General features: G+C 38.8%; 52 protein-coding genes (1 of these 52 running past the window's edge). 46 read left to right on the top strand and 6 right to left on the bottom strand.

The features are described from left to right. The 12 genes from J3U73_RS08370 to J3U73_RS08315 form a co-directional block, all read left to right on the top strand. On the top strand, positions 1–179 hold the end of the coding sequence (locus tag J3U73_RS08370; protein ID WP_103752983.1) for a cupin domain-containing protein. It extends 235 nt beyond the left edge of the window; 179 of the gene's 414 nt are visible here — the last part of the coding sequence; its start codon lies beyond the left edge, outside the window; the stop codon is at positions 177–179. Positions 180–182: 3 nt separating this feature from the next. Next, the gene (locus J3U73_RS08365; RefSeq protein WP_103752982.1) at positions 183–500 is read left to right on the top strand and encodes a carboxymuconolactone decarboxylase family protein; all 318 of its coding nucleotides are present in this window, start codon (positions 183–185) and stop codon (positions 498–500) included. Between the two features lie 234 nt (positions 501–734). Then, complete coding sequence (locus tag J3U73_RS08360; RefSeq protein WP_267410142.1) at positions 735–2,951, top strand: MucBP domain-containing protein; 2,217 nt, start codon at positions 735–737, stop codon at positions 2,949–2,951. Next, positions 2,926–3,291: an SLAP domain-containing protein gene (locus J3U73_RS08355; RefSeq protein ID WP_267410141.1), complete on the top strand. Its 366-nt coding sequence runs from the start codon at positions 2,926–2,928 to the stop codon at positions 3,289–3,291. Before J3U73_RS08360 ends, J3U73_RS08355 begins: the two co-directional genes overlap by 26 nt. A gap of 157 nt (positions 3,292–3,448) precedes the next feature. Next, the gene (locus tag J3U73_RS08350) at positions 3,449–5,254 is read left to right on the top strand and encodes an FAD-binding protein (protein ID WP_267410140.1); all 1,806 of its coding nucleotides are present in this window, start codon (positions 3,449–3,451) and stop codon (positions 5,252–5,254) included. Positions 5,255–5,397: 143 nt separating this feature from the next. Next, entirely contained in the window at positions 5,398–6,303 is a 906-nt protein-coding gene (locus tag J3U73_RS08345) for a LysR family transcriptional regulator (protein WP_220268567.1), read from the top strand. A gap of 207 nt (positions 6,304–6,510) precedes the next feature. Next, a complete protein-coding gene (locus J3U73_RS08340) occupies positions 6,511–7,995 on the top strand; it encodes an FAD-dependent oxidoreductase (protein WP_267410139.1) in 1,485 nt (494 codons plus the stop codon). 30 nt (positions 7,996–8,025) lie between these two features. After that, entirely contained in the window at positions 8,026–9,243 is a 1,218-nt protein-coding gene (locus J3U73_RS08335; protein ID WP_220268565.1) for an MFS transporter, read from the top strand. A gap of 24 nt (positions 9,244–9,267) precedes the next feature. Continuing rightward, positions 9,268–11,133 (top strand): FAD-dependent oxidoreductase, encoded by a 1,866-nt coding sequence (locus tag J3U73_RS08330; protein ID WP_267393760.1) that lies wholly within the window; start codon positions 9,268–9,270, stop codon positions 11,131–11,133. Between the two features lie 66 nt (positions 11,134–11,199). Continuing rightward, entirely contained in the window at positions 11,200–12,645 is a 1,446-nt protein-coding gene (locus J3U73_RS08325) for an FAD-dependent oxidoreductase (protein ID WP_267410138.1), read from the top strand. A 283-nt stretch (positions 12,646–12,928) separates the two neighbouring features. Next, positions 12,929–13,285: a type II toxin-antitoxin system RelE/ParE family toxin gene (locus J3U73_RS08320; protein ID WP_267393764.1), complete on the top strand. Its 357-nt coding sequence runs from the start codon at positions 12,929–12,931 to the stop codon at positions 13,283–13,285. Further along, on the top strand, positions 13,275–13,553 hold the full coding sequence (locus J3U73_RS08315) for a helix-turn-helix domain-containing protein (RefSeq protein WP_164715410.1): 279 nt from the start codon (positions 13,275–13,277) through the stop codon (positions 13,551–13,553). The genes J3U73_RS08320 and J3U73_RS08315 overlap by 11 nt, the downstream gene beginning before the upstream one ends. A 309-nt stretch (positions 13,554–13,862) precedes the next feature. Here the strand turns inward: J3U73_RS08315 and J3U73_RS08310 are convergent, their stop codons facing one another. Continuing rightward, positions 13,863–15,209 (bottom strand): threonine/serine ThrE exporter family protein, encoded by a 1,347-nt coding sequence (locus tag J3U73_RS08310; RefSeq protein ID WP_267410137.1) that lies wholly within the window; start codon positions 15,207–15,209, stop codon positions 13,863–13,865. A 261-nt stretch (positions 15,210–15,470) separates the two neighbouring features. On the opposite strand from J3U73_RS08310, the gene J3U73_RS08305 reads away from it, so the two are divergent. From J3U73_RS08305 to J3U73_RS08215, 19 genes are all read left to right on the top strand, one after another. Continuing rightward, positions 15,471–16,712, top strand: coding sequence for a PTS sugar transporter subunit IIC (locus J3U73_RS08305; RefSeq protein WP_267410136.1), 1,242 nt, complete (start codon positions 15,471–15,473; stop codon positions 16,710–16,712). Continuing rightward, positions 16,699–17,862 (top strand): GNAT family N-acetyltransferase, encoded by a 1,164-nt coding sequence (locus J3U73_RS08300; RefSeq protein ID WP_267410135.1) that lies wholly within the window; start codon positions 16,699–16,701, stop codon positions 17,860–17,862. The genes J3U73_RS08305 and J3U73_RS08300 overlap by 14 nt, the downstream gene beginning before the upstream one ends. Positions 17,863–18,064: 202 nt before the next feature. Continuing rightward, positions 18,065–18,517 carry a MarR family winged helix-turn-helix transcriptional regulator gene (locus J3U73_RS08295; protein WP_220220215.1) on the top strand — a complete coding sequence of 151 codons (453 nt, stop codon included), beginning with the start codon at positions 18,065–18,067 and terminating at the stop codon, positions 18,515–18,517. 48 nt (positions 18,518–18,565) lie between these two features. Further along, on the top strand, positions 18,566–19,969 hold the full coding sequence (locus J3U73_RS08290; RefSeq protein WP_267410134.1) for an MDR family MFS transporter: 1,404 nt from the start codon (positions 18,566–18,568) through the stop codon (positions 19,967–19,969). A 188-nt stretch (positions 19,970–20,157) separates the two neighbouring features. Then, positions 20,158–20,913, top strand: coding sequence for a DeoR/GlpR family DNA-binding transcription regulator (locus tag J3U73_RS08285; RefSeq protein WP_267410133.1), 756 nt, complete (start codon positions 20,158–20,160; stop codon positions 20,911–20,913). After that, positions 20,914–21,828: a 1-phosphofructokinase gene (pfkB, locus tag J3U73_RS08280; RefSeq protein WP_103752969.1), complete on the top strand. Its 915-nt coding sequence runs from the start codon at positions 20,914–20,916 to the stop codon at positions 21,826–21,828. Between the two features lie 15 nt (positions 21,829–21,843). Further along, positions 21,844–23,805: a PTS fructose transporter subunit IIABC gene (locus tag J3U73_RS08275; protein ID WP_267410132.1), complete on the top strand. Its 1,962-nt coding sequence runs from the start codon at positions 21,844–21,846 to the stop codon at positions 23,803–23,805. Positions 23,806–24,091: 286 nt separating this feature from the next. Further along, positions 24,092–25,783, top strand: a complete 1,692-nt coding sequence (locus J3U73_RS08270) for a LytS/YhcK type 5TM receptor domain-containing protein (RefSeq protein WP_416381500.1) — start codon at positions 24,092–24,094, stop codon at positions 25,781–25,783. Between the two features lie 18 nt (positions 25,784–25,801). Further along, complete coding sequence (locus tag J3U73_RS08265) at positions 25,802–26,536, top strand: LytTR family transcriptional regulator DNA-binding domain-containing protein (RefSeq protein WP_267410130.1); 735 nt, start codon at positions 25,802–25,804, stop codon at positions 26,534–26,536. A gap of 156 nt (positions 26,537–26,692) precedes the next feature. Continuing rightward, positions 26,693–27,136: a CidA/LrgA family protein gene (locus J3U73_RS08260; RefSeq protein ID WP_220268555.1), complete on the top strand. Its 444-nt coding sequence runs from the start codon at positions 26,693–26,695 to the stop codon at positions 27,134–27,136. Continuing rightward, the gene (locus tag J3U73_RS08255) at positions 27,136–27,861 is read left to right on the top strand and encodes an LrgB family protein (RefSeq protein WP_220268554.1); all 726 of its coding nucleotides are present in this window, start codon (positions 27,136–27,138) and stop codon (positions 27,859–27,861) included. Before J3U73_RS08260 ends, J3U73_RS08255 begins: the two co-directional genes overlap by 1 nt. Positions 27,862–28,137: 276 nt before the next feature. After that, complete coding sequence (locus J3U73_RS08250; RefSeq protein WP_416381493.1) at positions 28,138–29,037, top strand: metal ABC transporter solute-binding protein, Zn/Mn family; 900 nt, start codon at positions 28,138–28,140, stop codon at positions 29,035–29,037. A 19-nt stretch (positions 29,038–29,056) separates the two neighbouring features. Further along, complete coding sequence (locus J3U73_RS08245; RefSeq protein ID WP_267410129.1) at positions 29,057–30,199, top strand: SLAP domain-containing protein; 1,143 nt, start codon at positions 29,057–29,059, stop codon at positions 30,197–30,199. A 53-nt stretch (positions 30,200–30,252) separates the two neighbouring features. Beyond that, positions 30,253–30,873 (top strand): metal ABC transporter ATP-binding protein, encoded by a 621-nt coding sequence (locus J3U73_RS08240; RefSeq protein ID WP_267410191.1) that lies wholly within the window; start codon positions 30,253–30,255, stop codon positions 30,871–30,873. Beyond that, the gene (locus J3U73_RS08235; RefSeq protein WP_267393785.1) at positions 30,873–31,670 is read left to right on the top strand and encodes a metal ABC transporter permease; all 798 of its coding nucleotides are present in this window, start codon (positions 30,873–30,875) and stop codon (positions 31,668–31,670) included. Before J3U73_RS08240 ends, J3U73_RS08235 begins: the two co-directional genes overlap by 1 nt. Positions 31,671–31,837: 167 nt before the next feature. Next, positions 31,838–33,073, top strand: coding sequence for a lactate oxidase (locus J3U73_RS08230; RefSeq protein ID WP_220268550.1), 1,236 nt, complete (start codon positions 31,838–31,840; stop codon positions 33,071–33,073). Between the two features lie 177 nt (positions 33,074–33,250). Next, the gene (locus tag J3U73_RS08225; RefSeq protein WP_220268549.1) at positions 33,251–34,747 is read left to right on the top strand and encodes an ABC transporter substrate-binding protein/permease; all 1,497 of its coding nucleotides are present in this window, start codon (positions 33,251–33,253) and stop codon (positions 34,745–34,747) included. After that, positions 34,740–35,489 carry an amino acid ABC transporter ATP-binding protein gene (locus J3U73_RS08220; RefSeq protein ID WP_220220204.1) on the top strand — a complete coding sequence of 250 codons (750 nt, stop codon included), beginning with the start codon at positions 34,740–34,742 and terminating at the stop codon, positions 35,487–35,489. Before J3U73_RS08225 ends, J3U73_RS08220 begins: the two co-directional genes overlap by 8 nt. A gap of 15 nt (positions 35,490–35,504) precedes the next feature. Then, positions 35,505–36,647: an ArgE/DapE family deacylase gene (locus J3U73_RS08215; RefSeq protein WP_267410128.1), complete on the top strand. Its 1,143-nt coding sequence runs from the start codon at positions 35,505–35,507 to the stop codon at positions 36,645–36,647. A gap of 105 nt (positions 36,648–36,752) precedes the next feature. Here J3U73_RS08215 and pepF read toward each other — a convergent pair whose 3' ends face one another. Beyond that, positions 36,753–38,558: an oligoendopeptidase F gene (gene pepF / locus J3U73_RS08210; protein ID WP_267410127.1), complete on the bottom strand. Its 1,806-nt coding sequence runs from the start codon at positions 38,556–38,558 to the stop codon at positions 36,753–36,755. Positions 38,559–38,710: 152 nt separating this feature from the next. On the opposite strand from pepF, the gene J3U73_RS08205 reads away from it, so the two are divergent. The 5 genes from J3U73_RS08205 (at position 38,711) to J3U73_RS08185 (ending at position 43,210) form a co-directional block, all read left to right on the top strand. Further along, positions 38,711–39,895, top strand: a complete 1,185-nt coding sequence (locus tag J3U73_RS08205) for an LCP family protein (RefSeq protein WP_267410125.1) — start codon at positions 38,711–38,713, stop codon at positions 39,893–39,895. Between the two features lie 27 nt (positions 39,896–39,922). Beyond that, a complete protein-coding gene (locus J3U73_RS08200) occupies positions 39,923–40,282 on the top strand; it encodes a hypothetical protein (protein WP_220268544.1) in 360 nt (119 codons plus the stop codon). A 118-nt stretch (positions 40,283–40,400) separates the two neighbouring features. Further along, complete coding sequence (locus J3U73_RS08195) at positions 40,401–41,948, top strand: ABC-F family ATP-binding cassette domain-containing protein (RefSeq protein ID WP_267410124.1); 1,548 nt, start codon at positions 40,401–40,403, stop codon at positions 41,946–41,948. Between the two features lie 7 nt (positions 41,949–41,955). After that, positions 41,956–42,732, top strand: coding sequence for a threonine/serine exporter family protein (locus J3U73_RS08190; RefSeq protein ID WP_103752952.1), 777 nt, complete (start codon positions 41,956–41,958; stop codon positions 42,730–42,732). A gap of 1 nt (position 42,733) precedes the next feature. Then, entirely contained in the window at positions 42,734–43,210 is a 477-nt protein-coding gene (locus J3U73_RS08185) for a threonine/serine exporter family protein (RefSeq protein WP_103752951.1), read from the top strand. Between the two features lie 209 nt (positions 43,211–43,419). Here J3U73_RS08185 and J3U73_RS08180 read toward each other — a convergent pair whose 3' ends face one another. After that, entirely contained in the window at positions 43,420–44,124 is a 705-nt protein-coding gene (locus J3U73_RS08180) for a C39 family peptidase (protein ID WP_220268541.1), read from the bottom strand. A gap of 160 nt (positions 44,125–44,284) precedes the next feature. Then, positions 44,285–45,862 (bottom strand): multicopper oxidase family protein, encoded by a 1,578-nt coding sequence (locus J3U73_RS08175; RefSeq protein WP_220268540.1) that lies wholly within the window; start codon positions 45,860–45,862, stop codon positions 44,285–44,287. A gap of 360 nt (positions 45,863–46,222) precedes the next feature. Between J3U73_RS08175 and J3U73_RS08170 the strand changes: the two genes are divergently transcribed. The 6 genes from J3U73_RS08170 (at position 46,223) to lacG (ending at position 52,110) form a co-directional block, all read left to right on the top strand. Continuing rightward, positions 46,223–46,813 carry a hypothetical protein gene (locus tag J3U73_RS08170; protein ID WP_267410123.1) on the top strand — a complete coding sequence of 197 codons (591 nt, stop codon included), beginning with the start codon at positions 46,223–46,225 and terminating at the stop codon, positions 46,811–46,813. An 88-nt stretch (positions 46,814–46,901) separates the two neighbouring features. Then, complete coding sequence (locus J3U73_RS08165; protein ID WP_220268538.1) at positions 46,902–47,522, top strand: LVIS_2131 family protein; 621 nt, start codon at positions 46,902–46,904, stop codon at positions 47,520–47,522. 179 nt (positions 47,523–47,701) lie between these two features. Further along, positions 47,702–48,553 (top strand): PRD domain-containing protein, encoded by an 852-nt coding sequence (locus J3U73_RS08160; RefSeq protein WP_267410122.1) that lies wholly within the window; start codon positions 47,702–47,704, stop codon positions 48,551–48,553. A 14-nt stretch (positions 48,554–48,567) separates the two neighbouring features. Next, the gene (locus J3U73_RS08155) at positions 48,568–48,924 is read left to right on the top strand and encodes a PTS lactose/cellobiose transporter subunit IIA (RefSeq protein ID WP_220268536.1); all 357 of its coding nucleotides are present in this window, start codon (positions 48,568–48,570) and stop codon (positions 48,922–48,924) included. A 31-nt stretch (positions 48,925–48,955) separates the two neighbouring features. Further along, the gene (locus J3U73_RS08150) at positions 48,956–50,677 is read left to right on the top strand and encodes a PTS lactose transporter subunit IIBC (protein ID WP_220269718.1); all 1,722 of its coding nucleotides are present in this window, start codon (positions 48,956–48,958) and stop codon (positions 50,675–50,677) included. A gap of 14 nt (positions 50,678–50,691) precedes the next feature. Next, positions 50,692–52,110 (top strand): 6-phospho-beta-galactosidase, encoded by a 1,419-nt coding sequence (lacG, locus tag J3U73_RS08145; protein WP_267410121.1) that lies wholly within the window; start codon positions 50,692–50,694, stop codon positions 52,108–52,110. A 110-nt stretch (positions 52,111–52,220) separates the two neighbouring features. Here the strand turns inward: lacG and J3U73_RS08140 are convergent, their stop codons facing one another. Both J3U73_RS08140 and J3U73_RS08135 read right to left on the bottom strand, forming a co-directional pair. Continuing rightward, positions 52,221–53,771, bottom strand: coding sequence for an O-antigen ligase family protein (locus tag J3U73_RS08140; protein ID WP_267410120.1), 1,551 nt, complete (start codon positions 53,769–53,771; stop codon positions 52,221–52,223). Positions 53,772–53,877: 106 nt separating this feature from the next. After that, positions 53,878–54,192, bottom strand: coding sequence for a DUF2187 domain-containing protein (locus tag J3U73_RS08135; protein ID WP_103752944.1), 315 nt, complete (start codon positions 54,190–54,192; stop codon positions 53,878–53,880). A 96-nt stretch (positions 54,193–54,288) separates the two neighbouring features. On the opposite strand from J3U73_RS08135, the gene J3U73_RS08130 reads away from it, so the two are divergent. From J3U73_RS08130 to J3U73_RS08115, 4 genes are all read left to right on the top strand, one after another. After that, on the top strand, positions 54,289–54,837 hold the full coding sequence (locus J3U73_RS08130; protein ID WP_267410118.1) for a guanylate kinase: 549 nt from the start codon (positions 54,289–54,291) through the stop codon (positions 54,835–54,837). 179 nt (positions 54,838–55,016) lie between these two features. Beyond that, complete coding sequence (locus tag J3U73_RS08125) at positions 55,017–55,502, top strand: C40 family peptidase (RefSeq protein WP_220268531.1); 486 nt, start codon at positions 55,017–55,019, stop codon at positions 55,500–55,502. 225 nt (positions 55,503–55,727) lie between these two features. Beyond that, the gene (locus J3U73_RS08120) at positions 55,728–56,477 is read left to right on the top strand and encodes a C40 family peptidase (RefSeq protein WP_220268530.1); all 750 of its coding nucleotides are present in this window, start codon (positions 55,728–55,730) and stop codon (positions 56,475–56,477) included. Positions 56,478–56,644: 167 nt separating this feature from the next. Next, on the top strand, positions 56,645–57,559 hold the full coding sequence (locus J3U73_RS08115) for a C40 family peptidase (RefSeq protein ID WP_267410116.1): 915 nt from the start codon (positions 56,645–56,647) through the stop codon (positions 57,557–57,559). Positions 57,560–57,671: the final 112 nt, after the last annotated feature.

Below are 57,671 nucleotides of genomic sequence, written 5' to 3'. Positions count from 1 at the left end.
AAGAAGGCCAGCCGGCCCGCAAATTGCATCCAGGAGATGTTGTGGTTGTTCATGATGGTGTTAAGCATTGGCATGGTGCAACCAAGAATAGTTGGTTTGCACACTTGGCAATAACTGCTGGAACACCAGAATGGCTTGAACCAGTGACAGATGAAGATTATGAACAATTGGAGGATTAAAGAATGAAAAAGCAAACAGCAGGTCGTGACAATTTAGGTAAATTTGCTCCTAAATTTGCGGAATTAAATGATGACGTATTATTTGGCGAAGTTTGGTCACGCGAGGAGCAAATGTCGGCCCGTGACCGGAGTTTGATTACGTGTGCTGCCTTAATGGCTCAGGGTTTGTATCCCCAATTAAAGGCACATATGTCAATGGCAAAAACTAATGGGGTAACCAAAGAAGAAATGGTTGAATTAATTACCCACTTGGCCTTTTATTGTGGTTGGCCTAAGGCCTGGTCAGCTTTTGATTTGGCTAAAGACGTTTACGGCGAATAAAAAAAACACGATTATTCATAACTAGAATAGCTACTTTTTAATGCATTGCTTGGTTTTATTGATTCAAGCAGTGCATTTTTTGTGGATAAAATCAATTGATTACAATAAAAATAGTTGATAACCAAGATGATTAGTGCATATTTAATCAAATAAATTTCACACATGCTAAAATGAAATTGAAGTTAATATATTACTATTTATAAAATGTTATTCGTGTATATAGGAAGCCCGAAAATGAATAATAAAGATAAAGTTGTAGATTGGAAAAAGGCGCCATCCTTAGGAATAATTTTATTAAGTCTAGCTTTGTTCTGCTTATTTGCTGCTATTCCGGAAAAAGTAGACGCTGCTGTAAATTCACCTAAAGTAATAGTGCAAAAGCAGTCTAAAGATAAAGTGAAAAAACAGAAAAAAGCTAAGCTGGTCCCGGTGACTGCGGCCGAAAATACTGCCGTAAAGGACAAAAGTACTACCGCTAATGAAGCTAAACAGCCTTTAAGTACTGACGATAGCGAGATTAAGCCGCAAGATAGTGCGCAACCATTTGCTTCTAGTTTTAAATGGCATGGTCTTTCCTGGCAATATGATGACAATAGTAAAACGGCCACCATTCTTGGTGGAGAAGCCAAACTTGTTTATGATCCAAATGAATATCTTTCTAGCCTTATTTCTAGCAACACTAAAACAATCAAAATAGCCGCTCCCTTGAAGGTAAGCGGTGATACTACGAACCTATTTAACTTCTTTACTAATGCAACTAGTATCGATTTAAGCAATTTAGATACTTCTCAGCTGAAATCAATGGCTTCGCTGTTTGAAAATTGTAAGTCGCTAACTAATATTACTTTTGGCAATATAGATACTTCTAATGTAAGTAATATGTCTTCAATGTTTAAAAATTGCCGAGCTTTAACTAGTTTAGACTTAAGTCATTTTAATACTGCTAAAGTAACTTCAATGACAGCTATGTTTGCAAATTGTTCAAATTTGGAAAATGTCGATGTAAGTAGCTTCGATACCGCCCAAGTTAGGGATATGTCGATGATGTTTTCACAAGATAACAGTTTAACCAAACTTGACGTAAGCCATTTTAATACTGCTCAAGTGACGACAATGGCTAATATGTTTGGTTATTGTCAAAAATTGAAAACAATTAATGTGAATAATTTTAATACTTCAAACGTTCAAGACTTTTCTGGGGTATTTGTTAGCTGCTATAGTTTAACAGATTTGGACATCAGCAATTTTGATATGAGTAAGGTTATGAACGCTCAAGGCAGATATCGGGCAAATATGCTGGCTGGCTTAAGCAACTTAATTACGCTAAAGCTAGGTCCCAAAAATTATCTTGTAACTGCGAATATTGAATTGCCAGGTACTTGGCGCAATGTCGGCGAAAATGGGACGATAGATCTGCCACAAGGAAATAAGAGTTGGTCATCGCAAGATTTACAGGATAATTATGATGGTACTAAGGATGCAGATACTTATGTCCGTTTTGCCACTTTAAAAATTACCTATCATAACCAAGCAGGCAAAGAAATTTCACCAGCAGACACAATATACGGTCGTGTAGGGACAAATTACAGCACTAAAGCCAAAGACATTCCTTATTATCAATTAGATGAAACAAATATACCAGCCAACAGTGAGGGAACTTATAATGGCGATGATATCAATGTTGACTATATTTATCTCTCTACCGCTAAACCGGTTACCGTTAAATATCAGGATGTCCAAGGAAAACAAATTGCCCAAGACGTAGTCCTGACAGGTGAAGGTGGCACAACATATACTAGTGTAGCCATTAAAATTGATGGTTATACGCTTAAAACAACGCCAGAAAATGCTACCGGGATATTTACCGATCATGAGCAAACAGTGATTTATATTTATACCAAAGATCCGGTCAAAGCAGGCAATGTGATTGTGCGCTATCAAGATGAAGCTGGTCACTCAATTCACTCCGATATTATCTTAACGGGTTATATTAATGATTCCTATAGCAGTACCGCAATTCCAATTGAAGGTTATAGTTTAAAAACTGCACCAGAAAATCCCACGGGTCAATTTACTAATAAAGAACAAACTCTTATTTACGTCTATACTAGAAACCCGCTGTCAGTTGCTAACGTAACGGTCCACTATCAAGATGAGAAGGGCAAGCCAGTTGCCACAGATGTCATTTTGGGTGGCATTATCGGAACGCAGTATCAGAGTTATCCGTTGGTCATTAATGGTTACCAGCTCAAGACTACACCGGCTAATGCCTCAGGTACTTTTACGAATCAAAAGCAAGACGTAGTTTATGTTTACGCCAAAGATGCCAGTGCCAATAGCACTGCTGGGGGTCAAGGCGGCGGAACAGTGATCATTGCGGCTCCAAGCACAAGCACTGGTAAAGACAATAGCGGTGACTCAAATGATGCCAAAAATCAAACTTCCTGTTAGCAAGGCGGTTATGCATAATTCATATATTTATAATGAAAAAGAAGAAAGAATAGCTGGATGGCTGGGACAAGGTACAGTAATTAATACCTATGGAACGAAGCTTATTAATAACCGTAAGTATTATGTGCTGGCTAATAATAAATATGTGAGGGCTGCTAATATTGATGGCATTGTGCGTAAATTACGTCATAATGCTTATGTATTTAATCAAGCTGGTAAAAAAATCAAACTCTTAAAGCGGCACCAAGATTGTCGAACTTACGGAGCAGCTGTTAAGAGACATGGCAAATTATTCTATCTTATTGGCAAAAATAGACTTGTTAAAAAGGCCAACTTCTAACAAGTAATGATCTCCTAGTTTTAATATTTAATTGAGTAAAATCGTTCGCTTAAAAAACGGACGATTTTTAAATAGTAAGGTTGCTAAAAAGATATTTGTGATAAAATTAACTTATTAATTTAATGAAAGTGATTACATAGTAAAGAAGGAATCAATCATGATTTATCAAAAAGACATCAAGTGGGATGCCAATTATGATGTTGTTGTACTAGGTTTTGGCGGTGCTGGAGCAACAGCTGCACGCTTTGCCGCTGATAATGGTGCAAAAGTACTGCTTGTCGATGTTGCACCTGAAGGTCATGAAGGTGGCAATACTCGTTATTCGGCCCAGTTAATTGGTACGGGTAATGATTTTAATGAATTAAAAAAATATTATCAGAGTCTGACGGCACCGATGTCACTTGATGAAGAGATGATCGATACCTATGTTGCAGGAATGGTGGATATTCCTAATTATGTTACTAAATATTTAGGCGTAAAACCTTGCAGCGCTAAAAATTATGCCCCTGAAGCCCGCTATGCGTTTGAGGAATTCCCAGAATTTCCAGGTTCGACTTCATATGATTTTACTACCGTACGCGAGTCATGGTTTGACGCAGCACTTTGGAAAATTTTAAAAGAAGAGGTCGTTAAGCGCCAAGATCAAATTGATGTGATGTATGAGACCCCGGCTAAGGAATTAATTCAGGATCCAGTCAGTCGCAAGATTGAAGGCGTCTTGATTGAGCGCAAGCATCAGCTGCTTAAAGTGCAAGCCAAGACCGGTGTGGTAATGTGTACTGGCGGCTTTGAAAATAACCAAACAATGATTGAAGACTTTATTGGCGCTAAAAAACTAGCCCCTCTTGGCACCCTGTACAATAAGGGTGATGGCATCAAGATGGCTCAGCAAGTTGGCGCTGATTTCTGGCATTTATACAACTACGAATCTTTAGGTTTGCTGCACGGGATGGCATTTGCCGTACCAAAAGGTGAGCGTGGCCGCCTAATGCTGGGTAAGCAAAATGAAGTAGTTGCTCATGGCAGTTCGTTTGTTGTGGGTGATGACGGTACCAGATACTTTAACGAAGCGGAAGAGAATCGTCACGGTCACATTAAGAACCATGGTCAGTGGAAAGTGCCGCTTAACCAAGAACACCCTTATTTGATTTTTGATAAAGCTAAAAAAGCTGAATTAGACCAAGATCCAATTATTGGCAACTATCAGCCTTATACAGATAATGTTATTGAGGCCGCTACGATTGGCGAGCTAGCAGAAAAGATTGGTGTTGCAAAAGCCACTTTGGAAGATACACTTGCTCGCTTTAACCAGGCATGCCAAGAAGGCAATGATCCTGAATTTCGCCGGGACCCAAAGACTTTGCGGGCATTTACTGCAGGTCCGCTTTATGCCGTGCGCATGGAACAGACAATGCTAAACACGCAAGGTGGTGCGAGAAGAAATAAGGAAGCCGAAGTTCTCGATACTAAGGGCAAGGCCATTCCTCACCTATATTCTGCCGGTGAATTTGGCGGTATTTGTGCTAACCAGTATCAAGGTGGTAACAACTTAGCCGAATGTTTGATTTGGGGTAAAATAGCCGGTGAAAATGCGGCCAAAGCCAAAGATGATGTGACGGTTGATGCTGCTAGTGGCGCATCAGCACACGACATCCACCTGAATTCAGATCTTGAGCATGAAGACTATCCAACTGGCAAGAATCAATATATTGGTAGATCAAATGGCGGCATGGGTGGCGAAATTGTTGTTCGGGTCACTGCCGATAAGCAAAAGAATTTACAAAATATTGAGGTTCTCAAACAGGCCGAATCAGAAGATTATGGTCTAAAGGCAATTAAAACCATGCCAGCAGAAATGGTTAAGGAAAACAATGTTGATGTCGATGCCGTCTCGGGTGCATCGAGCACCTGTCGCGGACTAAAAGCTGCGGTTAACGATGCCTTAAATAAGATTGACCAATAAATAACAAGAAAGGAATTAGTGCAAGCTAGATTCCTTTTTTGTGTCCAATTGTTTTTTGAAAAAAATACTATTTATATATGTATCAGTAGTATAATTTGGGTAGATAAGTTAAAAAACAGAGGATAAATGAATAGGATAAGAAAATGAACTTTACCCAATTACGTTGCTTCATTAAAGCAGTTGACAACTCCAGTTTTACAATTGCTGCTGAGCGGTTGAATTTTTCCCAATCGGCTGTTTCTAAAAATATTAAGGATTTAGAAAATACAATCGGCGTTACCCTGATTAACCGGGCTCATCACCGCATTTCATTGACTAATGCCGGTAAATATTTTTACCGCGTGGCCCGAAATGTTGTTGATGATATGGATTACACGGTGGCTTATTTACAGAGCCAAAAGAATAACCCGGAGACGCTTTTGCGGATTGGTGTCTGTGATACGCCATTAGAACAAAAAATTTTACCCATTTTCTTGCGTAAATTGCGTAAGTCCGGCAGTAATCTAAACGTGCAATTTGTTTTTGTACTTAATAACTCAATTGGTGAATTATTGAATCATCACGTGGATTTGTGTGCTATTGCGCGTGATGATGTTGATATAGTTGCAGATGTTAAATTTAAACCTTTAATTCAAGGCCAATTTGTTTTGGCATGCCCGAAAGATTCACCGTTATCTGAAAAAAAATTAATTACTTTAAAAGATCTAAAGAATACCAATATTTTTTTATTAGATCCTAATAGTTCCTTAAATGTTCAAATGAGATATCAGGATATCCTTATCAAGAATATGGGAATGGATCATATTAAATTTGTTCAAGATTTTTTGGCAATGGATATTTACGTCAAGGCAGGCTGGGGATATGGAGTATTGCCTAATTTTATAGTTGATGGTAGCGCTAAAGATATTTCTTACATTCCAATTGATTACCATGATATTTCTCCTTATGGGATTGCTTATATGGCATCGTTTACAAATGAGTCAATATTAAAGCAAGTAGTTAAAATTTTAAGAGAAACAATTACTGAATTTTTACCTAGAGGAAAATAATTACATACAAATAGTGTTATTTAAGCAGTTCTTGCAATATGGATCTTTTGTTGCCATTGCAAGTATTTTTTTAGAAGCGAACCATGAGATCGATGTTCTCTATTCCATTTAGTAATCTTGAATTCTAATATTAGTGCAGAAATCCATTAGATAAATAGTATTATGAAAGCGATTAAAGGATTTGCATTAAGAAGTGAGGGATAAAAAATGGAAAATACTTATGATGTTATTATCGCTGGCGCAAGTAACGCTGGTGGTATGGCAGCTTGTGCAGCTGCTGAAAAAGGAGCTAAAGTTCTTTTGATTGATAAGCAAGGAAGCTCACAATTTCTTTACCGTTCTTTCTTTGCAGCACTTGATAGTAATGCTCAAAGAAGAGCCGGAATCAAAGTAGACAAAGCTAAGTTGATGAACTTCTTAACTTTATTCTTCCAAGACAATGTTGATGAACGACTTTTATGGACTTGGGCTAACCACGCTGATGAAACAGCTAACTGGCTTGAAGACAATATCTTAAAGCCAAATGGCGGAGTTTTAAGACCACAAAAAGATGCTTACTATGAATCAATTGTTAACACTGCCTTTAATACTGAACTAGCAATTGCCACCCCAGAAAACGGCTGGGCTCATTATGGTGATTGGATGATCGATAAGGTTAAGGAACTTGGCGTAACACTTAAATATAATACCAAGCTAGAAGAATTAATTACCGATGATAGTGGTGCTGTAACTGGCGTCATTACTAGTGACCGTGATTCAGGCGCAAAGACTGAATATCATGCAAATAAAGGTGTCATCATTTGTACCGGTGGTTATGGTGCTAACGTCGAATTGATGAAGAAGTGGGATCCACTTGGCTATAAGAAGAACGTTTATTCAGATGGCCCTCGGGATGATGGTTCAGGTATTCTAGCTGGTCTAAAAGTTGGGGCAGCAAGGGATGAAGAACCAGCAGAAATCATCTTTGATCGTGGTGCCGTTCCTGTTGGAACGAAGGCTGAAGATCATTATGAGATTGACTTTAAGGGTCCTGGCTATTTCTGGATGGGTGCTTATCCATTGCTTAAAGTCAACCTGAAGGGTGAGCGCTTTGGCAATGAAAGTGTTCCTTACCAATTTGATATCAACGCAATGGCTAAACAACCTGGTTACTTAGAAGCCCAAATTTGGTCAGAAGATACAATGGATCACTTAGGCCAATTTAGAACTCAAGGTTGTTCACGGCTGGGCTGGCCAGGTATTTACAATACTGAAGAAAATAAGGCTGAAATTCAACGTCGAATTGATGACGATATGGTGCAAAAAGCCGATACGCTTGAAGAATTGGCTGAAAAATTGCAATTACCAGCAGATAAGTTGGTCAGCACGGTTAAACGCTATAACGAAATGTGTGCAAACGGTGATGATACCGACTTTGGTAAAGAAGAATTCAGACTATTCCCAGTTGATAAAGCACCTTACTATGGTGTCATTATGGGCGGGCGTCTTCTTGCAACACTTGATGGTCTGCGGATTAATACCAAAATGGAAGTTATTGATAAAAATGGTGACCCGATTCCACATCTTTATGCTGCTGGTAATGCAAGTGGTGGTTTCTTCTGGGGCAGCTATCCAGACAGAGTTCCAGGTTTAACTTGCAGTCACGCTCAGACCTTCGGTCGTTTAGCAGGTCAATACGCTGCGGAAAATTAGTTTTTATATTACAAAAGGAGATTAAGAATCATGGAAGAAAAACAATTACCTAAGCTTTCTAGCTACCGATGGGTAATTTTGGCAATTATATCTTTAATGGATGCTACTAGTAGTTATATTCAATATCAAATTTCTGCCTTGGCTACTCAGGTTATGCCGGCTTTGCATATTGCACCAGCTCAATTCCAAAGTCTGTTAATGGCACCGATGTTTGTTGCAGTTTTCCTTAGCATTCCTGCTGGATCATTGGGTGATAGATATGGCACTAAGAAAATTGTTACTTTTGGTTGTTTTGTTTCAATTATTGGTGCTTATGGTCGTTTAATAGCTACTAATTTTGCTACGATGATGATTATGCTGCTACTTTTTGGAGTTTACATGGCACTTTTAAGTGCCAATGCATTAAAAATTTTTGGTACGTGGTTTAAACAAGATACTAAGCTAGCTATGGGTGTATTCTTCGCATCAGCTAGTATCGGTATTATGCTAACGCAATTAACTTCTCATATGTTTCCCAGTGTTAAAGCAGCATATATTTTCTCATCTTCTCTGTTATTGGTATTAACAATTTGCTGGATTTTCTTTGTTAAGGAAAATCCGGATGGTGAAAAAGTACCGCCAGAAAAGGTTCAGCAAGGTAAACCTGAATCAGCAATGAAATATTTTAAGGTTGTAGCTCATAGTAAGAAAACTTGGTTAGTTGGTCTTGCTGGTGGGCTGGGTGTTGCCGCCAGTGAAAGTTTTTCTGGCATTTTACCACAAGCTTTTGCTGCTCGTGGTATGGCACCTGCGGCTGGTAGTATGATAGCAGCTATTGCTACTATCGGTAGCTTGTGTGGTTCACTATTTGGGCCAGGACTTATCAACAAAGCTAAGAAAGCTAAGCCCTTAATGATTGTGCTCACTCTCATCGGTGGTATTTTAATGGCACTCACTTGGTTTATACCTTTAGGTTGGCCACTAACTATTGCTCTAATTCTTGGAGGCTTATTTGGTGCTATGACAGGTCCAATTATGAATTCAATGCCTATTCAATTTCCTGAAGTTGGTCCTAAATATGCAGGAAGTGCTGGGGGACTTGTAAGTACAGTTTCATTACTTCTCTCATCATGCCTTCCCACAGTAATTGGACTAATAGCAGGTAGAAATTATGAATTAACATTTATAATTCAAGGACTATTTTTTGCAATTACAGCTATTATAATTGCAATTTTACCAGATGCAAATGGTGGTCGTATTCGTGGGTAAATGTTGAATGAAAGGAATTTTATCATGGCAAAAAAGATTACCGATAAGCCGGGAAAATATACCGGTTCCGGTCAGGGCAAAGAGAGTCAAATCAACCTTGAAGTAGAGGTTGATGAAGACAAGATTGTTAGCGTTAAACCATTAGATCAGTATGCTCCTGATAGCCTTGCCGACAATGCTTTTCACAAGATGGCTCAAAAAATTGTTGACCATCAATCTGCCGACGTTGATGTCGTTTCCGGTGCCTCGGAAACTTCACGTGGCATTATTGAGGGCGTTAAAGAGGCCTTAAATAAGGCAGCAGTTGACTTTGCTGCTTTAAAAGAAAACAGTGCGCAAAGTCAGACAGAAACACAAGAAGTAATTGACGTTGATGTTGCTGTTGTTGGTGCTGGTGGTGCAGGCGCAGCTGCCGCTTTAGCAGCACGTCAGCACGGCGTTCGTGTTGCTTTAATTGAAAAAACAATTTCGCCACTTGGTGCTAGTACTTTTGCCGGTGGGATGTTTGCCGGCGATAGCCAACAACAAAAAGAGCAAAATGCAGTTGTATCAAAGAAGTGGCTCTATGATGAATATATGGATGCTTCACAAGGCTATATGAATTCAATTCTTGTTCGCCGCATCATTGATGAATCAGGCAAAACTGTCGACTGGCTGAATGAAAACGGCGCAATCATGAAATTGGTTGATGCCGGAACCGGTGGTAGTTTTGACCACATTGGTATGCCAGCTACTCTTCACGGCTATCAAGAAGGCGGAACTAAGGCTGTTACCAAGTTGATTGAGAAGTTTAAGTCAATTGGCGGGCAAATGTATTTTGGTTTTGCTGGGCAAAAGCTCTTGCAGGATGCTGATGGTAAAGTCATTGGTTTAATTGCACAGGGTGATGATAAAGAGCTTCATGTCAATGCTAAAAAAGTGATTATCGCTACAGGCGGTTTCGGCGGTAATCCGCAAATGCGTAAAGAATACTTGGGTGATGTTAGCACCCAAGGACAAGTTTTACAAAACACCGGTGATGGTCTAAACATGGCCTGGGATGCTGGTACTGCGCACCATATTAATGGCTCAACGCATTATTTCTGGCAAACTTTCAGTAATGAAGACATTGGTGCAATGGCAAAATTAGTTGGTCCTAACTGGATGCCAGTTAACGCTTTGGCCGATTTTCCAAACCTCCGGGTCAATAACCGTGGCCAACGTTATGCCAGTGAAACTCACGCTTTGGACTTTGCGGTTCATGGAGCTGAGCTGTCCGAGCAGCCCAAGCAGACTGAATATGTCATCTTTGATCAGGCAATGCTTGATAAGATTAAAGAAGGTGGCATGGTCGCAATTGAAGACCATTATGGCAAGTGGAAGAATAAGCGCCAGTTCTATATGGAATTCAATTTCCCAACTGACACTGAGGAAAGTATCAAGCACGAACATGAAAAGACGGACTTTACTTCATTGTTAAACAAGCTAAGTTCAACTGATGTTGTCTTTATTGGTGACACAATTGCAGAACTTGCAGAAAAAATGGGTGTCAATCCGGAGAATTTGCAAAAGTCCGTTGATCAATATAATGCTGCGAAGAAAAAGGGTGAAGATGAACTATTCTTCTCCGATACTAAGAGAATGATTCCTGTTGAAAACGGACCATTTTACGCAGTTAAGTATATTGCACGTAACCTTGGAACTCTCGGTGGTGCTACTATTGATGAAAAGATGCATGCTCTAGCACCAAGTGGCGAGCCTGTTCCTAATCTTTATGTAGCAGGTGCTGATGCTTCCGGAATGTATGGTAAGGCGTACGTTGATTTTGAAGGTGGAACTTTAGGTTTTGCTTACATTTCAGGACGCTTAGCCGGAATCGATGCAGCTGAAACTGCTAAAGAGGGTAAATAGTTTAAAAAAGCATGTACAGATTTGTTGAAAATTTGTATGTGCCTTTTTGGTCAAAGGAGAAAAATCATGGCTGAGAAGAAGTATGATGTTGTAATTGTTGGTGCAGGTCTTGCTGGCTTTGCTGCGGCTGCTGAAGCTGCTGATGATAACTTAAAAACTTTGCTTGTAGAAAAAGGCAAGACCACTGGTGGTACAGGAAACTATGTTGAGGGCGTGTTTGCAGCTGATTCTGAGTTGCAGAAAAAGGATCATGCCGTCATTGATAAGGAAGAATTGCTTAAGGAAGAGCTGACATATTCGCACTATAAAGCAGACGGAAAAATGTGGCAAAAATATATTGGTGAAGCTGGCAAAAATGTCTCCTGGCTTGAAGATCATGGCGTCAAATTTGCGATGGTTGCTGGGCTTGGTTCGGGCGCTAGAACATGGCATTTATTCAAAGGTAAGGGTCACGATGCAATTCATTCCGGTCTTGAGCCATATGCGAAGTCTAAGGGCATTGAAATTATTACTTTAACACGCGTAACTGATCTCAAGCAAAATGAGGATCAGACTTATAATGTGACCTTGACGAATGTTGAAAATGATAAGGATGAGATTGTAGTTGCTGATAACGTAGTTTTGGCAAGCGGCGGATATCTAAATAATTTGCATTTAATGGAGCACACGCCTCATCAAAATCCGGATAATGTAATTCCTGTCAACTCTGGTAAAAGTACCGGCGATGGCCTGTGTCTTGCCTGGAATCTTGGTGCTAAACAATTCTTTACCGGAATGTCAATGATGTTTGGTGGCCAATTAAAAGATGATTCGGTTCCTTCATTTAAACTATGGGGTACAGCCATTTGGAGTTCTGTCTGTGATCAACCACAAATGTGGGTTAATGAAATCGGTGAACGTTTTGTAGATGAAAGTGCAGCAGTCGTCAACTGGGCTAATGAAGGCAATTCGATGAATCGCCAAGAGCGTGTCTTTTGTATTTTCAGTCAGAAAATCTTAGATGACTTCACCGATAAGTCATATCCAAGATCAATGAAACCTTTTGTACCTGAAGACCGTTACCCAAGTCTGCGAGAAGACATTGAACAAGCTGAAAAAGATGGTCGCAAGTACTTGCATAAAGCTGCAACAATTGAAGAATTAGCTAAAGAGATTGATACCCCTAACTTACCAGCTTATGTGAAGCACTATAATGAAATGGCTGCTAATGGCGAGGATACCGATTTCCATAAGCCAGCCAAATACATGCTTCCAGTTGATGGGGATGGCCCATTTTATGCCATTGAACTGGGCGTTGGTGCCTATACAACTGGTGACGGCTTACGTGTAAATACCAATAATGAAGTTTTGAATACTAAGGGCAGACCAATTAGTGGCCTTTACGCAATTGGTAGTGATGGATCAGCCGTTTTGTACGGTGATACCTACGGCGTTAACGTTCCGGGTACTCATGCAGGTTATTGTATCTTTTCGGGCCGCAATGCGATTATAGCAATTGCCAATAAGCAGTAAAAAACATAACAGTTAGGCGGCTGATTATAAAAAATTTGACAACTATTTTTTACTAAATTTATCAAAGCATTGAATGCATGCGTTCAATGCTTTTTCTTTAGGTCTTAGTCATATTTGATTCCTAAGCTATAAATAAATGGAAAGTCAATATATACTATAAGAATAATTTCAGGGCATTATTGTGGCAGATCTTACTTTATTCAACGATTAGTGTTTTTGCAGCAGCGATTATAGTTGTAATACGGTAGCATATATGCTACCATAATGCTTGACGGAGGAGTACATGAAAGAAAAAGTTGTTTTTGAATACTATGACAAAGATGAGTTTCGTGTCTTTTGGCGTAAATTGCCCCATAAAGAAGCTGTAAAATTATTGGTTACAATTGAAAAAATTAGTAAGTTTGGCTTGCTAATAGCACAAGAACAACAGTGGATTAAAAAATTAGAATCAAACTTATTTGAAATTCGCTCACATTATGGAAATAATAGCGCAAGAGCTATTTATTTTCATAAAGAAGGAAATCATTATATTATTACTCATGGTTTTAAGAAAAAGAGCAATAAGACTCCGATGAGAGAAATAACTCATGCTAAAGCAATTAGAGCTAAATTTTTAAAGGATGATAGTAATGAAAAATGAAACTGAAAAAATGCTTGAAGAATTAACTAAAAATAATTCTCAATTAAAAGAATACGCTGATCAGTATGGTCGTCAGCTAGAGGCTGCTGTGGCGGTTACTGAATTGCGTAAAAATGCAAGAATTAGTCAACGAGATTTAGCAGAAAAGGCTGGTGTAAGCAAATCAACTATCACGCGAATTGAAAAAGGTAATATGAATCCTTCACTTAAGACATTGGACAAGCTGGGCGCAGCTGTAGGTAAACACCTTTCTATTTCTTATGACTAATACAGATATAGGTTTTAATTTTGTTTGTAAACTATAATTAGAGTTTAAACCAAAAACCATTTTTACTAAATTTATCAAAGAGGTCTGGGAAAAATTATCTTCTCCTGGACCATTAAAAAAACGTTGAACTTACTGGTTCAACGTTTTTTGTATATATTATCTCTTGGTCTTACTAGTATTTAATTACTAATCTTCAAATATAGCGAGAGGCCAAACACAATGTACAAAGTCATTCTACATGCCAGACTGCTTTAGTACTTAATTTTGTCTTTACTAATTTGCCTAGCAATAAGTACCGCTTGGTAGTGTTTAATCTGCATGACGCCATTTTGGATCAGTTAAAATCCGGGCAGTTAGAAGTCCAATCGGCAAAGCAGTGATAATCATCAACGCGTTCATTATCCAGTAAGCACCAATGTTAATGTTGGTTACACCGAAATTGAAAACAGCGCGATACATGTAAAGTCCAGGCACCATAATAACGATTGCCGGAACCGTGATTGCAATACGAGGGAACCCGACTTTATCACGAACAAAGCTGGCAACTAAGCCGGCCAACAGCGAGCCGATAAAAGCTGCAAGAGGAGCAGGAACATGGTTAAACTCAGCTAGTCCCAAGCGTAGAGTATTGGCAAAAGCTCCGATAAGTGCTGCCACTGTTGCCATTGATGGTTTGGCATTAAACATGATCGAGAAACCGTAGACACCGCCAAAGCTAGCGATTAGGCGCAAAACTGTTAGCATTACCGGATTTAGTGTGAGCTCAGGAATTGAGCCGGGCTTTAAGCTTAGGGTGGTTGCGACGCCCCAGCCAACCATTGTTGCAATCATAATGGTTAAAACCGCATAAGAAAGACGTTCAAGTCCTGAACGCATATCCAGCTTTGACATGTCGAGCCCAGAGGTAATAAATGGGAAGCCGGGAATAACGTAAAGCATTGAACCGATATAGCCGTACGCATGATGATAATTCCAACCTAAGAATTTTTCTCCCAGTCGGAAGCAAAAGAAGTAAATAGCACAAGAAATAGCTACACCAACAGCAATTTTGGCCACCAAAGTAACCTTGTGCTTTCCCATTACGCCACGGAAGTAATTTCCGATGGCAGCGCCAAAAAAGGTACAAATCATTTCTGGTAAACCGCCGCCTAATAAGAAAATAAAGCTGGCACAGGCAAGTCCCGCGCTCAGAGCAGCAATTGTTAACGAGTAGCTTTTGGTATGCTTTTCAATTTGATTAAGTTCCTGATGAACCGCACCAATTGTCCAGTATTCATTTTCTGTTTCAAAGCGGCGAACAAAATCTTCCATTTTATTCAACTTATTCATGTTAACGCCGGTAGTTGGCAGTGATAAAGTTTGTGAATAAGACTTATTATCGACATCGAAGCAAGTATAACTGATGGTTAATAAGCCAATATCAGCAGAACAAGTAATGTCTAACGCCCGCGCTATGGTATTCATTGAATCACGAACGCGCCAGGCCCCAGTTCCGCAACCTAAAAGCATAATACCAACGCGGCCAACTAGCGAGCTTTTTTCTACCAGAGTTGTGTCTTTAACGAGCGTGTCATCTGAGCTTTTAAAAAACTCTTTCCAATGAATTTTCATATGGTGATGCGATGAAATGTGATGTTGTGGTTCGTTTTCGTCCATTATCTAACATGATGCCTTTCTATAATTAAGTTGATAATATTTTAATTCTATCATAAATAAAAACATGAAAAATTAAGAAGCGAGTGTTTAAAGGAAACAGCTAATAATAAACAATAAAATAATGCCGAATTTTATTTATCGTACTGTCCAATTGATAAAAAAATAGTTATTGATATATACCAATCATTTTCTATTAGTCCAATGTTACTGTATGCGCTACACTAGATATGAAAAGGAAAGATAAAGATGGAGGAATTATGAATGAATAATTTTATGCAATGGATGCAAGATAAGCTTATTCCACCAATGGCGAAGGTTGGAAATAATAAATATTTGGTTGCTATTCGCGATGGTCTGGTCATTACTTTGCCTGCTGTAATTAGTGGGTCTGTTTTTTTGATTATCGGTAATATTCCAATTCCAGCTTGGGCAGCCTTGATCAAACCATATAGTTGGATGTTAACAGAGGCAGTAAATGCGTCTTTTGGAATTATTTCTTTACTCGCTACTATTGGAATTGCTTATCAATTAGCGAAGGCACTTAATATTGATTTGATTTCAAGCGTTGGTCTTTCAGTGATGGCGTTTATTTTAACTTCGTTTAATGGTAAGCATGTGTTAGATTACAATAATCTAGGCTCGGGCGGTATTTTTACTGCGATTTTGACTGCTTTTGTAGCCACATTTATTTTTTACTTCTTTATAAAGAAAAATATTGTTATTAAACTACCCACAGGAGTACCGATCGCGGTTTCAAATTCTTTTGTAGCTCTTTTACCCGGATTAGCTGTATTAGGACTATTTTGGTTAGTCAAAGTAGTTCTTAATATTGATATTAATCAAGTAGTTCAGGCAATTTTTCATCCTGTAGTTTTTGCACTGAATACATTACCGGGAATTTTAGTTTATACTTTACTTGTAAGTTTACTTTGGATTTGTGGGATTCATGGTGATATGACCTTAGAGGGAATATCAGACCCGATTTTTTTGCAGTACTTAACTGCTAACGCAACAGCATTTGCGCATCATCAGACCATACCATATGTTACTGCTTCGGGCTTTTCTAGTTTATTGGTAAATGTAGGAGGTACAGGTGCGACACTGACGCTTTGTGCATTGATGCTTTTCTCAAAAAGTAAAACTTATAAAGAGTTAGGTAGGTTAGCATTTCCGAGTTCTTTATTTGAAATAAATGAGCCTATAATATTTGGTTTTCCAATTGTTATGAATCCAATGATTATGATTCCTTTTGTTGCTATTCCGCTAGTTTTAGCTACATTATCATATTTATTTATTACAATCGGGTGGATATCTGCACCAGTCGCCATGGTTCCGTGGACTATGCCACCAGTTATTGGACCGATGATGGCTTGCGGTTGGGACTGGCGCGCTGGTGTCTGGTCAGCAATTGAATGTATTATAGCAGCAATAATGTACTATCCATTCTTTAAAGCCTGTGAAAAGCAAATGTTGGCAAAGGAACACTCAAATGAAGTTAAATAAAAACAAGGTTACATTAAATCAAATATCTTCACTGGTAGAATATGCTTTTTTGAAAAATTATGATGTTCAAAAAGATATTAATTTTAAAAGCAGATATAACCACAGTGATGACTATGGTGAATTTCATAATGGCAAGTTAGAAAGCTACGTAATGGTTAATTCTTTTAAAAGTCAAATTTTTAATCGAAAAGTAAAAATGGCAGGTGTCGGATATGTGGCATCATATCCTGAGAATCGCGGACATGGTGATATTTCCAAAATTATGAAAGAAATTTTACTGGATTTGCATAGTTCCGGTGTTGCATTTTCCAATTTAGCTCCATGGTCTGAAACATTTTATCGACAGTATGGCTACGAAAATACGATTTACCAAAAATCTTATGTTATTAACCCAGAAATGTTTAGGCACTATAAAGTACCAAAAAAGGGAAAAGTACTTCGGGGAAAATGGAATGATCGTGATTTACAAGAGCAAGTTCTTAACATGTACCGTGTTCAGCTTGATTCTGGGAATGAGCGAAATACGGTAATTAGGCAAAAATGGTGGTGGAATCGCTTGGATTCATATTATCCAGGGAGATTTATCGCAGTTTACGTCGATGAAAATAGTTGTTCGCAAGCATATATGTTTTACCGTATAATTAACAGCCAATTCTGTGCAGAAGAAATTTATTTCTCAAGTAAAGAAGGAGCATTGGCTTTACTCAATTTTATTGGTGGACATATTTCCACATGCACTAATTTTAAAATCATCGCTTCTGAGGAATCGATGATTGAAGACTATTTTCCAGAACAAAAGGATTTAAAAATTACTATTAGTCCTTATATGATGAGTAGAATTATTGATTTTGCTAAAATTGCTTCTTGCATAAATTTTGGGGGAGCTAATGAAGTAAATCTTGAGGTAAAAGATGATCAAATTTGTAATTGGAATAACGGCGTTTGGAAACTAACTCGTGATTCGGGGGAAATAAAGTGTACTAAAACGAAAGAGAAACCTAATTACTCTGGTACAATAACTAATTGGACTAAAGTTTTATTAGGGCATTTAACGTTAAACCAGGCTGTTAACCTAGAATTGATTGAAGCAAATAGTTCTAATATGATCGAGTTTGTTAAAGGTAAAGTTAGTTTTTATGATTATTTTTAATGCTTAAGAATAAAAATTCAATTTAGCTACGTATGCAATAGTACGTAGCTTTTTGATAATAATGGTCTAGAGCTGATTTATGAAACTTAGCAAAAGTGCATAAAAATATAGTTGTTTTTCAAAAATAATCAATTAAAAAAAATTACCATTTTAGAGATTATGTAGTATACTACATAATTAGCAACTAAGAAAGGAAAGGAAAATGTCTGATCACTTTTTAAACCAACTTGGTCCCAAAATTAAAATAGCCAATACCGTAATTGAAAAAGAGCTGAATAATCGGTTTGCAGAAATGTTTAAAAAATATTCTTTAACGGGTGCGCAAATCTCATTATTGGTATTTTTATATGATTCAAAGGGTAGGACGATTACCCAAAAAGAAATAGCGGATACTTTTGTCTTAAGCCACCCCACGATTCGTGGAATCGTTAAGCGTCTTGAAGACAATAATTTGATTGCTACTTCCCACTTAAAAAATGATCAACGGCAAATTGTTTTGACATTAAGTGCTAAAGGTTTTGCTTTGCTTGATGATAACATTACTGCAATTCATGAAATTATGGATAAGGTCAATAAGCGGATTGTTGCTGGTTTATCTGACGCAGACGTTAAGCAATTGGGACATATTTTAAATGTAATTATTGGTAATTTTTAATTTGTATTTTTACAAAAAGTGTAGCATGCTATCTAAAAGGAGAAAATAATGGAAAAAGAGGTAAAAAGCATTTCTGGTCATAAACGAGCAGTAATGATGACAGTACTGCTTTTTGGAGCGTTTGTTGCTTTATTAGCAGAAACTTTTTTAAATAATGCCCTGCCAACAATCATGAATTCATTTGGGGTAAGTCAAGCAACAGCACAATGGCTCACTACTGCATATTTACTTGTGGTCGGATTAATGATTCCAATCTCGGCGTGGATTTTTGCGTCTTTTAGCTTAAAGCAAAATTTCTTAACCATGATGGGAATCTTTTGTATCGGTTCGGTTATTTGTATTTTCGCCCCAAACTTTTATGTATTATTGACTGGACGAATTATTGAAGCCGTAGCTGCTGGAGGCTTAATGCCGTTTATTCAAAACGTAATTTTGCTGATGTTTCCACCGGAAAAGCGTGGGTTAGCGATGGGCATCACCGGCTTTGTCGTTGGCTTTGGCCCGGCGGTGGGACCGACAATTTCGGGTTTAATTTTAAAATATGCCGAATGGCAAATGTTGTTTGTTATTTTGAGCGTTACTAGTGCAATCGTGATGGCTTTTGGGCTTTTTACGATACAAAACATTACAACAGCGCACCTTGATTCAACTGATGGTATTTCGTTTTTAGAATCAATTCTGGGTTTTGGCCTGCTTCTATATGCTTTATCAGAAATTGGTAATACTGGTAAAATTACGCTGCCGTTAATCTTGGTGTTTGTCATTGGGATAGTCATTATTTGCCTATTTTGTCACCGGCAATTACACATAGCGGAGCCACTGCTTGATATTCGCGTTTTTAAAAATCGGCGTTTTAACTTGTGTACCTTGCTTAGCACCATCAGTAATATCGCAATGGTTGGAATTGAGTTGGTTTTACCTCTTTATCTTCAAACAACGCGTGCGGAAACCGCGTTAATTTCGGGACTAGTAATGATGCCCGGGGCACTAATTATGATAATTTGTAATCCGATTTCTGGTACTTTATATGATAAATACGGAATTAAACGGTTATCTTTATTCGGCTTTGTAATGCTATTATGCGGTACGTTACCAATGCTAATCTTTAATGCTCAAACGAGCCTGGTTTTAATTAGTTTGTGTTATGCAATGCGCATGATCGGTATTTCGTTTACCATGATGACAACTTTTACTGCTGGAATTAATGAAGTGCAAGCTGATTTAACGGCTCATGCCAATGCAGCTTCCTCAACAATTAGACAAATTGGGGGATCGCTTGGCACGGCTTTAGCAATGCTAGTTGTAACTTTGGGAGCAAAGAATATGGTTGGAACTAAGGCAGCGCAGCTGGCAAACGGCTATCATTTAGGCTTTATCTTAATGCTTATTTTTGCCATTATTGGCTTTTGCTGTTCATTCTTTTTACCGTCGGCTAAGGAAGAACATAAGTAAATTATAAAAAATCTGATAGTTAAGCTAAAAATGCTGAACGGTTGAAACCGCTACAGCATTTTTTCATTACAAGCGACTAAATTACTCATAATTGCTCACTTTTGCATGAAAATGAATTTTTTTGAGCAAAAATGATTGCTTTTAGCGAGAAACGCGCATAAAATTACCCAAGGAGGTGAAGGGAAAGTATGTTAACGCAAAAGCGCCGAAAATTAATCGAGAACTACATTAACCAACATGAATTATGTCGGGTCTGCGATCTTTCGGAACTGACGGCGACCTCAGAATCAACGATTCGTCGAGATTTGATTCAGCTCGAAAAAAAGGGTTTAGTCAAACGCGTTCATGGCGGAGCACAATCAGTGAAAAATTTTGCTCACGATGTTTCGCAGCATATTCGCTTCACAATGAATCACGATGATAAAGTTCGCATTGCCCGGTACGCGGTCAAACATTATGTGCACGAAAATGATTACCTATTTATCGATGCGGGAACAACCAGCTATGAAATGGTGCCGTTTCTCGCGGAAGTTCCGGGAGTCACAATTGTCACTAATGGGATTGAAACAGCGCTAAGTGCTGTTGGGCACGGCATTAGTACCATGCTTTTAGGCGGCAAGATCAAGGAGGATACTCACGCGGTTGTGGGCGAGTCCGCACTTCAGCAGCTGCAGAATATGAATTTTGCGGCTTGTTTTATCGGTACCAATGGGATTGATCGTCTAGGCAATCTAACCACACCGGATCCCGAAGAAGCGGCAATCAAGAAAATGGAAATTGCTCAGTCAGATCATACTTATGTTCTAACTGATGCTTCTAAAATTGGTGAACGCAATTTTGCCATTTTTGGCAATGCTAAAAATATTACCGTGATTACGACCGTGTTAAACACGCAACATAAAAATACTTTACCTGCTAAAGTAGATTTGAAGGAGGCCAAATAGATGATATATACGGTTACTGTTAACCCTGCTTTGGATTATGTCATCCAATTAGAAAAGGTGGAAAGCGGCAGTGTCAACCGTAGCAATAATTGTTCATTTTTAGCTGGAGGTAAGGGGATTAACGTCTCGCAAATTCTTAACCAGTTAAAAATTGATAATACTGCTTGGGGCTTTGTTGGTGGCTTTACTGGCAAAGAATTGGTCCGGCAATTAAATCAGCGCCGCATTGTCAATGACTTTGTCACTATTTCTGATGATACGCGGGTTAACGTTAAGGTACATGCCCAAGCTGAAACAGAAATTAATGCTGCTGGACCTAACATTACTGATCAGGAAATTACGGCTTTTAAGTCACGCTTAAGTGATTTACAAAAAGGCGACATTGTTGTCTTAAGTGGCTCTTTGGCACCTAGTCTTTCGGTTGATTTTTACCAAGAATTATTACCTGAAATTAAAAATGCGGGTGCGGAATTTGTAATTGACACAACTGGTCAGGCTCTACTTGATACGCTTAACTACAAGCCATTAGTAATCAAGCCAAATCACCATGAACTTGCCGATTTGTTTGACACGACTTTTTCATCTGATCAAGATATGCTTGAATGTGCTCATAAGTTACTCGACATGGGTGCACAAAATGTCATGGTTTCAATGGCTGGCAAGGGCGGCTACTTGATTACTCAAGATCACTTCTACCACGCCAAAGGTGCAGTTGGAACTGCTGTTAATTCCGTTGGTGCGGGTGATTCAATGATCGCGGGCTTTGTCGGAACTTACGTTAAAACTAAGGATCCGGTTGAAAGTTTCCGTATCGGAATGGCCTGTGGTGCTGCTACAGCCTTTACCAAGGATATTGCGGTCATGAGCCAGATAGAAGCTGTCTTACCACAAATTAACGTGGAAGAAATTTCGTAATGAAGGAGAATTCAAATGCAAATTAAAGATATTTTAGCTCCTGAATCGATGATTATGTCGCTTAAAGCGACAAACAAAGTAGATGCAATCAAGGAAATGGCTGATTTGGAAGTCAAGACCGGGATTGTTAATGATGAAGATGAATTCATCAAATCGATTTGGACACGTGAAAATGAATCAACAACTGGTATTGGCGATGGCATTGCAATGCCACACGCTCGTAACAAGGCAATTAATAAGGCCCGTGTTCTTTTTGCCAAAAGTGAACAAGGAATTGATTACAATTCACTTGATGGCCAACCAGTTTATTTGTTCTTTATGATTACCGCACCAGATGGTGCTGATAATACTCACTTGCAAGCTTTGGCTAAGCTATCAGGCTTATTGATTAACCCGGATTTGGTTGCAGCATTAAAGAATGCCCAATCACCTGAAGAAGTAATCAAGCTATTTGAAGATGCTGAACAAAAAAGCGATGCTGATAAAAAAGCCGAAAAAGAACAAGCTGCCAGTGCAAGTAATAGCGGTGATGCAGACAAGCCGTTAATTGTTGGGGTTACTGCATGTATTAATGGGATTGCCCACACTTATATGGCACAAGAAGCAATCATTAAGGCCGGTAAAGCACAAGGTGCTGATGTTCGAATTGAAACGAATGGTTCCGAAGGTGTTAAGGACAAGTTGACCGCAGACGAAATTAAGCGGGCAAAGGGTGTTATCATTGCCTCTGATAAGAAAGTCGACATGCCCCGTTTTGACGGTAAGCCATTGATTAGCCGACCTGTTGTTGACGGTATTAATAAACCTGACGAATTAGTTGAAACTATCCTTGATTCAAAGGCTAGTGTTTACCATTCCGATGGTCAGGCTGCACAAGAATCCGATGACTCTAAGAAGGGCTTCTGGGGTTCAATTTACCAAAACCTAATGAATGGTGTTTCTCACATGTTGCCGTTTGTTATCGGTGGTGGTATTTTAATGGCTATTTCCTTCATTGTGGAAAACTATGCTGGCGGACCAAAGTCACCTGCCTTCATTTTCCTCAACAATGCCGGAAATATGGCCTTTGCCTTCATGGTACCAATTCTTTCAGGTTACATTGCTGAATCAATCGGCGACTTACCTGCTTTGATGCCAGGTTTCGTCGGTGGTTTTATGGCCACTGTCTATAGCGGTGCCTATGGTGGTGCTTACGTAGCTAATGTCTTAACTAACGCTAAGTCACCAGCTGGTTTCCTTGGTGGTCTTGCATCAGGTTTCATTGCCGGTTACTTGGTAGTTAGCTTGAAGAAATTGTTTGCTAAGTTGCCAAAATCACTTGAGGGTATGAAGCCAATGCTTATTTACCCAATTCTGAGTTTGCTGCTGATTGCACTGATTATGTACTACATTGTTAACCCAATCTTCAGTACAATTAATTTTGCAATTACTAACTTCTTAAACCAAATGGGTACTGGTAACTTAGTTGTTTTGACCACCATCTTGGCTGCGATGATGTCAATCGATATGGGTGGACCTTTCAACAAGGCTGCTTATGTCTTTGCATCAGGTGCGTTTGCCAATGACCCTCATTCAACGGTTGCTGCCGTAATGATGGCTGCAGTTATGGTCGGCGGAATGGTACCACCATTTGCTACCGCAATTGCAACTACTTTCTTCAAGAACAAGTACACTGAAGATGAGCGCCGTGCCGGAATTACTAACTGGATTCTAGGTTTCTCATTCATTACCGAAGGTGCAATTCCATTTGCTGCCGCTGATGCCGGTCACGTCATCCCATCATGTATCATCGGTTCAGCAGTTGGTGGAGCTTTAGTTGGCTTCTGGCGCATCGGTGTTCCCGCACCTCACGGTGGTCTTTGGGTATCACCACTTGCTAACCACATTTTGCTCTACTTTGTAGCTACGATTGTTGGTTCCATTGTGGCCGGGGTGATCTTGGGCTTATGGAAAAAAGCAATTAAAACCGAAAATTAATTAATTTACCAATTCGTTTAAAAACGTCACTTTAATAGGTGGCGTTTTTTGCTAGCAAAATTAGTGCCATTAATTAACCGCCGCTTAATAAATAAAAGTGGTAATTTAACCCCGCATTTTTGCCATTTGACCTGTCAATTTTGGCAGTTGAATCCGATTTCTCTAAGTTAAACTAGATTATATGTAATACTAAAGTGTTAAAAAGGGGATAGTTCAATATATTAGTGAGACGGAGAATATCGTGTTTAATTTATTCATTTTGCTGGCGGAAAGACTAGGAATAATCATGATTCTTGCTTTCATGCTGGTTAATATGCGCTTTTTCAGAAACTTAATTGAAAAAAGAACACTAAAGTCGCAGATTTGGTTATTCGTAATTTTTTCCTTATTTGTTGTTATTGCCAACTTAACCGGAGTGGAAATTTCTAGCTCAAAAGAAATTGTTACGCCGCTAATAATTACTGGCTTGCCACAGACCGATTCGATTGCTAACACCCGAATGCTGGTTATTACCACTGCTAGCTTAACTGCAGGTCCCTATGTTGGCATGCTGGTGGGGCTTGTTGGCGGGTTGCACCGGGTTATCTTTGGTGGCTTTTCCGATTATTTTTACATTGCTAGTTCAGTTCTGATTGGCTATCTTATTGGGGTTCTGGGAGACAGGGTAAAAAAGAATAGTCTTTATCCGTCATCTTTTTGGGTTGCCGTTTTATCATTGTTCGCGGAACTGATCCAAATGGCCTTTATCTTTGCTTTTCACGGCTTTGGCCTAATTAAACTGATCTTTATTCCGATGATTTTGTTAAACACAATTGGTTCCAGCCTGTTTATTGAGATTTTAAAAACTTATTTATCAAATGAACGGCAACTGCGGGCAGTGCAGACAAAGGATGTTTTGGAATTAACCAATAAAACTCTGCCCTATTTTAGACACGGCTTGGATCTTAATTCGGCCGCTCATGTCTGTCACATTATCAAAAAATATACGAAGTTTGATGCCGTGGGTTTAACCGATAGAGTTAACGTCTTAGCCCATGTTGGTGCCGGCCAGGACCATCATATTGCTGGCGAACCAGTTATTACTGATATGTCAAAAACGGTAATTGCGACGGGCAAGGAAAAATTGGCTCATTCTAAAGAAGAAATTGGCTGCCCGCACAAAGGCTGTCCCTTAACATCGGCAATTGTGTGTCCTCTTCAAGTTAATAAGAAAACAATTGGTGCCTTAAAACTATATTTTTGTGAGGGAAGAGAGATGACCGTAGTTGAAGAAAATTTAGTGCGTGGTCTTGCCATGATTTTTTCCGGTCAATTGGCAATCGGAATTACCGAGCAGCAGACCGCGCTACTCAACGAAGCTGAAATTAGGGCTCTACAAGTTCAGATTAATCCCCATTTTTTCTTCAATGCGGTTAATACAATTGTTGCCTTAATGCGGGTCGACGTTGATCAGGCTCATGATGCTTTAATGGAATTAAGCACATTTTTTCGGTCTAGTTTAAAGAATGGCCAGGCTAAAGAGGTTACGCTTGAGCAGGAAAAGCAGCACGTAGAAGCATATACTAAAATAGAAAGCCTGCGCTTTCCTAATAAATTTACAGTTGATTACCAGATTGAAGTTCCAAATGAAACTTTGCTGCCGTCTTTTTGTCTCCAAATTTTTATTGAAAATGCGATTCGGCATGCTTTTAAAGGGCGTAAAACCGGTAATCAGATTACGGTCAATTTGAACAGAAAGGATGCAAATCTTGCAATCAGCGTTAGTGACAATGGTAGCGGAATTGATCCGCAGATTTTAAGCAGGCTAGGTCAAGAACCAATCAGCGAATCAAAGGGGAGTGGACTGGCACTTTATAATTTAAATAAGCGCTTAATCAATTTATACGGAACATCTAGTCAGTTAGAGGTGTCAACTGGTGCAAATGGCACAACATTTAAGACGACAATTCCGTTAAAGTTAGCCAAAAAAGTAAATTAATAAAGAGGGGAAACTAAGATGAAGATTTTAGTTGTTGATGATGAACCACTAGCAAGAAATGAATTAGCGTATTTAATTAAAAAAAGCCCGGCCATGCGGGGGCAGGCAATTAAACTTTATCAAGCTGAAGACATTAAAGAAGCGCAAGGAATTCTGTTAAAGCATCAGATCGACTTAATGTTTCTCGACATTTCGCTCAATGAGGAAAACGGTTTTGAACTAGCTGAAGAATTAAAGCAGCTTACTTATTCGCCTATCATCATTTTTGCAACTGCCTATGATGAGTATGCAGTTAAGGCCTTTGATGTTGGCGCATTGGATTATGTTTTAAAACCGTTTGAACAAAAGCGGATTGACCAGGCATTAGCCAAGGTGGTTAATATCTTAAATGTGCAGGTAACTAAGTCGGTTCAAGCTAAAACCGACCGTGAGGTTTTAAGCATCGAACTAGAAGACCGAAATGCCGTAATCAAAAAGCTAGATGTTATTTCCGCTAGAATTGATAATGGCGTTTTAACAATCGCAACTAATAAGCAAAAATACCAAACTAAAAAGACCTTAGCGTGGATTGCTAAGCGGCTGACGGATCCACGTTTTATGCAGGTTCACCGTAGTGCTGTAGTCAATATTGAAGATATTAAGGAAGTTCAGCCTTGGTTTAACCATACTTTGCTGTTAATTATGAGTAACGGTGATCGAATCCAAGTTGGCCGCTCTTACCGTAAAGATCTGAATGAGCGGCTGGGGATGTAAAAGGAAAAAATTAAAAAATAGGGCTTGTGAAAGTTGCTAGGTGCAGTTCACAAGTCTTTTTTTGCAGTTCGCCGTTAAATCGCTTTCAAGATAATATTTTTCCGTTAAGGTAGTTACTGAAGGCAATCAAAGATGTAATGAGAAAGGAAATGGCTTATGAAGAAGGGAAAAGCAGAAAAAACAAAGTCAGCGCCGATTTTGGTTCAGATGTTTATTTATGCTGCAATATTATTTGCATCCCAGATAATATCTGATTTAATGCCAAAATCATTTCCAGTGCCAACGCCAGTCATTGGGTTAGTTTTACTCTATCTCTTGCTAACCTTTCATCTTATTAAAGTTGAATGGGTTGACTCGTTTGGAAGTGCGTTGATTTCGCTGATTGGTTTTATGTTTGTTCCGTCAGGAATTTCACTAGCAGCTAATCTGAAGATAATGGAAACGCAAGGCGTGCAATTAGTGATTGTAATTATTGCTTCAACAATTATTCTGCTGGTTGTCGTTGCTTATACAACACGGTTTTTTAGCTGGGCTGTTCATAAGATTACTAGCAACCAAACTAGTATTGTTGATCATAAGAAAGTAGGAGGTGTTAAATAGTGAAGTATATTGCAAACCCATTATTTGGCGTTTTCTTATCATTGGTCCTTTTCTTGATTGGACAATGGCTATTCAAAAAAACCAAGGGATTTTTCCTCTTTCAGCCACTTTTTGTCAGCATGGTTTTGGGAATTGCCGTTTTGGTTATTCTGGGCAAGTATTTTAATGTCACGACTGCGACAGTTTATGCTAAAGCCTATAAACCAGGTGGCGACATCATTTTTTGGTTTATTACACCGGCCACAATTGCTTTCGCTGTACCATTGTATAAACGTAATGATGTTGTTAAGAAAAATTGGCTCGTCATTTTATTGGGCTTAATCGTTGGTACTTTTATTTCAATGGTATTAATTACTTTAGTGTCTAAGGCAGTTGGACTTGATAAGGTTGGTATTAGATCAATGCTCAGCCAATCCGCTACTACTGCTGTTGCAATGCCGCTCACTTCTTCAATCGGAGGCAATGCTTCAGTAACCGCCATGGCATGTATTATCAATGCGGTTGTAATTTATGCTCTTGGCAAACAATTAGTGGACTGGTTCAAACTAAACAGTGATCCGCTAGGAACAGGCTTAGGGCTAGGAACTGCAGGCCACACGGTTGGCTCTGCTTTTGCCTTGCAACTAGGATCAATTCAGGGAGCAATGGCGGCCGTCGCCGTTGTAGCAACTGCTTTAGTTGATAATTTGTTGGTTCCAATCTTTTCACATATGATTGGATTATAGATTTAGAATTAGAAGATTTGTTTATACGTTTACTTACACTAAAAGCGTGCGGGAATTTCTGCACGCTTTTTAGTTTGCTCTATTCACGTTATATAAATACCAGGCGGACAAAAAGACGCTTTTGCATTCAAAAAGTAATCAAATTGTAGCGTAATTGTTGTAATGCACTACTTTAATATTGGTCTCTGTTTAGTGTATAATGGTTATTAATTGTAAGTAACTTTTATTGCTGCGACGGTCCAATTTATGTTATTAAAAAAATAAAATAGAAAAGGAATGACAACAATAATGACATTTGCTAAATTAAGGAAAATTTTTACAGGTACGGCTTTAATTGGTCTGGTTCTCCTCTTACTCAGTGCTTGCACGCAGAAACCGCAAAAAAGTAGTAAAATTTCGATCATGACCACGACCAACGTTTATGCTGATATTGCTCAAAATGTGGTGGGAAAATATGGTACGGCACAGGCAATTATTAAAAACCCCAATTCTGATCCACACGACTTTGAGCCAACAACTAACGATGCCAAAGCATTATCAAATGCTGACATTGTTGTCGCTAACGGATTAGGTTATGATGGCTGGATGAATAAGCTTGCTTCTTCGGTTGATAAAGAACCGGTGCTTGTGGGTGAAGACCTAATGAATTTGAAAAAGGGCGCTAATCCGCACATCTGGTTTGATTTGACTATGCCAACAAAATATGTTAATTACTTAGTTAGAAAGCTCAGTAAAAAAGATCCACGTCATGCAAGCTATTACCGGGATAACGGGCAAAAGTATTTGCATAAAATAGCTCATATTCAAAAATCGGCTTCTCAAATAGATGGTAAAAATAGCAAGTCAGTTTATGTTAGTGAACCTGTGTTTGATTACGCGTTAGAAGCCGCTCACTTAAAAGTCGCCGATCAAGAATTTGAACAAGCAATTCAGAATAATACGGATCCTAGTCCTGCAACTGTCCGGGCAATGTCAGAGGGAATTAAGCAGCGCAAGATTGCTTTCTTTGTTGCTAATTCACAGACTTCTAGTTCAACTGTTAACAGTTTTATCAAGTTGGCTAAAGAGCAGGATATTCCTGTTCTCTATGTCCGGGAAACAATTCCTTCTAAGACAACTTACCTTGAATGGATGACTGAAAATTATCAAAAATTGGCTGCTGTAGCCAAAAAATAGTTATTACGAGGAAAGAAAAATGAGGAAAATAATTGCGGCTTTAGCTTTTGCTGCAGGAATAACAGTTCCAACTGTCACTGCAGTTGCAACTAAGCCAGTAGCAGTTCATGCCAGTTCAATTAATGATATGGCTAAGCAAAATAGTTACGGAGGCATAACTTACCTCAACCAAATGTTGCAGCAAAAGGGAATACCATTTAACGATTTTCAAGCCCAAAATAAAATTAATTATCGTAATGGTAAACCTGAAGGTGTTGTTATTCACGAGACAGCGACGCCTGGTGCTTCAGCCTATAATGAGGCAATTTATTTTAACCGCGAATGGATGAATATTTATTCGTATGTTCATGCTTTCGTTGACAAGACTGGCGTTATTCAAATGACGTCAACTGATTATGGCGTTTGGGGCGCTGGTCCGCAGGCTAATAACCGCTTTTTCCAAGTAGAATTATGTGAAGAAAATAATCTTTCTGACTTCGCCAAAAGTGTTAATAATGACGCAATTTACGTTGCACAAGTGATGCGTAAATATAACTTGGTACCAGATAATGCCGTCCATGATGGCAAGGGAACTGTTTGGTCTCACCGCGCGGTTTCTCAATTTTTGGGTGGAACTGACCATGGCGATCCTGATGGCTATTTTGCTAAATGGGGTTACTCGATGGACGACTTTTTTGACCTCATCAAGTACTATTATGATAATGGCTCAGCAGGTAGCGTAACTCCAGCTCCCACACCGGTTGCGCCGCAGCCAACTAAGCCTAAGCCAACTGCACCAACAGCTCCCACACTACCTAAGCCAGTTGGAACTAAATTGTTAATGCATAACGCTTTGATTTACGATCAAAGCGGTGTCAAAACTAAGCAGGCAACTAAGCAGGCTGGGACTAAGTTAACAGTTTATGGCACGAAAGTTATTAAAGGTAGAAAGTACTTGCAAGTTGGCACTAATCAGTATGTTGTCGCAACTAATGTTGACGGCAGCTTGAGGCTCTTAAAGCATAATGCTTATATCTATGACGAAGATGGTATCCGCATTGGCACGGATAAGTTATTGCGGGGCAATTATGTTAGAACTTATGGCGGGCGCGTCAAGATTCATGGGCGCAAGTACTATATTATCGATAATGGACAATTTGCTAAGGTTGGCAATTTTAAATAAAAAAGTTTCAGAGGTGCAATTTGTCTGATATTTTAACAGTTAATAATCTCTCTATGAGGTTTGACAAAAAGACCGTTTTTGAAAATTTGAATTTTAAACTAAAAAAAGGGTCGATGACTGCGCTCTTAGGTCCCAATGGTACTGGTAAGACAACGTTAATCAATGTCTTAATGAAAATGCTGGTACCGTCAAGCGGTTCATTTGAATTTGCAGATGGTGTTCGCTTAGGCTATGTTCCCCAGTTTCGTAATATTGATGCGGAATACCCGCTATCAATTGCCGCTTTTATTGGCTTAAATGCACCTTTAATTAAGACGGGCAAGGTAAAGAAAACTATTAAAGCCCAGCTGCAGGAAACAAACTTATATGATATTAGGAATACGCGGATGGGTGAAGCTTCAGGAGGGCAAAAGCAGCGTGCTTATCTAGCCCAAGCGCTTCTTGATAGTCCAAATGTAATTATTTTGGATGAGGCTACTGCCAGCTTAGACCCAGTGGCTAAGGATGAACTCATGCGGTTGATTAAGCACTTAAATGAAAAGCATAAAATAACGGTTTTATTTGTAACGCATGATATCCCATTGGCGGAAAAATATATGCAGGACTACCTGTATTTGAACCACCAAAAAATCGAGCAGGGAGAAATGGCGAGTTTCAAGGAGGCCTATGAATAATGTTTGCATATGACTTTATGCGCAATGCCTTCTTGGCTAGTACTTTTATTGCGATTACCTGTGGTACCGTAGGGGTTTATGTGGTTGCCCGCAACTTTAGCTTTTTAGCGCATACCTTATCAGAAATCGGCTTTGCCGGAGCAGCCTTTGCTGTCTGGTGCGGGATTGGACCGTTATGGGGCATGTTATTATTTACCCTTCTTGGATCAATCAGTGTTGGCGAATTATCGTTGCACAGTGAGCAAAAAGAATCGTCAATTAGTGCGATTTCTGCCTTGTTCACGGGGCTAGGGGTATTATTCTTGGCCATTTCCGGTGCTAATAGTAATTATGCTACTAATATTTTGTTTGGCAGCATAATCGGTGTTGATAAGCACGGCGTAGTTCAACTGGTTATTTTATCCATCATTGTGTTATTAATGATTTTCGGTATGCAAAAGCAGCTTAATTTTGATTCATTTGATCATATTGGCGCACTGGCGCATGGGGTTAAAACTGGCTGGGTTAGTCTGGTATTTTTAATTGCCTTAGCAATGTCTGTATCAATTGGTGCACAAATTGTTGGTTCATTATTAGTTTTTATTTTACTGACTTTGCCACCAGCTACGGCTAATTATCTGGGTAAGACGGTTGGCGCAATGATTGCCTGGTCTGTCTTCTTTGCTCTTGTTGGTGTTTGGCTAGGGTTATATCTTGGTTTTATTACCAATTTACCAGTTACCTTTTTCATTGCCGTAATTGAAGTTGTAATTTATCTTATTACTTACTTCATACATTTATTTAGACGTAGTCTATAAAATAGTTAAGAAGAAAATTTGCAAAAGCAGGTTTTCTTCTTTTGCTTGTGAAAAAATATACAGCAAGAGGCTTAACAGAATAACATTCTTTTTAAAAATTCACTAACTATTGTAAGCATTTCCATGTATAATAGAAGTAGATAGTTTTAAACAAAGGAGTCTTACCAATGACATCATATTATAATGGGTTTCCTCAAAGTGATCGAGACGAAGCAATAAGCATGATTAACCTCGATGAGCTTGAGGAGCGTGCAAAAGAAGTCATGCCAGAAGGAGCTTATTATTACATTGCCTCTGGCTCGGAGAATGAGTGGACATGGCGTAATAATACTGCTGCGTTTAATCATTTTCAGATTGTGCCCCGTGCGTTGACTAATATGGATAGCCCGCAACTTGATACCGAGTTTATGGGAATGAAGCTGAAAACGCCGGTAATAATTTCACCAATAGCTTGCCACGGTATTGCGCATAAGGATGCTGAAGTTGCTACACAAAAGGGTGCAGCTGCGGCTGGTGCACTATTTACATCCAGTACTTACGCAAACAAGAGTGTTGAGGATATTGCGGCCGCTGCTCCTAATGCACCAAGATTTTTCCAACTTTATTTAAGTAAAGACTGGGATTTTAATAAGATGGTCTTTGATGCGGTCAAAAAAGCCGGTTATTCTGGCATTTTCTTAACTGTTGATGCTCTTGTTTCCGGTTTTCGTGAAGCTAACTTAAGAACTAAATTTGCTTATCCAGTTCCATTAGATTTCTTTACCCGCTATCAAGGCGCAAAGGGTGAAGGTCAAACTGTTGCGCAAATGTATGCTTCTTCGGCACAAAAGATTGGCCCAGAAGATATTAAGCGGATTAAGGAAATGTCAGGCTTACCTGTCTTTGTCAAAGGTGTTGTTTGTGCTGAAGATGCCTTCTTAGCAATGGGTGCCGGTGCTGACGGAATTTACGTAACTAATCATGGAGGTCGTGAAATTGACTGTGGTCCAGCAACAATCGACATGTTGCCAGAAATCGCTAAGGCAGTTGACCACCGTGTACCAATCATCTTTGATTCAGGCGTACGGCGCGGTTCGCATGTCTTCAAGGCTTTAGCCCTTGGTGCCGATTTGGTCGGAATTGGTCGTCCATATCTATACGGCTTGGCACTTGGCGGTGCAAAGGGCGTTCAATCAGTGATTGAACAACTTAACCAGGAATTGCTAATTGATATGCAATTGACTGGTTGCAAGACAATTGCAGATATCAAGCATGCCCGGTTGACTCATTTCAACTATACTGCTGATAACTTGAAATCAAATACTGATCCATCAAGAATTACTCCATATCCTGTAACTAATGATAATCAGCTAAAAGAAGAGGATTCAGCAACCGATGCTGTTTCTGGTGCTTCTCAAGAATAGAATTTTAAATATTATTAACGAAAATGTTCTGCATTTACAATCTAACAAGGTTAGTAAGCAGAACATTTTTTATTTTGGCTATCAAAAATGAGAAAAAAAGTCAAATATGACGTTGTAATTTAATATTTATATTATTATAATTGCTATAATGTAAAAGCTAATAATGGAGGAAAAGTTATGAAAAAGGCGTGGAAATGGCTTGAGATGGTCCTCGCAGTGTTCATGTTGTTGGCCTTGGTGCCACAAAAAGCGCTAGCTACCAAAGACACTCAATCCACTAAAATAACGGATACTTACCTGAAAAAAGTAAAAAGTAAGGGCGAGCTTGTTATGGGAACCAGTCCAGACTTTCCTCCTTATGAATTTGTCAAAAATATTAATGGCAAATCTAAGGTAGTCGGGATGGACATCGAGGTTGGGCAAAAAATTGCTCACGATTTAGGAGTTAAGCTAGTTGTTCGAACAATGGATTTTGATTCCTTACTTGTCGCCCTGGAAACTGGCAAGATTGATATGGTCATTTCTGGGATGACTGCAACACCCAAGCGGGCGCAAAGTGTAGACTTTAGTACGGCTTATTATAGAAGTGGACAAGATTTACTGATTAGAAAGGCTGATAAAGATAAGTACCATGACTTCCGTTCTTTTAAAGGCAAGACAATCGGTGCTCAGACTGGCAGTTTGCAGGCGACTTTGATTAAGGAGCAAGCAAAAAGGACCAAGCTGAAAACAATGGATAAAGATAGTGATCTTATTTTAGCTTTGAAAACCAATAAGTTTGATGCGGTGGCAGTTGATACCGCCACTGCAGCTGCTTTTGCCAAAAATACGGATGGCATCATGGCAATTCCTTCGGGATTAAAGATAACTTCTGATGGTTCTGCCGTAGCTTTTCATAAAGGTGCTACAAGTTTAGTCAAAGCGGCAAATAAATCGATTGCTGAGATTAAAAAGAAGGATTTGATTAACAAGGTTTATTTACCAAAAGCCGGTAAATACCTAGCAGGTGGAAAAACTAAAAAAGAGGCTAAGGCTTCGAACTCAATGTGGGCATATAAAGACTTCTTCATTGCTGGTGTTGGCTATACCCTGTTTATTTCAGCAATCTCAGTCATTTTTGGCTTTTTACTAGGAGCAATTTTGGCTTTAATGCGGTTAAGCCATAATGAAATTGCTCATTCAATTGCAACGGCATATATTGAATTTGTGCGGGGAACGCCTTTAATGGTCCAACTGCTCTTTATCTATTTTGGCCTAGGTTTAGTAGTCAATATTCCGGCACTTTTGTCAGGAATCATTGCTGTTTCACTGAACTCGGCGGCTTACGTTGCGGAGGTTATTCGGTCAGGAATAAATTCAATTGCAACAGGGCAGACAGAAGCCTCACGTTCATTAGGACTGTCACGCTCGGCAACGATGCGCTATGTAATTATGCCGCAGGCTATGAAAAACATTTGGCCTGCTCTGGGAAACGAGTTCGTTTCCTTGATTAAGGAAAGTTCAATTGTTTCTGTTATTGGTGTTAAAGACCTGATTTACCAGTCAAGAATTGTTCAGGCTGATACTTATCGTGGAGTCATGCCATTAGTAATTACAATGATTTTGTACTTTATCATCACCTTTGGCCTGTCCAGCTTGATGAAAGTATTTGAAAGGAAAATGAATCATGACTAACAAGGCCCCAGTTATTGAAGTAGAACATTTAAAAAAGACATTCGGTCATAATGAAGTTTTAAAGGATATCAACGCAGAAGTTGATGATGGCCAGGTGATTTGTTTGGTTGGTCCAAGTGGCGCGGGAAAAAGTACCTTTTTACGCTGTCTTAATCTTTTAGACGAGCCGACTTCTGGTAAAGTACTGTTTAACGGGCAAGAACTAACCGCCTTAAGTGAGGATCAACTAGATACTTTACGTGAAAAAATGGGAATGGTTTTTCAACAATTCAACTTATTTCCACATATGAATATTATTGAAAATATCAAGTTGGCGCCAATGAAAGTCAAAAAGCTTAGCGATGAGGAAGCAACTGCTAAGGGCATTGAACTGCTCAAACAAGTTGGGCTGGAAGATAAAGCTGAAGCATTTCCAGCAAGCTTATCCGGTGGTCAGCAGCAGCGGGTTGCGATTGCACGGGCATTAGCTATGGATCCAGAAGTGATGCTGTTTGATGAACCAACTTCAGCTCTTGATCCAGAAATGGTCGGCGAAGTATTGAAAGTAATGCAAGATTTAGCGCAAAAAGGGATGACCATGGTGGTGGTCACTCACGAGATGGGCTTTGCCAAAAACGTTGCCGATGAAGTTTGGTTCATGGCAGACGGCTATGTACAAGAAAAGGCGGCACCACAAGAATTTTTTGCCCAACCAAAGACTAAGCGGGCGCAGGAATTTTTGGCAAAAGTACTAGAAGCATAAAAAGAGGATAAAATTGTGGATAAAAAACGTGCACTTAGAATCCTGAGCGATTTAATTGCGATTGATTCGGCCAATGATCATGAAAGTCTAGTTGCTGATTATCTGACGAACTTATTTAAAAATTATCCTGTTAACATTGAACGTGTCACTTATGAACCCGGACGTGACAATTTAGTTGTGACAATGGGAAATCATGGTCCATTGCTTGGCTTTTCCGGTCATGAGGATGTTGTGTCAGCTGGTGATTTGGCAAATTGGCAGTTTCCGCCGTTTGAAGCGACAATTAAAGATGGCAAGCTCTATGGTCGGGGCGCAAGCGATATGAAATCCGGCCTTGCGGCAATGGTGGTTGCAATGCTTGATTTGCTAGACAGTGGGCAAGAACTACCTGGCCGAATTCGCTTATTAGCTTCTGTTGGGGAGGAAACCGGCGAATATGGGGCAGCACAATTAGTCAAAGAAGGCTATGCTAAAGATTTAGCTGGCCTAATTGTTGGTGAACCCTCGCACTTTAATATCCGGGTAACTCATAAAGGCGTAATCGATTATTACGTGACTTCAAAGGGAGTTTGTGTTCATTCATCGACACCAGAAAAAGGTCAAAATGCGATTATGCCGCTGATTGCTTTTGCCCAAAAGGCACAGGACTTAATGGCTAGTCATACAAAAAAGGATCCAGTCTTGGGATCTTTGACCCATGTAATCAGTCAGATTCAAGGTGGCAGTCAGATTAACTCGGTTCCTGATCATGCTTGGCTTTCAGGCAATATCAGGACAACACCGGTTTACCCTAATGAGCAGATATACCAAGAATTAGAACAGATTGTAGCGCAATTAAATGAGCAGGGTGCGCAGCTGAAAATTAGCTATAGCTTTCCTGAAGTGCCGCTGCCTAACCAAGAAAATACGAAACTGGCAAGATTAGCCAAACAGGTTGTTAACCAAGAATTTAATTTGCCGTGTGAGTATACGGCGGGAACAGGTGCAACGGATTCATCTGAATATATTCAAGCTGGCACTTTTCCAATCATTATTTTAGGACCAGCGGCGGGGACAACCGATCATCAACCAAATGAATATGTTGCAATAGATGACTATTTATTGGGATGTCAATTATACCAAGCTTTAGCCAAACGCTTTTGGGCTGAATACCAATAATTTTAACTATAGAAAAACCACTTCTTTGAGTAAGAAGTGGTTTTTTGATGTGAGAAATTTTATTTCCATATTTGTTATATTATTTACATGGCAAAATTTCAAGGGTTATTTAAGATTTTTTGTCACAATTGTTTTAAATTCAGTTAAGCGTTGTGCAAAAGTTGTGAAAGCTTCTTCCAGATAGTCAGGCTTAGTCATGTCAACGCCCGCCCGTTTCATAATTTCGACCGGGTAATCGCTTGAACCGGATTTTAAGAAATTAAGGTAGGCCTCTTTTTGGTCGCAGCTGCCGTGAACCACGTTATTGGCAAGAGCAGTAGCAGCCGCAAAACCCGTAGCATATTGGTAAACGTAGAAGTTATAGTAGAAGTGCGGAATCCGTGCCCATTCTTTGGCAATTTCACCACCTGGTTCTACCGCGTCACCGTAATAACGCTGATTTAGTTCACCATAAAAGTCATCTAACCGGTCAGCTGTCAAAGGTTCGCCCTTGGCATCCATTTCATGAATAAATTGCTCAAATTCTGCAAACTGCGTTTGCCGGTATAACGTACCTTTAAATGAATCAAGGTAATAATTAAGGACAAATGCCCGCGTCTTGGGGTCAGTGATATGATCTAAGAAGTACTCAGTTAAAATGTTTTCGTTAGTTGTAGAGGCAATTTCGGCAACAAAAATTGGGTAATCACCATAAACGTATGGCTGCGTCTGTCTTGTGTACATGCTGTGGACAGAGTGACCAGTTTCGTGTACTAGCGTATAGAGGGAGTCAACATTATTTTCCCAATTGAGTAACTCATAAGCATCTGTATCATAAGAGCCACCGGAATATGCTCCTGTTGCCTTATTCTGTGATTCAACTACGTCAATTACCCGATTATTAAAGATGTAATCGACTTGCTTCAAATAGTCTTCACCAAGAGGGCGCAAAGCTTTTTTAGCTTCCTCCTTGGCTTCCGCAAAAGTATAGCTCAATGATGGCTTACCGGTTAAAGGAACATACATGTCCCACATTTGTAAGTCGTTTAAGCCCAAGATTTGCTTTCGCAAATTTACGTATTCGTGTAGTAAATCAAGGTGTTGGTCAACCTCAGTAATTAAAGTATCATACACAATTGTGGGGATACCATTTTCATCTAACGCAGCATTTTTAGCCGAATCATAGTGGTGAACCCGCGCGTTATAGTTATGTTCCTTAACTTCACCAGAAAGGGTAGAAGCAAGTGAGTTTTTAAATTGATCATACGTTGCATACATAACATCAAAAGCGTTTTGACGAACTTTCCGATCTTGAGACTGAATGAGTAGGGAATAGAGGCCGTCGGACAATTGCACCATTTCGCCATCTTCATTTTGTACATAACCATATTCCATGTCGGAATTGGTTAACACATTATAGGTGTTTCCGGAAGTACTCAGTGCATCGCCAGCATCGGCAATTAGTCGTTCTTCTTGGGCTGATAGCGTGTGTGGCCTTTTACGCGTAATCTGTTCCAGCATGTGGGCGTAGTCATTTAGTCGTGGCTCCTCACTCTTAAACTGTGCCATTTTTTCTTCGGGAACTTGAATAATTGCGGGATTGAGGAAAGCAATGGCCGCTTCAAACTGACTGGTAAGTGCCTGCACTTGGGCCACATATCCGAGATAGTGGGCATTACTAGTGTCGACATCGCTAGACATGGTTGCATAGACATAAACCTTTTCTAAATTCCGACTAACAGTCAAAATCTTGTTTAAACCTTCATATAATTTATGCCCTGATTCAGTAAATTTTTCCTTTAAATTACTTAGACTCTGAACATCATTTTTAACCTGATTGTATGCGATTTCCCAGTCTTTATCCTGTTTAAAGATCCGGGTTAGATCCCACTTGAGTTCTTCAGGAACTTCATTTCTTTTGGGAATAGCCATTAACAGTTCTCCTTTATTTTTATATGCTTAATACTAATTATGCTAAAAACTAAAAAATAAGATATTATTAATTATATTTGTTAATATTCTAATTCAAGTTTGAAAGTGATACAAATAAACATGGATAATTATGGAAGGAATTGAATCAAGGTATGGAACCAAATTCAAAACGGAGAGAAGATTACCGTAAAAAGCGCTCTTCCCTTAATCTTCACCGTAATCATGTTTTAGCGGCTCCGACTGGGGCACTAAAAGGCAATCTTTTTGCCCGAGTTTGCGGTATTGTAATCGTTTTATGCGTAAGCTGCGGCCTGGCATGGGCTGCTCACATGTATTTCGCTTTACACAGTGCAATTGATGGTCAAAGTGGCAATTCTGCTACTTCTGCGTTAATTGCCCAGAGAAAACCAATTTCAATTTTAATTCTTGGCGTTGATCAAGGACTTGAAGGTCGTCATGATAAGGGTAATTCAGATACGTTGATTTTGGCTACTGCTAATCCTGGTAAAAATAAGGCAACAATGACCTCGATTCCGCGTGATACCTTGGCTAATATTCTAGGCGATCCGGGAGATAAGTACAACATGTTTCGGGTCAATTCTGCCTATGGAATAGGCGGAAGCAAGGCGTCGATGCGAACTGTTTCCGCATTACTGGATGTTCCGATTAATTATTATGTCGAAGTGAATATGAAGGCACTCAAAAGTCTTGTTAATGCTGTTGGCGGTGTCGATGTTAACGTACCGTTTGACTTTTCTTATGACTGGTGTGATTTTCGTATGGGAAAGCAGCATTTAAATGGCCGGCATGCAGTTGCTTATGTTCGGATGCGTCACGATGATCCCCGCGGAGATTATGGGCGGCAAATGCGTCAGCGGCAAGTAATTAACGCAGTTGTCCACAAAGCAATCTCGGTTGACTCAATTGCTAATTACCGTAATTTAGTAAAAATCTTTACCAAGTATGTTCGGACCAATCTGACATTCAATGATATGTTGGCTTTGGCATTGACATATCGCGGCTGTTCGCAAAATATCGATAGCGGTTATATTCAAGGACATGATGCGTGGATTAATGGATCATCAATCCAAGTCGTTTCGACCGCGGAACTGCAGAAGGCATCTAACAAAATCCGGACCAATCTTGACTTGGAAAAGAAAGTATTGGATAATGATGAAACTAAGCTCAATAAGTTAAATGAGCAGAATAATAATATTAAGTGGAAGGATCCTAATCCCTTTACTAATTACCAAATTTATCATTCAGTCGTGACAGATGAATCAGAAAATAATTCAACTGGAACGGATACCAGTGATGACAATTCAACTGGTCAGTAGTTATTGATAGCAAAGGAGGCAAAAAATATGCGTGGGCAATCAGTATTCGCAGTTATTTATGGCGTAATTTCAGCACTTGTTGCCTTTATTGCCGCGTCGGCTATTTGCTTGCGCACATTTCACTGGACTTTACCGGCCGCTGTTTTGGCCGCTAGTTTTTTTGCCTTATTTTTCTTTGCTCTTTCATGGTTTCGGGGGCACGCTTCTGTTGAAATTAAACGGATTGCGCGTGAATATAAGTTATCTGATCAAGATTTGGCTGAAATTACCGGAATGAAAGCAAGTGATTTTCCAATTTATCACGATAAATTGCAATTAATTTTGCCTAAGCGTTATTGGCCTAAAATATTGGAAGCCTTGCAAAAATATGAACAAGAAAGAAAGTAAAAAGGTGGGCAAAACGCCCGCCTTTTTGATTGCGCGCATTAGCAACTTAAGATGATGAGCAAAAAGGCAACTTGCTTGGATACTGGCAGACAGATAATTAATTTGAGGGAGATGTAAAATGAGTTTACTGCAAGTTAAGAATTTAGGGCAAAGTTTCGTGGATAAAACTTTGTATGAGAATGGCAATTTTGTTCTTAATAAGGAAGATCATATGGGAGTTACTGGTCAAAATGGGGTTGGTAAATCAACCTTAATTAAGATTTTGACTGGTGAGATGTTACCGGATGAAGGTCAAGTAAAATGGCAAAATCGGGTAACAGTAGGCTACCTTGATCAATACGCTAAGTTAGCTCCAGGTGTTACGATTCGTGAATTTCTGCGGACAGCATTTGCACCGCTATACCAAAAAGAACATGAGTTAAGCGCCCTTTACAATCAATATGCGGAAAAGGGTGACGCAGAACTGCTCGAAAGGGCGGGGAAACTGCAAACATACCTGGAAGAGAATAACTTTTACGGCATAGATACAGAAATTGAACGAGTTGCCTCGGGACTGGGGCTAGCAGAATTGGGTTATGATCATGACGTCAGTCAATTGTCCGGTGGACAAAGATCAAAAATTATTTTAGCCAAATTATTATTACAAAGTCCTGATGTATTGCTGCTGGATGAGCCAACTAACTATTTGGATGTTTCCCATATTGACTGGTTGGTCGGCTACCTAAATGACTTTACCGGCGCTTTTATTGTAGTTAGTCATGACTATGATTTCTTGGGCAAAATAGCGAACTGCATTATTGATATTGATGTTGGCACGATTACCCGTTATACTGGAACTCTTAAGCAGGCAATGCGGCAAAAAGAAGCCAACCGAGAAACTTATCTGAAGGCTTACACTAATCAGCAACGCAAGATTGCTAAGGAAGAAGCATATATTCGGAAAAATAAGGCGGGAACGCGCTCTAAGAGTGCTAAGTCACGTGAGCGGCAACTTGCCAGAATGGATGTTTTAGCTCCGCCTAAGGGCAATCACAAACCGTATTTTGAATTTCCTTATGTGGCAACGGCTGCCAACTTGTTATTGCAGACGCAAGACTTGGTAATCGGATATGACCACGCGTTGGTGAAAGAAGCCTTTAATTTCTCGGTCGGTGGCAATGAAAAAGTGGCAATTACTGGTTTTAACGGCATTGGCAAAACGACTTTGCTAAAAACATTGCTGGGACAGATTGAACCGATTTTTGGGACATTTGCTTTATCTGAAACCGCCAAAATTGCCTACTTTAAGCAGGACCTAGCTTGGCCTAACCAAAATATGACGCCGCTGCAATACTTGCAAGAAATCTTTGAACGCATTAAGCCTAAGGAACTGCGTGGCGCCTTGGCTCGGTTGGGTGTGACCGCCCAGCAGGCGATGAGTCCTTTGAAAAAATTATCTGGGGGCGAACAGGAAAAAGTGAAATTGGCTAAAATGCAGTTTGAGCCGGCCAATTTACTCTTTCTTGATGAGCCGACCAATCACCTTGACCGTGATTCAAAAGATGCGTTGCGGCAAGCAATTGTTAAGTTTCCCGGCAGCGTAATTATCGTTAGCCATGAGCGCGACTTTTTCCAAGGTGACTGGGTTGATAAAACAATTGATATTGAAACAATGAATAAACTTTGAGGAAATTATGCCTGGACAGAAAGATAAATTATTTTACCAAGAATTGCTTGATACTTGCCTGACAGCAGGCCAGTTAATGATTGAAGGCGGCAGTGAGATGTACCGGGTCGAAGACACGATGGTGCGCATTGCTAAAAGCGCTGGCGAGCCGGACCCGCGGGTGTTTGTAATGCCAACGGGGATCTTTATGAGTATCGATCACGGCAACTATTGCCAAAGCATTTTGGTTCATGAGCGGAATATTAACCTAGAGTTGGTTGATCGGATTAATTCGCTGTCACGGGCTTTTGCAGCGCGTGAAATTACCTTACGCCAAGTTAAAAGCCAAGTATTTAAAATCGCTCACGGTGGATTTCCAGTTTTTCCATTATGGTTACAAACAATTGGCGCCGGCATTTTAAGTGCAACGCTAATGGTAATGTTTATGGACAACTATGATTGGGTTGATTTTCCGGCTGCGGCAGTAGTTGGTGCTATCGGCTTTGTTTCGTTTTATTATTTTAAACGCTTTACAAAAGTCAAATATTTAGCTGAATTGGTGGCAGCAATGATTATGACGATTGTCACGGTAGGGTTAGTTCGTCTGTTTCCCGCAATGATTATTGATAATATTCTTACCGGGGCTTTGATGCCATTGGTTCCAGGCTTAGCATTAACTAATGCCTTGCGTGATTTGTTTAAGGGCGACTTGTTATCAGGAATGGGCAAGATTTGTGAAGCAATGTTAACCGCCTTTGCCCTTGGCGGCGGCGTTGGGATTATTTTGAAATTTTTAGGAGCATAAAATGCCATTTTGGTTAGAATTAATTATTAACATCATTTTTGCCTATCTTGCCTCAGCCGGCTTTGCCCTAACTATTAATGTTCCGCGCCGCGTGCTTAACCTGGCGGGAATTAGTGGGGTCATTAGCTGGATTATTTACTGGTTAGCGATGGAGGCCTCAATGGGCCGGCTATTGTCTAATCTGCTGGGTTCATTTGCGATTGGCATTTTAGGAATTGTCTTTGCCCGAATAAAAAAGTGTCCGGCAACTGTCTTTTATATCCCGGCCATTGTCCCTTTAGTACCGGGAGTTCCCGCATACCAGGCTGTGCGTGAGTTAACCGCCGGAAATATTAACGGGGCAAGTGACTCGGCTTTACGTGTGATTATCGTTACAGGCTCAATCGCCTTAGGGATGTTACTATCAAGCATGTTTGTAGAAATATTTTTCAGAATAAAAAAATTTTACAAGCAGAATAAAAGTACGTATAATAAGTAATACGAGTCGACAAAAACGCGAGATGCGTATTTGGATGAGGACGCCCGCCTTAGCTGGCAGACACGGGAAGTGTTGGCTGTTGACCAACCTGATGTGAACAGAAGTAGTCACTTGTTTTTTAACAAGCCTCGATTTGGAAAAAGCAGATTCTTAAGTGAATCTGCTTTTTTTGTGCACTAAAAAAGCCGCTATCTTGTAAAATAGCTGACTTAATTAAGATATAGCGCCTGTTTACCTTGCTGATTATAGCTTCTCTCCAAGTTGTACCAAGAAACCACTTTGTTTTTATGACCAAATGGATCGTTAACCAGAACTTGGTGTTTTTTCTTGTTGTAACCAGTAATTACGCAGGCATGTGATGAAGGAGTGACATTTACTTCTCCTTCTTTGGTTTGCCAAGTTTGCATGTCGTTGACATGATCGAACTTGAGTGTTGTGATAATCAAAACCGGATGACCATCAGATACCAATTTCATGACTTGGATGAAGTCGTGTCCTGAGAAATTCTGAATGCGGTTAGTGTATTTGCGGGCTACTTGTTCAAGCGGCTCGTTATAAACACACCAGCCGGCGTTTGCTTGGCTCATATAACCAACAAACCCCACATGAGGATTACCCCGAAACTGTCCGTCGCTGGAAAAAGAAGCAACATGCTTAATATTTTCTGATAGATCAAGTTTAGTTACTTTGATGCCGTAATATTGCAGCAGCATTGACAAGGAAGTAACTTCACAGCCGTTAGGCAGCTCAGGATACTGATTTTCTAGTGGTACATCCAATTTTTGGGCTGACTTTAATGTTACCCAGTCGTATTTGTCCTTGAAATCATTTGAGTTAAAGACTGCAAAGGCTAATCCTAAAAGAAATACGCCGAGCAACAGGAACACTAGGTTCTTGCTTCTATTCTTTTTCATAATGCTATTTAAACATAGGCTATAGAAAAAAAGCAAAGCTGTTTTTCACAATGTCTCTAAATTTAACTGATTTTTAGTGATTTGCTTAGGATAAAATAGGTAAAAGAAAAAAACGCTCTTACTTGAGCGTTTTTTTACTTTGTTTAAGTTTAAGTTTTAATTAATGGTGGCTAGCGCCTGAAAGTGCGTCCATTGAGTGATCTTCACCCTTAACGTCCATACCTTCAACATCCATTCCTGGGCAGTAAACTTCGTCCATTGGAATACCTTTTTCTTCAGCAAATGCCTTAGTCAAAGTTTCCATGTCCATTAAGTCATACTTCTTGTCTGGATCCTTAGGATCAACGATTTGGATTTGCGCCATCATACCAGCATCTTCGTGTTCGATAATGTGGCAGTGGTACATGAACACACCTGTGTTTTGGAAGTAAACCTTCAAACGAACAGTTTCTTGTGGGGCAACTTCAACAGTATCTTTGTAGACACCTTGCTCGTTTGGATATGGGTCTTTACCGTTACGTGAAACAACAAGGAAGTGCGCACCGTGAATATGGAATGGGTGGAGCATACCGTTAACCTTATCATTAGTGTTAGTTACATCCCAGTATTCAGCAGTCATTAACTCTTGCTTCATGTCAATTCTTTGCATGGAGAATAGCTTGCCGTTAATCATGTTGTGGTTGTCCATCGTTACGTGAGGAACTGGTGAATTAGGGTTAACAACAGGATCATATGGTTTGAATAAGGTGTCAGGAATTACACTGTCATCTTTTTCATACTTGTGAATTCTGAATTCAACCAACTTAAAGTCATCAGTGTAAAGGTTAACAACGTCGCCTTCCTTGTAGTTACTGAAGTCAACCACAACTTGTTGACGCTCACCAGGTCCGATTAAAACCTTAGTCATCTTAACTGGATGCTCTAAGAATGAATCATCCCCACCGATTTGGGTCATTACCAAATCATCACTAAAGTGCAGACGCCATTCACGCCGGTTAGATCCACCTAAGAAAATCAACCGAACTTTTTGGGTAGTGACATCTACGTAAGGACGAACCACACCGTTAATAACTGGCGTATCGCCGAAGATACCCATTGCATTGTAATCTGCCTTGTAATCAAATTGGTTATCTTCATGGAAAATCCGGTCTTGCAAAATAATTGGGAATTCATCTTTACCATAAGTCTTAGGAATTGGTAATTGTGCTTCGTTAGCATCAGTTACAACAACACCCATTGCAAGACCCATCCAAACCTGCATGGCAGTAGATGGACATGGGTGAGCATGTAACCAAGTGAGAGCTGCAGGTTGGTTAACTGTGAAGTCAATGTGCTTTTCTTCTCCAGGGTATACAGGTGAGTGGCAAGCTCCATCGTTGCCAGGGCCTGAAACCTCCATGCCGTGCCAGTGATAAGTAGTTAATTCAGGCAAACTGTTCTTCAAAGTTACGTGAACATGTTGCCCTTTAGTTAAGACCATTGTCTTACCAAGGACTGGGAAATTGTAGCCCCAAGTATGAGTCTTTTTACCAGGTAAGAATTGAAAGTCGCCTTCTTGGGATTCAATGGTGTACCAGACATCATTGTTTTCTTGTTTATCAGGCTCTAAGACTGGTGGAACAATTAATGGTTGAGCTTCAACACCTTCAGGAATATGAAGTTCTTTGTAGCCCATACCGTGGTTTTTATCAAAATCGTCTGAGTTATAGAAATAATCTGTATAAACTTTTTCTGACATATTTGTCTACCTTTCAGTTTGAAAAATTTAATAAAAAATTTTCTTAATTTCAATAGTAATTCTATTCTTTGTGAAAACGCTTGTAAAGTGGCTATAAAGAAGTTTTCGCATGAATAATTAAAGAACTCTTTTTTTAACCTGTTTTGAAACAATTTCGTTATTTTATCCGGATTAAAAAAATCGCTAAAATAGGTATACCTTAGTAAAAGTGGGTGACCATAATTTTCTTAACGCTTGTTTTTTTAAACAAATGTTCTTTAAAAATTATTTTTTAAAAAAATAAAAATAAATTGTTTTTGGCGCTGAATTTGAGTATCGTATAGAAGACTGATAACTAATTTATAAAAGGATTTTTTTATTTTGAAGATTAACTTAACTGATTTAACTACTAAAATTGAACAACAAGACTACTTACAGGATTTAGAAACTGTCAAATACGCAGATATTAGTAAGTCCAAAACCAAAATTAAGAGTTTAGCAACTAAAATGATTAAAGAAACTGCTGCAGCTATCAAGCATAATTCCTTAAGCCACGTTGCACTTGAAGTAACGGGGCAAAGACCGGTCACGTTCGTCTTAGAAAACAATATTATCAACTTGCCATACAGCAATTATAAAAAAATTACCAATTTTTTTGAGGAAGAAAAAGACTATCCGGTATTTGTTTACTTTGAAACGCAGTCGGAATTTTTGAATGCCTCTAATTTTCGCATTGATCAAATAGCAACTGAAGAGGAAATTACTCAGAATGAAGATGAGGTAATTAATAAGCTGGTAGAAGCAATTATGGCAAAATTAAGTCAGGTGCGTGAATACAAGAAGCTTAAACCTGTAGCGAAGACTAAAAAGCCGGCCGCTAAAAAGCCGGCCGCTAAAAAGACGCTGACTAAAAAAGTAGCCGCCAAAAAAACGGTCAAAAAGACGACGACTAAAGCTAAAGCAAAAAAGTAAGCACATTACTTTAATAAGCAATTAACCTTTTTGCACTATTCAAGCAGGGCTTTTTACAATATAATGAAGATTATTACAGGAGGAAGTTATGTTTAGCTGGAATCTACTGGGCATCTTATTGTGGGTTATTGCCATTTTATATTTCATTTTTATTATTCAAAATATTCGTAAGCGTCGGATTACGATGATTATTAAGAAGCACCAGAAGTTTAGCTGGACTAATTTTTTGATTGATCTGCTCGAAGTAGCAGTTTTTTTAGTCGGCATTATTTGGCTCTTTAATAAAACATTGCTTGATAACCCGGATTTAGAAGATAAAAGTGTAATTAGTTCAAAAATCACGTATCAACCGTTAGTAATGAATACTGGTTCGGGTAATTCAAGTTATGTGACGATTAATTCAAAAAAGAAAAAAATTAGTACGCAAACTTATACTTATTATCGTGCTGGACACAAGGCGCAAGTTTCGAGTGACTTTGCTACAGTGGCTTATGGTAAAAGTCCTTTAGACTTAAATGCTTCACGGATACCATACCAAAAGAGCCAGCTTAAGAAAATGGACCGTAAATACCAGCGTGCTTATGTTGCAACTTATACGGCGACTTATAAAAAGGTTTGGCAAAACGGGCTTGGCTTGCATGCTGGTCATACGGCTACGCAATATTATTTAATTCGAATTCCAGATGCTTCGTTCATCAAAGAAAAATAAGCTTAAAATGAAGCGTTTACAAATATAGCGATATGTGCTATGTTTGTAAGTAGATAATTAAATAAGTGGGTTGTTACTATTAAATTAGGCGAAACTACTAGCAATATCAGTTAAATTACGAATTGTAGTTTAACTGGTCATTGCTGGTAGTTTTTTTTGTTTAAAAAAGGAGTTAAGTGATGCGCCTTAAAAAAATTTTTAATAATAACAGTGTTTTAGTTGTTACTGAGCAGGGAAAGGAAGCAATCGTTTTTGGTAACGGTGTGGGTTTTAGTCAGGGGAAAAGTAAAAACATAGACACTAGTAAAATTCAAAAAATATTTTATTTAAATAATAAAAAAGATAAGGAGTCTTTTGACTATTTGTTTCGTAATATTCCGGTTGAAATTGTTGCGGTTGTTTTTTCAATCATTGATAAAGCCAAGAAAGATTATAAATTTCATGTATATGACTCCATTTACTTAACTTTAAGCGAACATATTAATGGAGCTTACAGTCTACTTAAGAATAATGAATATCAGGAAAATCAAATTCCTAATTTTGCCAAAGAATATCCCTTGGAATATCAGATCTCATCCGCAGCACTAAATATCATTAATCATAGATTAGGTGTTTGTTTTCCTAAATCTGAAATTAGAAGCTTAGCCTTACATTTTATTAACAGTAAGATTCCTACCGGTATACCTCAGAAAAGTAAAAAAAAACGGCGTATATCTAATAATTCAAGGATGATCAGCATTGTGATGAATGTGCTTGATGATAACAACATATATCAAAATGCCAGAAACAAAAATAGTTTTCGACGCTTACTAATTCATATTCAGTATCTGTCTAATCGTATTCGGCATCCCCCTGTAAGAAAAGAAACTATTGACAAGAAAATTCAAACTGACTTGATTATGGCTTATCCAAAGTCATTTAAGATAACCCAAGAAATATTTCAAAAGTTCAAAGCCGAGTTTAATTGCCAATTGTCAGAAGCAGAAGAGACATATTTTGTTATTCACATCCATCAAATTTTAGAACAGTAATTTAAGGAGAAAAAATGGTATCAAAAAAAGAAATATCAATGGCAGGGTTTGAAATTGTTGCATATGCGGGTGATGCTAAAACTGCTTTAATTAATGCTTTAGATGAAGCGAAAAATGGTAATTATGAAAAGGCAAAGGAGTTAATAAAAAGTGCTGATGTCTCTTTAAATGATGCCCATAATTCGCAAACAAAATTAATGAGTGCAGAAGCAAACGGTGAGGAAATGGAAACGACCTTTATTATGTCACATGGGCAAGACACCTTAATGACAACAATGCTTTTGCGTGACGAAATTAAATATTTTGTTGATTTGTATCAAAAATACAATGATATTAACAACCAGCTTGAGAGACAAAGAAATAAGGAATAGTAATAGTACTGATTCAGAAAGAAGTTTTATGATGAATGCTGTAATTAAGCAAATTGAAAAAGCACAACCTTTTTTTCAAAAAGTTGCTGCCAACAAATATTTACGTGCTGTTAGAGATGGTTTTATAGCATTAATGCCAATAATCATCTTTTCAAGTATTTTTTTATTAATTGCCAATGTTCCATTAATATGGCACTTTGCTTGGCCTACAAAGGTCGCAAATGCATTAAATATGTTTTATAACATGTCGATGGGAGTTTTAGCACTTATGGCTTCTTCTTCAGTTGCTAAGGCCTTGACCGATTCTTTTAACTTAAATTTGCCAAAAACCGGTCAAATTCCAACTGTTGGTGTCCAATTTACCGCGCAAGTTTCATTTATATTAGTCGCTGTTGACACGATGGTTGACAAACTGAATAATCTTTATTTTGCGGTGGCAATGATTGGGACTAAGGGACTCATATGTGCCTTTTTAGTAGCCTTTATTGTTCCTAATATTTATTACCAATGCTTTAAACATAATATTACGATCAAGCTACCTGATGCAGTACCTCAAAACATTGCTGGCGCCTTCAAAAATATTATTCCATTTGCAATAAGTACCTTCTTATTTTGGGGCTTTTCGTTAGCTTTTCGCGCTGCAACTGGAACGAACTTAGCGGCCTGGATTATTCAAATATTATCCCCGTTGTTTACTGCGGCAGATGGCTATTTGGGCTTAGCAATTGTTTATGGTGCAATGGCCTTTTTCTGGTTTATTGGAATTCAAGGCCCGTCAATTGTCGAACCAGCAGTTACTGCAATTTATTTAAGTAATGTTGAACTTAATTTATCAGCCTGGAAAGCAGGCAATATTGCCGGTGCTAACAGGATTTTAGCTCAAGGAACACAATATTTCGTTGCAACTCTTGGCGGTACAGGCGCGACATTAGTAATTACATTAATGTTTGCATTTTGGTCAAAGTCAAAAGAATTAAAGGCAGTTGGCCGTGCAGCTTCTGTTCCGGTATTATTTGGCGTTAATGAACCAATTTTATTTGGCGCACCGTTAATTTTAAATCCGGTCTTCTTTATCCCATTTATTTTGACGCCAATAGCTAATGTATGGCTATTTAAGATTTTTGTTGATCTATTTCATATGCCAGGTTTTATTTACAATTTGCCTTGGACAACACCAGGTACCCTTGGTCTGATTATGGGGACGGGATTTTCTGTTGGTTCAATTATTCTAGCAATTTTACTTTTAGTAGTTGATACAATTATGTATTATCCTTTTTTCAAAGCCTATGACACGCAAAAATGTGCAGAAGAGGCTAAGAGTGCAAGTAATTTGAACGTAAAGAATGAAGATAGTCATTCTGTTCAAAGTAGCAATGAGGATACCAGCTCCAAAGAAGATGCAAGTAAGATTCCTCTTTCTGCAACTAAAGATGGCAAGGCGCTAAACGTTTTAGTTTTATGTGCAGGTGGTGGAACGAGCGGTATTTTGGCTAAGGCCTTAAATAAATTAGCAACTGAAAACAAATTGCCGCTCTCTGTTGCCGCTGCTTCGTTTGGTGCACATCATGACCTGCTAGCAGGTATGGATATCGTTATTCTGGCACCACAAATGAATGCGATGAAAGATGAGCTACAAAAAGAATGTGACAAAAGTAATACCAAAATGTTAACGACTACTGGCAAACAGTACATTGACATGACACAACATGCTGACAAATGCTTAGATCTTATTATTGCCAATATTTCTGATTAAGGAGAATTGTTAAAATGAGTATATTAAAGAGAGTAAAAAGTTTACCCCAAAATTTCGTATGGGGTGGAGCTACTGCCGCTTATCAAGTGGAAGGAAGTACTAAAATTGATGGTAAAGGCAAAACAATGTGGGATGATTATCTTGAAAAACAGGGTAGGTTTTCACCAGATCCTGCTAGTGATTTTTACCACCGTTACCCAGAAGATATTGGTCTAGCCAAAAAGTATGGTTTAAATGCTATTCGTGTTTCAATTGCTTGGACCAGAATTTTTCCTCAGGGTTTTGGCAAAGTTAACCAAAAGGGTGTTGAGTACTATCATAATTTATTCAAAGAATGTTTAGACAATGGCATTGAGCCTTACGTCAGCCTGCACCATTTCGATAGCCCCAAAACTCTGTTTGATGATGGCGACTGGTTAAATCGTAAGAATATTGACTATTTTGTTAAATATGCGGAATTTTGTTTTAAAGAATTTTCAGAAATCAAAAATTGGTTCACGATAAATGAACTGATCTCCCTAGCATATTCCCAATATATCGCTGGTACTTTTCCTCCTAACCATCATTTTGACGTGTCGAGTGCAATTCAGGCTCAACATAATGAACTGCTAGCACATGCACGTGTTGTTAATCTATATAAAAGATTGGGTTTGCCTGGTCGGATAGGTTTAATTCACGTCTTGCAACCCGTTTACCCAATTTCCAATAATGAAAAGGATAAACACGCTGCTAAGTTAGAAGACGCATTTATAAACAAGTTTTTATTAGATGGAACATTTCTAGGTTATTATTCTGATGATACGATGCAGTCAATCAATGAAATTCTCCGGTTAAACAATGCGCACCTTAAGATTGAAGATGGCGATTTAGATATCTTGTCCGAAGCAGCAACACAAAATGATTTCTTTGGCCTTAATTATTATCAGAATCAATTTATTAAAGCTTATCAAGGTGAAAGTGAAAATCATTTTAATGGTACAGGCAATAAGGGGACGTCTTCTTTTAAGTTTAAGGGTGTTGGTGAAACTGTTAAAAAAGAAGGCGTGCCGACAACTGATTGGGATTGGAATATTTATCCAGAAGGCTTGTATGATATTCTAAAAAGAGTCAGTCATGATTACCCTAACTGTAAGACAATTTATATTACTGAAAATGGTTTAGGCTATAAAGACCATTTTAGTAGCGCAGATAACATAATTGATGATGAACCAAGAATAGATTTTATTGATCAGCACGTTGCAGCACTCCTTAAGGCTCGCAAAGAAGGTGTAAATGTGCAAGGCTACTTTGTCTGGTCTTTACAGGATCAATTTTCCTGGGCCAATGGTTATAATAAACGTTACGGTCTCTTTTATGTGGACTTTAAAACACAGAAACGCTACATTAAAAAAAGTGCCTTATGGTTTAAGGCACTAGCTGAAACGATGAAGTAAAAGTAGATATTTTACTTTGACTATTTAAAAGATAATTCTAAAAGATTAGCTCCAGAGTTTATACATAGATTAAAAAACTCAAAGTAAAGCAAATAGAGTTTTTGGTGTATCTAGAGCAATCTTTTTTTGTTGCCATTTTTAACTACACTATTAACTTCTTGCGGTTTTCGTACCTGAATTAATAAGTTGCCTTGAATAAAGGCGAGAATCAAGCTTGCAGTTAAAAAGTCGATGACATTGCCAGATGAAAAAGCTGCCAATAGGATAAAACAACTGGACGCAAGAAGCGAACTGACTAAGTAGGTTCGGGCATATTTAAAACGTAGCCACTTATAAGCCCCGTATAAAATTGTGGCAAGATAAGGTCCCACAAACAAGATCATTCCAATGAAGCCAAGTGAATAAATTTGTGCCGAGAAATCACGCTCTAAGTTAAAAATATTGTTTTCGCGCGTATACGAAATGCCGAAATATTTATCCAGCCGATTATTGTTAGTTTTGACCACCTGGTTAAGCATTGCCTTTTCAAGATAGCGGTTCTCCATGCGGACTTGCCCGGGCTGATTAATAATTTTTAACCAAAATTCAGGATCGTATTGATATGGGTAGCTGTGAAAAACAAATTTGGGATTTAAGGCGTAAGCCTGGTAGTTTTGCTTAATAAAAGCACGTAAGAAGTCTTCCCGCTTTTTACCAGTAGGATATTTCTTCAGTCCCGCTGCTAACTCCCGCTTTTCTGAACTCAGGTCGTGATCAGATTGCTTGGCTAAATAAATTTCGTAATTATAGCGCTGGATAGCTGGCCCAAAAGGTAGAATTGCTAGTGAGCCCAGCATAATTAAGCCAGCTACCAAAAACGGCCGACCACCTTTTTGCACGTCTTTAATTACGTATTTATGGAAAATAAATAGTACTAAACTAATAAAGATGCCACCTAAAAGGCCAATTGCGGCAACTTTTGTCCCTATTTCAATCATTGCTAATGCTTGGATAACATTAAGAGTAATAGTTAACCAGTTAAAGTTAGTGAATAAATAATAGACCATTAGCGGTACAAGCATGAATAAAACGGCCGAAATCATATTGGTAAAGTTGAAAAAGCCCTTGGAAGCCATGTGCGAATAGCCAATATTCGGATTAAAAAACCAAGCAAAAATATTAGCACTGATTGTTCCCGTTTCGTAAGATTTGAGTGAAATTACAAATAGGTTGGACACGACAATTGTCCCCGAAAACAAGCCAGAGACGCCTTCAATTACCTGGCGCAACTGTTTTTCACCAAAATCGAGCTCAGTAGTTAAAAAGAGAACGATTAACGGTAAAACCATCCGAATTAAGTAAAAGAGTTCACCACTACTTGAGTAGCCGTAGTTAGTGGGATTAACACTCGTAAAATTGCGAACATGAATTAAATGTAGCGCTGAATAGATCGTTAATAAGACTAAATAAACTAGTAGCCATTTTTTTGTTGTCAACTTTTTCCAGGACTGTTTCTGGCTGAAAAAGAGACAAATCAGGACACCAACTACTAGAATGCGAATAATAGTTGGTAATGTAAATGGCAAAATAGTTGCCAGGGTACCATGATAAAACCAATATAAGTCTAAAAAAGGTTGGATTAAAATAAACCAGAATAAGATGGTTCTTGCTTTTTCTTTCACTTGTTTTCTCCATTAATGATTATTGATATTAGTTTAATTTTAGGCAAAAACCAAGCAAAAAAAAAGAGCGGTGAATTTTATTCACTGCTTTTTAAAAAATAACTTTTTACTTGGATTCTTTGTCAGCGTCATCAGTGGTCTTTTTTGCTTTGGCAATTTTTTCCACTTTGACATCACTTTTAGCCTTAGCTTGAATTTCCTTAATCTTACGTTTAGGTGCGGCCTTCAAGTTCTTGAAGTTAACAACAATTTTTTCATTTAAGTCGCTAACAGCTGTTTCGTCGGCTTCATCAAAGTCAATGATCTTCAACAGGGCAGAATTTTCGTAAATTTTTTCTACTTTACCTAGAAATGGTTTAGTAAGTTCTTCTTCTGATTTTGCGCTAAGAATGTCATCTATTTTTACTTCAGTTTTCTTCATGGTTAGTTTTTTACTTCCTCTCTTCCCCGTGTTTAATTATAATAGAAAGATATTATTATAAAAGTAAACTGTTTTCAAGTAAAGGAAGCCTGGATTTTGCAAAAATTAATTTTAATTGCTGGCCCCAGTGGCGCTGGTAAGACAACAATTTCTGAATATTTAACCAAAAAGTTCAACATTCCGCGGGTTTTGACCCATACTACTAGACCAATCCGCCAAGGAGAAAGTCCAGACACCTCTTACCATTTTGAAAGTGATGCCAGTTTTAACAAGCTGCATTTCTTTGAGCATGTTAAATACGGTTCTTACCAGTATGGCTCAAGTAAGGAGGCATTGGAAGAGGCATGGGAAGAGCACCAGCTAGTGTCATTAATTGTTGATATCAAAGGTGCAGCCTCTTATCTAAAAGCAATTAATCACCAGGTATATTTCTTATATGTAACGACTAGTTCGAAAAAGGAACTAAAGGAACGGCTGTTAAAGAGAGGGGATGATCCTGCCAAGATTGCGGAGCGCTTGAGCGGTAGCGAATTAAATACTTTACCAGAAAAACTAAAGGCAGATGCACATATTATAGTGAATGATAATTGGAGTAAAACCGAGAAGAAGCTTGATGCTATCGTAAGTAGTTTGTTAAGCGTTTAAATATTACTACTGGTTGGACTGTGTTTTTAAAAAAAATCTTAACGTTTTGTAGCTCATTTGACATGAATGTGTAACATTTGGTGAGTACCATATAGATTGTCAGGTACAAATTAAGGGAAATCAAAAGATTGTGCTCGGCAAAGTAAAAAGAAATCTTGAGAAGGAGAAAGAGATTAGTTTTGGGACACAGACATAGTTTAATCAAGTTAGTTACATTTATATCACTATTTTTTACTGGCATTGCCACTGTAACTACAGTTACAGCAGCTACTACAACTGATGTTGATGCCAGTTCAGTATCCAAGAAGCGTGATGCTGTTGTTAAGCTAGCTAAAAAACAAGTAGGCAAAGGTTACGTTTATGGTGCAAATGGTCCGTCGGCTTTTGATTGCTCAGGCTTGGTTCAATATGTTTATAAAACAGCGGGTGGAACAGTTTTGCCACGTACTACTTTTTCACAAGTTACACTTGGTAAAAGAGTTTCAATGAAGAAATTGAAAAAGGGTGATCTTCTTTTCTGGGGATCAGCTACATCCCCATATCACGTTGGTATTTATGTTGGTGGTAATCAATATGTTCACGCCGCAACTCCCGATCAAGGTGTGTTAAAACAATCAATCAGTACTTACTTTTATCCTTCAGCCGCTAAGCGCGTGCTTGAATAATTATTCTCTACTTAAACTCAACCAATTTTCTTTTTACATATAAAGCAATAATTAATTAGTCCTATATAGAAACGCCGGTTCTGAAAGGGCTTTTTTTATTTTCTGGTATCACTTCTGTAACATTTTTGTAATATAGTACGAGTAAAATTAGAACTGTGATATAGAGATTATTAGATAAAAAATGTGTAAATACTATTGAAGATGTAACACGGGAGGAATTTGATTTTGAAGATTAAGAGTAATTTGGTAAAATTTACTGCTGCGGCTGCTTTAACCATTACTGGCTTAGGGGTTGCAAACGCTACTAATTCAAATTCCACGGCTCACCAAGTTGCAGCTGCAACTACTAAAGTTAAAATTAATTATGTTCCTGGCTATGGTATCAATGTTTGGGACAATTACAACAACCCTAGTTTTACAGGAAATAGGATTAAGCATGGCAAAGTTGTTGATGTTATCAGCTCGGCAATTGACACTAAGGGCAGAACGTGGTATGAGATTGGTGAAAATCAATGGATTCAGGCCCGTTACACGGTAGATGCAAATGATGACAATGTTGCTAAAAAAGCAAGCCAAGCAGGTATGGTCGGCAAAAATGTTACATCTTCTTCAAAACAAGCTGCTAAAGTTGTTAATTTGGCTAACGCAGAAGTCGGTAAGGCTTACGCATGGGGAGGTAATACACCTAACGGATTTGACTGCTCAGGATTAGCACAATATGTTTTCAGTAAGGCTACCGGTAAGGAAATCTCCCGCACTACTTATTCACAAATTAAACAAGGAAAGACTGTTTCCCTTAAGAACCTAAAACCAGGTGATTTATTGTTCTGGGGTTCTGCATCTTCTCCTTATCATGTAGGCATTTACGTGGGCGATAATCAATATGTTCATGCTGCAACTCCTGCACAAGGTGTTGTTAAAGACAGTATTAGTTCATATTTTTATCCTTCAGTTGCCAAGCGTGTTCTCAACTAGTTGTAGAAAATATTAAATAACTAAAGCAAAAGCACTTAGAAATTTATCTAGGTGTTTTTTTATTCCTATTTTAATGGATGTAACTTGATAAATAAATTTAAGCGTCTAAAATAAAGTGGAGTACTAATTAATGACCACATCTAGCTACCAAAAGGAGATTGAATTTGATGAAGCGTAATTTTTTGAAAATGGGTCTTGCGGCAGCTCTCACATTAACGGGCGTTGCTGTGGTGGCACCACAAAAAACGGTAGATGCGGCAACACTAAAAGCTCCGGTCAAACGTGTTCAAATAAACTATTTACCTGGTAAAGAGGTAAAAATTTGGACAAATTATCAAGGCGGCCAGCTGATTAATTTCCGTGCTAAAAATAAGAGCAAGTGGAATGTTGCTGAAACTGCAGTCGATAAAAAGGGTAAACTTTGGTATAAAATTGGCGACAACGAATGGATCGAGGCGCGCTATACCGAGGATTTGGATGATGAAGAATCAGCTAATCAGGCTGCAACCGAGCAGATAGCCGCAAAGCCAAAGAAAAAGGCCAAGAAAGCTAAAAAGCAAAAGAAGCAACCAATGAATCAGGCTCAGGCCGCAAAGCCAAAACCGAATAAGCAGGAAACGCCTAAGCCAGTTAGTGCCACAAGTAATAACAAGACACCAAAACCGGCTCCAAGCAAGTTGCCAACTGCAACAGTCCCAGCCGCAACAGGTAGTGCAGCTCAACGTGCGCAAGCCGTTGTTAATTTGGCTAAGTCGCAATTGGGCAAAGGTTATGCCTGGGGTGGTAATGGCCCTGATAATTATGATTGCTCGGGCCTGGTCCAGTCAATTTATAACAAGGTTGCAGGTGTTCAATTACCACGTGTGACAACTGATCAAGTTAAGGTTGGAACGACCGTTGCCATGGATCAGTTACAGCCAGGTGACCTATTATACTGGGGCTCAGTTGATGCACCGTATCATGTTGGTATTTATATTGGCAATAATCAATATATCCACGCCTCAACACCAGATACGGGAGTAGTGTTACAAACGCTTAGTTCTTACTTTTATCCGTGCATTGCTAAGCGTGTAATTCAATAATAAATAAAAAAAGACTGACGATAATGATGATATGAACCCCAAAATTAGGACACTTTGTATTAGCTGCTAGCTGAGGACTAACTTCCGATATTCAAGCGGAGTTAGTCCTTTT

It is taken from the genome of Lactobacillus sp. B4005, assembly GCF_026536045.1.
Classification (GTDB): Bacteria; Bacillota; Bacilli; order Lactobacillales; family Lactobacillaceae; genus Lactobacillus; species Lactobacillus panisapium.
This window is presented reverse-complemented; position numbering and strand designations above follow the sequence as displayed.

Excerpts from the sequence above, each read along its gene's own strand:
- J3U73_RS08365 (WP_103752982.1), top strand. The coding sequence starts at position 183 with ATGAAAAAGCAAACAGCAGGTCGTGACAATTTAGGTAAATTTGCTCCT.
- J3U73_RS08360 (WP_267410142.1), top strand. The coding sequence starts at position 735 with ATGAATAATAAAGATAAAGTTGTAGATTGGAAAAAGGCGCCATCCTTA.
- J3U73_RS08355 (WP_267410141.1), top strand. The coding sequence starts at position 2,926 with ATGCCAAAAATCAAACTTCCTGTTAGCAAGGCGGTTATGCATAATTCA.
- J3U73_RS08350 (WP_267410140.1), top strand. The coding sequence starts at position 3,449 with ATGATTTATCAAAAAGACATCAAGTGGGATGCCAATTATGATGTTGTT.
- J3U73_RS08345 (WP_220268567.1), top strand. The coding sequence starts at position 5,398 with ATGAACTTTACCCAATTACGTTGCTTCATTAAAGCAGTTGACAACTCC.
- J3U73_RS08340 (WP_267410139.1), top strand. The coding sequence starts at position 6,511 with ATGGAAAATACTTATGATGTTATTATCGCTGGCGCAAGTAACGCTGGT.
- J3U73_RS08335 (WP_220268565.1), top strand. The coding sequence starts at position 8,026 with ATGGAAGAAAAACAATTACCTAAGCTTTCTAGCTACCGATGGGTAATT.
- J3U73_RS08330 (WP_267393760.1), top strand. The coding sequence starts at position 9,268 with ATGGCAAAAAAGATTACCGATAAGCCGGGAAAATATACCGGTTCCGGT.
- J3U73_RS08325 (WP_267410138.1), top strand. The coding sequence starts at position 11,200 with ATGGCTGAGAAGAAGTATGATGTTGTAATTGTTGGTGCAGGTCTTGCT.
- J3U73_RS08320 (WP_267393764.1), top strand. The coding sequence starts at position 12,929 with ATGAAAGAAAAAGTTGTTTTTGAATACTATGACAAAGATGAGTTTCGT.
- J3U73_RS08315 (WP_164715410.1), top strand. The coding sequence starts at position 13,275 with ATGAAAAATGAAACTGAAAAAATGCTTGAAGAATTAACTAAAAATAAT.
- J3U73_RS08310 (WP_267410137.1), bottom strand. The coding sequence starts at position 15,209 with ATGGACGAAAACGAACCACAACATCACATTTCATCGCATCACCATATG.
- J3U73_RS08305 (WP_267410136.1), top strand. The coding sequence starts at position 15,471 with ATGAATAATTTTATGCAATGGATGCAAGATAAGCTTATTCCACCAATG.
- J3U73_RS08300 (WP_267410135.1), top strand. The coding sequence starts at position 16,699 with ATGAAGTTAAATAAAAACAAGGTTACATTAAATCAAATATCTTCACTG.
- J3U73_RS08295 (WP_220220215.1), top strand. The coding sequence starts at position 18,065 with ATGTCTGATCACTTTTTAAACCAACTTGGTCCCAAAATTAAAATAGCC.
- J3U73_RS08290 (WP_267410134.1), top strand. The coding sequence starts at position 18,566 with ATGGAAAAAGAGGTAAAAAGCATTTCTGGTCATAAACGAGCAGTAATG.
- J3U73_RS08285 (WP_267410133.1), top strand. The coding sequence starts at position 20,158 with ATGTTAACGCAAAAGCGCCGAAAATTAATCGAGAACTACATTAACCAA.
- pfkB (WP_103752969.1), top strand. The coding sequence starts at position 20,914 with ATGATATATACGGTTACTGTTAACCCTGCTTTGGATTATGTCATCCAA.
- J3U73_RS08275 (WP_267410132.1), top strand. The coding sequence starts at position 21,844 with ATGCAAATTAAAGATATTTTAGCTCCTGAATCGATGATTATGTCGCTT.
- J3U73_RS08270 (WP_416381500.1), top strand. The coding sequence starts at position 24,092 with ATGATTCTTGCTTTCATGCTGGTTAATATGCGCTTTTTCAGAAACTTA.
- J3U73_RS08265 (WP_267410130.1), top strand. The coding sequence starts at position 25,802 with ATGAAGATTTTAGTTGTTGATGATGAACCACTAGCAAGAAATGAATTA.
- J3U73_RS08260 (WP_220268555.1), top strand. The coding sequence starts at position 26,693 with ATGAAGAAGGGAAAAGCAGAAAAAACAAAGTCAGCGCCGATTTTGGTT.
- J3U73_RS08250 (WP_416381493.1), top strand. The coding sequence starts at position 28,138 with ATGACAACAATAATGACATTTGCTAAATTAAGGAAAATTTTTACAGGT.
- J3U73_RS08245 (WP_267410129.1), top strand. The coding sequence starts at position 29,057 with ATGAGGAAAATAATTGCGGCTTTAGCTTTTGCTGCAGGAATAACAGTT.
- J3U73_RS08240 (WP_267410191.1), top strand. The coding sequence starts at position 30,253 with ATGAGGTTTGACAAAAAGACCGTTTTTGAAAATTTGAATTTTAAACTA.
- J3U73_RS08235 (WP_267393785.1), top strand. The coding sequence starts at position 30,873 with ATGTTTGCATATGACTTTATGCGCAATGCCTTCTTGGCTAGTACTTTT.
- J3U73_RS08230 (WP_220268550.1), top strand. The coding sequence starts at position 31,838 with ATGACATCATATTATAATGGGTTTCCTCAAAGTGATCGAGACGAAGCA.
- J3U73_RS08225 (WP_220268549.1), top strand. The coding sequence starts at position 33,251 with ATGAAAAAGGCGTGGAAATGGCTTGAGATGGTCCTCGCAGTGTTCATG.
- J3U73_RS08220 (WP_220220204.1), top strand. The coding sequence starts at position 34,740 with ATGACTAACAAGGCCCCAGTTATTGAAGTAGAACATTTAAAAAAGACA.
- pepF (WP_267410127.1), bottom strand. The coding sequence starts at position 38,558 with ATGGCTATTCCCAAAAGAAATGAAGTTCCTGAAGAACTCAAGTGGGAT.
- J3U73_RS08205 (WP_267410125.1), top strand. The coding sequence starts at position 38,711 with ATGGAACCAAATTCAAAACGGAGAGAAGATTACCGTAAAAAGCGCTCT.
- J3U73_RS08200 (WP_220268544.1), top strand. The coding sequence starts at position 39,923 with ATGCGTGGGCAATCAGTATTCGCAGTTATTTATGGCGTAATTTCAGCA.
- J3U73_RS08195 (WP_267410124.1), top strand. The coding sequence starts at position 40,401 with ATGAGTTTACTGCAAGTTAAGAATTTAGGGCAAAGTTTCGTGGATAAA.
- J3U73_RS08190 (WP_103752952.1), top strand. The coding sequence starts at position 41,956 with ATGCCTGGACAGAAAGATAAATTATTTTACCAAGAATTGCTTGATACT.
- J3U73_RS08185 (WP_103752951.1), top strand. The coding sequence starts at position 42,734 with ATGCCATTTTGGTTAGAATTAATTATTAACATCATTTTTGCCTATCTT.
- J3U73_RS08180 (WP_220268541.1), bottom strand. The coding sequence starts at position 44,124 with ATGAAAAAGAATAGAAGCAAGAACCTAGTGTTCCTGTTGCTCGGCGTA.
- J3U73_RS08175 (WP_220268540.1), bottom strand. The coding sequence starts at position 45,862 with ATGTCAGAAAAAGTTTATACAGATTATTTCTATAACTCAGACGATTTT.
- J3U73_RS08165 (WP_220268538.1), top strand. The coding sequence starts at position 46,902 with ATGTTTAGCTGGAATCTACTGGGCATCTTATTGTGGGTTATTGCCATT.
- J3U73_RS08160 (WP_267410122.1), top strand. The coding sequence starts at position 47,702 with ATGCGCCTTAAAAAAATTTTTAATAATAACAGTGTTTTAGTTGTTACT.
- J3U73_RS08155 (WP_220268536.1), top strand. The coding sequence starts at position 48,568 with ATGGTATCAAAAAAAGAAATATCAATGGCAGGGTTTGAAATTGTTGCA.
- J3U73_RS08150 (WP_220269718.1), top strand. The coding sequence starts at position 48,956 with ATGAATGCTGTAATTAAGCAAATTGAAAAAGCACAACCTTTTTTTCAA.
- lacG (WP_267410121.1), top strand. The coding sequence starts at position 50,692 with ATGAGTATATTAAAGAGAGTAAAAAGTTTACCCCAAAATTTCGTATGG.
- J3U73_RS08135 (WP_103752944.1), bottom strand. The coding sequence starts at position 54,192 with ATGAAGAAAACTGAAGTAAAAATAGATGACATTCTTAGCGCAAAATCA.
- J3U73_RS08115 (WP_267410116.1), top strand. The coding sequence starts at position 56,645 with ATGAAGCGTAATTTTTTGAAAATGGGTCTTGCGGCAGCTCTCACATTA.